Here is a 57,671-nt window from a genome sequence, read left to right on the forward strand (position 1 = left end):
CACACCTTGCTGGCCGACCGCGGCCTGCTGCCGGATGTGCACCTGGCGGACGCCGGCTACGTCGATGCCGAACAGGTCCACCTGGCCTGGCGCGACCACCGCGTCGAGCTCGTGGGCCCGCTCGCCCGGGACACCAACCGGCAGACGACGCAGTCGGCGGGCTTCGACAACAGCCGCTTCACCGTTGACTGGGACAACAGGCACGTCGCCTGCCCGAACGGCCGGACCAGCACGACCTGGCGGGAGACCACCAGCCACCGGGGCACGCCCGTGGTCCGGGCGAAGTTCGCGGCCCGCGACTGCACCGCCTGCCCGGCCCGTCAGGACTGCACCAGCTCACCCAACGGCCGCTACATCACCCTGCGGCCACGCGCGGAGCACGAGATCCTCCAGCGGCTGAGGCCGCAGCAGGACACCCCGCAGTGGCGTAAGCGCTACAACGTTCGCGCCGGCGTCGAGGGCACCATCGCCCAGGCCGTCAACGCCCTCGACATGCGCCGATCCCGCTATCGCGGACTCGCCAAGACCCACCTGCAGAACCTGTTCACCGGGGCGGCGATCAACCTCATCCGCATCGACGCCTGGCTCACTGGCCAGCCCCTGGCCCCCACCCGCATCACGTCGTTCGCAGCACTCCGCCCCGCTGGATGACCAGCGGGGCGGAGCAATTAACCAACAGCGTCGGAGCACTCCGGCGGGGGCACCGCACCAGGCGACGGCTACTTGACCACGGTCAGCGGCAGCAGCTTCTTACCGGTGGGGCCGATCTGGATCTCAGTCTGAATCTGCGGCCATATAGACACGGGCTTAGAACCACCCCTACCGTCCAGACATGGGGAAACGGACCAGGACACGGGCAGCCGCCGAGCAGCGGACGTACGACGTGAGTACGGAGTGGTCCGAGGCGGACCTCTCTCTTCTTGAGGACCTGAAGCGGGCCGAAGCGCTGCTGCCGGACGACGCTCCGCGAGCGCTGCTGTCCGTCCGGCTCTCCGTCCTCACGGACGACACCACCTCCCCCGTGCGCCAGGAGCTCGACCTCCGCATCAAGGCGAAGGAGATGGGGTGCCGGGTCATCGGCGTGGCCAGCGACCTGAACGTGTCGGCCACCAAGGTGCCCCCGTGGAAGCGCAAGCAGCTGGGCGAGTGGCTGAACAACCGCGCGCCCGAGTTCGACGTCCTTCTCTTCTGGAAGCTGGACCGCTTCGTCCGCCGGCTCTCGGACCTGTCGACCATGATCGACTGGTGCCTCAGGTACGGGAAGAACCTCGTCTCCAAGCACGACAGCATCGACCTGACCACCACGGCCGGGAAGATCATGGTCACGATCATCGGCGGCATCGCGGAAATCGAAGCGGCCAACACCAGCACCCGGGTGGCGAGCCTGTGGGACTACACGAAGACCCAGTCCGAGTGGCTGGTCGGCAAACCCCCGTTCGGCTACATGACCACTGAGGACGAGAACGGGAGGGTGGTCCTCGCCATCGACCCGGACGCCCATACGGCATTGCACTGGTGCCGCCGCATGGCACACCGGCACGTCCCGGCCCGGCGCATGGTCATGGTCCTGAAGCGCGCCGGCCTGGCGAGCGACGGCCTCACCACCAGCACTCTCCTGCGCCAGCTTCGCAACCCCGCCCTCATGGGCTACCGGGTAGAGGAGGACAAGCAAGGCGGCGCCCGGCGGTCGAAGCTTGTGCTCGGCAAGGACGCCAAACCGATCAGGGTGGCGGAAGGGATCTTCACTGAGGACGAGTTCGACGAGCTGCAGGCCGACCTTGACCTCCGCAGCAAGGACCAGCCGCAGCGGCAGCCGGGCGGCGCGACCAAGTTCCTCGGCGTCATGGTCTGTGCCGACTGCGGCACCAACATGTACGTGCAGAAGACGACGAAGGGCGAGAGAGTCTACCAGTACCTCCGCTGCCAGAAGTGCAAGGCGGGAGGTCTGGGCGCACCCGACCCGGAGGCGGTCTACAGCAAGCTGGTCGCGGACGTGCTGTCCGTCCTCGGGGACGAGCCGGTTCAGACGCGCTCCTACGCACAGGGCGCGGAGGCCCGTAAGGAGCAGAAGCGGCTTGAGGAGTCCGTCGCCTATTACATGAGGGAGCTGGAGCCGGGCGGCCGCTTCGCGAAGACCAGGTTCACGCGCGAACAGGCGGAGGCGACGCTCGACAAGCTGATCGCCGATCTCGAAGCCATCGACCCCGAGTCCACCAAGGACCGATGGGTGAACGTCCACAACGGGAAGACGTTCCGCGAGCAGTGGGAGGAGGGTGGCATGGAGGCCATGGCCGCCGACCTCCTCCGGGTGGGCATCACGTGCAAGGTCACCAGGACCAAGATCCCGAAGGTCCGCGCCCCCAAGGTCCACCTGAAGCTGCTCATCCCGAAGGACGTGCGGAAGCGCCTGGTGGTCAAGGAGGACCACTTCGGCGAGAAGTTCTAGTCAGAGGGGAGAGGCCCGATGCTCGCCCGGCGCCTCTCCCCGCCATCTCGCCGGGTCGAAGGGTTCCTCATCGCCGTCCTGATCGATCACGACGATCTCGCTCTCGATGACGAGTGCAGTCGTCCGCTCCGCGCCCTCGCCCGAACGGCGGCCGGTCACCTCTGCTCCTCGCGCATAGCCTGCCGATTGGCGGCGAGGTCTTCGGCGATGCCGGCGGCGATGAGGGCTTCCGCGGGGGTGTGCCCGGTTCCGGCGAAGCGCCAGGCGCTCTCGGTCACGGTCTCGCTGTCCCAGTCGGCGTACAGGTCTCGGGCGCCGGCCAGGGCGCGGGCGTGATCGGCGCGGGCGGCTCTGAGCTGTCCATATGTAGTGGAGTAGGCACGGGTCTTGGTGAGGCAGTGGCCGCGGTAGCCGAGCATGTGCGCCCAGGCGCGCAGGCGCAGGTGTTGCAGTTCGGGCAGGCCGCCGAGGCGCCAGGCGGTGGCGATCAGTGCTCGGACGTGAGCCGTCACGCGTAGCGCCCGTATCTCGGCGAGGGACTCGATACGACGGTCGACGGCGCCGGCGGCTTCGACGCTCTTGCTCGTGTACTTGGCGACGTAGGCGGCGACCGCGTCGTCCGTGAGTCGGCCGCTGTCCCCGCCGGTGAGGGGGTGAGCGTCGAGCTGAGTACCGAAGCGGAGCCGCCCGCCGGAATAGGCCGCCGAGTCGGGGCACGGGAGAGCGACAGCAGTAGCCGCCGAGTGGACGGTCTCCAGAAGAAGGTCACCCGTGGCCCACGACGGAGGCGGACTGGCAGGGCCGTCGGGGCCGTCGAGGCGAACGACAGCATGGAAGTGGATGGCGCCGCGCTTCTGGTACTCGGTGACCTTGGCCGCGGAGACCCGGACCAGAGTGCGCACCTTGGACCGGCCCACGCCCGCCCGGGCGGCGACGTGATGGTAGAGGTTGTCGCGGAAGGCCTTCCACAGCGCCGGGGCCGTGGCGTTCCACAGGACGTGGCCCGGGTAGTCGTAGCAGTCGGCGCACAGCGGTTGTCCGATGAGCGGTTCGTCGCCGGAGTGGGTTAGGCCGCAGCCGTGCCGGCCGCCGTGTTGGCAGTGTCGGCGCCGGGCCGGGTGGCAGTCGCCCGCGCGGTGGACCGGGCCGAAGGAGGGCGCGGTCAGGGTGACGAACAGCCGCGGGTGCATCCGGACCGTGTCCGGGACTCCCTTTCCGCCGGTGAGGCCGGAGCGGACCAGGTGGAAGGTGTCGCCGCTGTGCTCACGCGAGCAGGGCGCACAGCGGGAGGCCCGGCGGTTGCGGCAGCGGACGGCGAGCCGGCCGCAGGGGCGGATCGCGACCGACTACGACCTTTCCTCCTGCCGCCCATCACGTTGTCCTGCTCCCACGAGCACGCCCACATGCCGGGCACCGTCAGCATCAGCGCCGCCACCCTCTACGCCGTGATCAACGACACATGGAGGTCCCTCCAGGCATCCGGTGTCCCCGGCCTACTCATCGTGAACGGCCACGGCGAGAACTACGTCCTCTCGAACGTGGTCCAGGAGGCCAACACCGCCGGTTCGCATGTCGCCCTGTTCCCCGCCCGCGAGGACTGGCACCGAGCCCGCGAGGCTGCCGGGCTGAAAAGCTCCAGCGCCGAAGACATGCACGGCGGCGAGCTGGAGGTGTCACTACTCCTCCACGGCGCGCCTCACCTCGTCCGGGACGGCATCGAAGAAGACGACCACGACGCTCCAGAGCGTCCCCACCTCCTCACTCTCGGCATGGCCGGTTACACCCAGAACGGCATCATCGGCCGCCCGTCGCTCGGAACGGCGGAGAAGGGCAAGGCCATCCTTGTGAGCCTGTCCCGGTCGGCCAGCTCTCATCTGTCACTCATAGGCGGTAACTGACAGATATCGGATATCACTCGAACGTGGCTGCCGCCGGACTCTTGAGCGAGAGCTTCCCATCGTGACGCCAAATGCCCGAAGCACATCCCCGAGATGGCGGGGATAGCAGCCTCAGCTGTTGCGGTCACAGCTCACTGCCGTTAGGCGAAATCCTGACAGGGGCGCACCGGCCCACATCGGCCGCATCCCGGCACCCTGCGCTCCTGCCGACAACGGGACGCTGCCATGGCACGCACTGTGTACTGGTGGTGAAGCGGGCCACCTTTGGGCAGCGGAATGCTGTCATGGTGCGGGTATCTGGGATGAAACTAGATCATTCCGAAAGGAAGCCGTCAATATCGGCTGGCAACTCCAGATCGACCTCATCGGCCGCGAGCCGATCCAATGCGCTTGCATCATCCTCGCGAATCAGCGCCAAAAGATCGCCGGGCGGTACGGGATTTTGCTTCTGGGAGACCAGCCACTTTAGGGCCTCATTAAGAATCTCATCCCTCTCGATCTTCAGATCGCGAGCTCGGCGAATCCCGCTCCAATCTCTCACCATTCGAAGAACGGCAATCGCTCCCGCTACGTAGTAGCCAGATCCATCAAGGTAATCCTGAAGAGGATTACCATAGGAAATCTTCCGAACTCGAATTGGCGACCCCAGATCATTTAGCACCTTCAGGTCTGCACTTCGCTCTCTTACGAGAAGGGGAGTCCACGCCGAGAAGATTTCACCCAAGCCAGCTCCCGACGTTCTCCCCTTTCTCATATCACTGGAGAGCTTTTGAGATAGCTGCCAGCGCGATGCCGCCAGGGCCGTCGCCAATCCCCAGCGCGCGCCTAGCTGAACCGCAGTTTCAAGATCCTTAAGTCGCATAGCCAGCTCCCCAATGCTCGCATTAGGGCCAATCTGAGTCTTCCAGATGAACTCGACTGGTTCGCCTCCAGCTGGAGGGCGAAGCGCCTGCGGCAATTCCACGTTCTCATCCATACACCTAGGACAACAGGAGGCGCGCAGATCGAAAGACCTTGAGGGCTCGTGTCCAGAATATGGATCGTTAATTCACGCGGAAGGGCCAACGTGCGCTCCGCCGCCACCACGAATGCTCGGACGAGCCGGCTCCCGCAGGCCTCATCAGCCGCGTCCCCAGCTAAAAGCAGCACCGTCGAGATGGGTGAGATCTCAAGCAGGGCAGCGCAGGAGAAGCGCTCAACACCCATGCATGATCCCAATTTGGGGGCCGCAATGGCAGCAATCTGCAGGATCGCGGAGTCGGTGCGCCTAGATAACATGCGCGGAGCCCTCCCCGATGGACTTGAGGAGGGCTCTACGCCCCCCTCAAGGGCTCAAACCCACTCGATGGAGGACTCGATGCCCGGGGCACTCCGGGCGGTGGGCAGAGGGGTCCTCTGGCCGCCTTGCCGGGCCTTTCCGGGGGCGGGGACGGGCCCGCCCTGGGCGCGCGTCATGCCGAGCGCGCCCAGGACGAGCTCCCGCTCACCCTCCGGAAGGCTGTGAAGTAAGTCACACAGATCGCTCACCGTATCACCCACGTCGCCGGCTACTTCTGCTGGTCAGCGCCGCCGACGACCGTCAGCGGGAGCAGCTTCTTGCCCGTCGGGCCGATTTGTATGGCCGTCTGCATCTGCGGGCAGACGCCGCAGTCGAAGCACGGGGTCCAGCGGCAGTCGTCGACCTCGACCTCCTCGAGGGCGTCCTGCCAGTCCTCCCACAGCCAGTCCTTGTCGAGGCCGCTGTCCAGGTGGTCCCAGGGCAGCACCTCCTCGTAGGTGCGCTCCCGGGTGGTGTACCAGTCGACGTCGACGCCCGTGCCGGCCAGGCCCTTCTCGGCCGAGAGCATCCAGCGGTCGTACGAGAAGTACTCGCGCCAGCCGTCGAAGCGGCCGCCGTCCTCGTAGACCGCGCGGATCACGGCGCCGATCCGGCGGTCGCCGCGGGAGAGCAGGCCCTCGACGATGCCGGGCTTGCCGTCGTGATAGCGGTAGCCGATGTTCTTGCCGTACTTGCGGTCGCCGCGGATCGAGTCCCGCAGCTTGGCCAGGCGGGCGTCGGTGGCCTCCGCGGACAGCTGCGGCGCCCACTGGAACGGGGTGTGCGGCTTGGGCACGAACCCGCCGATCGAGACGGTGCAGCGGATGTCGTTCTGCCCGGTGACCTCGCGGCCCTTCTGGATGACGTTCTTCGCCATCTCGCCGATCTGGAGCACGTCCTCGTCGGTCTCGGTCGGCAGGCCGCACATGAAGTACAGCTTCACCTGGCGCCAGCCGTTGCCGTACGCGGTGGCGACGGTGCGGATGAGGTCCTCCTCCGACACCATCTTGTTGATCACCTTGCGCATGCGCTCGCTGCCGCCCTCGGGGGCGAAGGTCAGCCCCGACCGGCGACCGTTGCGGGACAGCTCGTTGGCGAGGTCGATGTTGAACGCGTCGACGCGGGTGGACGGCAGCGACAGCCCGATCTTGTCCTCGGTGTAGCGGTCGGCCAGGCCCTTGGCGATGTCACCGATCTCGGTGTGGTCGGCACTGGACAGCGACAGCAGGCCGACCTCCTCGAAGCCGGTCGCCTTCAGGCCGCGCTCGACCATCTCGCCGATGCCGGTGATGCTTCGCTCCCGCACGGGGCGCGTGATCATGCCGGCCTGGCAGAAGCGGCAGCCGCGGGTGCAGCCGCGGAAGATCTCGACGGACATCCGCTCGTGCACGGTCTCGGCCAGCGGGACCAGCGGCTGCTTCGGGTAGGGCCACTCGTCGAGGTCCATGACGGTGTGCTTGGACACCCGCCACGGCACGCCCGGCGCGTTCGGCACCACGCGGCCGATCCGGCCGTCGGCCAGGTACTCCACGTCGTAGAACTTCGGCACGTACACCCCGCCGGTGCGCGCCAGGCGCAGCAGCAGCTCGTCGCGCCCGCCCGGGCGGCCCTCGGCCTTCCAGCCGCGGATGAGCTCGGTGATGTCGAGCACGGCCTGCTCGCCGTCGCCGATCACCGCGCAGTCGATGAAGTCCGCGATCGGCTCGGGGTTGAACGCGGCGTGGCCGCCGGCCAGGACGATCGGGTCCTCGTCGGTGCGGTCGCGGGCCTCCAGCGGGATGCCCGCGAGGTCGAGCGCGGTCAGCATGTTGGTGTAGCCGAGCTCGGTGGAGAAGGAGAGGCCGAGAACGTCGAAGGCGCGCACCGGGCGGTGGGCGTCCACGGTGAACTGCGGGACGCCGTGCTCGCGCATCAGCGCCTCCAGGTCGGGCCAGACGCTGTAGGTCCGCTCGGCCAGCACGCCCTCGCGCTCGTTGAGCACCTCGTAGAGGATCATGACGCCCTGGTTGGGCAGGCCCACCTCGTAGGCGTCGGGGTACATCAGCGCCCAGCGGACGTCGCAGGCGTCCCAGTCCTTGACGGTCGAGTTCAGCTCGCCGCCGACGTACTGGATCGGCTTCTGGACGTGCGGGAGGAGGGCCTCCAGGCGTGGGAAGACCGATTCGACAGTCATGTACTAGGAACCCTTACGACGTTGAGAGGTGTCGCGCGCATCCTGGTCCCGGTTCGGGGCGGTGGGCGACGTCTGGGAGGGGTGACCCTCAAGGGTAGCCGAATCCGGCCCGCGGCCCGGCCGGGCTGCGGGGGCGCCCGACCGGAGCGGCGGCTGTTGACAGTCCCGGACGGCCCGTGCGGTACTGGCAGGGCTCCGCCGGGAGGCCCCGCACGCCATCGGACAAGGAAGGCGCCCATGCACGACGGCACCGACACCGGCCTCGCGGGATGACCGACACCGGCCGGCGGATGCCCCGCCGCGACAGCCCTCCCGGACCGCTCGACCGCTACCCCGCGGCGCCCCGGGCGGCGGCCGCCGCCAGCCGGCTGGCACTGCGCCACCCCGAGCGCTGCCGGGTCCGCGAGGTGGGCCGCTCCCGGGGCGGACGGCCGCTCGTCGTGATCTCGGTCGACGAGGGCCCGCACGCCGTCCTGGTGGTCGGCGGCCCCCACCCCAACGAGCCGGTCGGCGTCGCCGCCGCGCTGCGCCTCGCCGCGCTGGTGCTGGCCCGGCCGCCCAGACCCGGCCTGGCCTGGCACGTCCTGCTCTGCCTGGACCCGGACGGCGCCGCGCTCAACGAGGGCTGGCTCACCGGCCCGCTCACCGCCCCGCGGCACTACGAGCACTTCTTCCGGCCCGCCTTCGAGGAGCAGCCGGAGCTGCTGCCGCCGGTCGGCGGCGAGCGCACGCCGATGCCGGAGAGCCTGGTGCTGACCGGGCTGATCGACGAGCTGCGCCCGTTCCTGCAGTGCTCGCTGCACGGTGTGGACTTCGGCGGGGCCTTCGTCCAGCTGACCCGGCCGGTCCCCGGCCTGGCCGAGCGTTTCGCCCGCTCGGTGGCCCGCGGCGGCGTGCCGCTGGACGTCGACTCCTACGACGCGGTCGGCTGGGACAGCCCGGCCCCGGGGGTGTACGTGCTGCCGGGGCGCGGCCGCGGCGACCTCCCCCGGGCCCTGCCGGACGACCCGGCGCGCTCGACCTGGGCGTACGCCGGCCGGTACGGCGGGGTGACGGCCCTGCTGGAGGTTCCGATGTGGGCGGTGGACTCCGTGGGCGACGCCGGGCTGCACCCCGAGGTGCGGCGGGCGGTGGCGGCCGCGGCCGTGGCCCTGCGCGAGCGCGCCGAGCAGCTGTCCGAGCTGCTGCCGCTGGTCCCGGCGCACGCCCGGGCGGCGTACGGGCCGCTGCTGCGCGCCGTCGAGTTCAACCTGGGCGCCTGTCCGCTGCTCGCCCGGGAGTGGCTGGCCGACTGGTGCGAGCGCCCGCTGGCGGTCTCCCGGGTGACCACGGCCAGGATCGTCGCCGAGCGGATCCCGCTGCGGGCGGCCTCGATGCTGCTGCGGCTTCTCGGCGACGCCGGGGGCCCGGCCGCGGACGGCGCCCGGGAGCGGGCCCGCGGGATCGTCACCGGGAGCCTGGAGCGGCTCGGCCGGCTCGGCGCCCGTTGGGTACCGGTGGAGGCCCAGGTGGCGCACCAGACCCGGGCGGTGCTGGCCGCCGCGGACTGCCTGCTGCCGTAGCGCGGGCGCGACGCCGGCCCGGAGCCGGCAGGACGGCGGCCCCGCGCCCCGACGCCACGCGGCAGGTACGGCGCCACGCGGCGCACGGCGTGCGGAAGGGCCGGCGTCGTGCGGAAGGGCCGGCCCGGGAGGCTCCCGGACCGGCCCTGCACCGCGCGACCGCTCAGGCCGCTATCGGCCGCTGGCTCTGCACCGCCTGCAACAGCCCGATCGCCACCCAGGTCGCGAACATCGACGACCCGCCGTAGGAGACGAACGGCAGCGGGATGCCCGCGACCGGCATGATGCCCAGGCACATCCCGATGTTCTCGAACCCCTGGAAGGCGAACCACGCGACCGCACCGGCCGCGACGATCGTCCCGTACAGGTCGGTCGCGTGCCGGGCGATCCGGCAGCCCCGCCAGAGCACCACGCCCAGCAGCACGATGATCGCCATGGCTCCGAGGAAGCCCAGCTCCTCGCCGGCCACCGTGAAGACGAAGTCGGTCTGCTGCTCCGGGACGAACTGGCCGGTGGTCTGGGTGCCGTGGAACAGCCCCTTGCCGGTCAGTCCGCCCGACCCGATCGCGATGCGGGCCTGCGCGGTGTTGTAGCCGACGCCGGACGGGTCGAGCGCCGGGTTGGCGAAGGCGGCGAAGCGGTCGATCTGGTACTTGCTCAGCACGCCGAGCTTCCAGATCGCGATGCAGCCGCCGACGCCGGCCAGGATCAGCCCGAACACCCAGCGGTTGGCCGCGCCGGAGGCCAGCAGGATGCCCAGCACGATGACGGCCATCACCATCACGGAGCCGGCGTCCGGCATCAGCATCACGATCGCCATCGGCAGCGTCGCCCAGACCAGCCCGCGGAACACCGCCCGGTGCGAGGGGAACTCCCGCTCGCCCGCGTCGACCTGGTCGGCCAGCACCACCGCCATGGCGAGCACGATCGCCAGCTTGGCGAACTCGGCCGGCTGGACGGAGAAGCCGCCGCCGAGCTGGATCCACGAGTGCTGGCCGTTGATGGTCGAGCCGAGCGGGCTCAGCGTGGCCAGCAGCATCACGATCACGGCGATGTACAGGAACGGCACCACGGTACGGAACCGGCGGCTCCCTATCCCTATGACCACCGCGCACAGCACCATGCCGACGACCACGTTGGTGAGGTGCCGGAACAGGAAGTACTGCGGGTCGCCGTGGGTCAGCGAGTCCCGCCCGCGGGTGGCCGACCAGACCAGCAGCGAGCTGCCCAGCGAGAGGACCAGGGCGGCCAGCAGCAGTATCCAGTCGATCCGCCAGAGCGGGGAGTCCTTGGCGAGGGACTTCTTGGAGACCCCGCTGCGCTGCTGCGGGGCGAGCCGCAGCTGACGGTACGAACCGTACGAGGTCATGCCCGGCTCCTTCCGTTGCCGCGGTTCGGTTCCAGCGCGGCGTCGGCCGCGGCCAGCAGGACCACCGGGCCGGACGGCTGCGCCGGGTCCAGGAAGACCCGCGGCGAGCCGCCGGTCACGCCCGGGTCGCCGGCGGCGGAGCCCTGGTAGGAGGCCGGCTTGATGATCGCGGTGCCGTCCGGGTTGAACTTCGGCAGCTCGGTCTGCGGCTTGGGCAGCAGCGCCTTGCTGCTGTCGACGTTGCCCTTGTCGTCCACGCCGTAGAGCGCCTGGTAGATCCGGCGGATCGCGTCACCCGAGCCGCCGGAGCCGGTGCCACCCTGGCTTATCGTCATCACGACCGCGTAGTCGTCGCTGTAGGTGGTCAGCCACGAGGTGGTCTGCTTGCCCTCGACCTCCGCGGTACCGGTCTTGGCGTGCAGCTCGATCTTGCCCTGGGGCCAGCCGGCGCCGGCGAACTTCCAGGCCGCGGTACCACTGGTGATGACGCCCGCGGTGGCCTGGTCGATGTAGCCGAGCAGCTTCTGGTCGCCGGGGAACTTGGCGTCCTCGTGCGGGGCGATCTCGCGCACGAGCTCCCCGCTCGGGCTTATCACCGCCTTGCCGATGGTCGGCCGGTAGAAGGTGCCGCCGTTGGCGAGCGCCGAGTAGATCCGGGCCATCTGGATCGGGGTGACCAGCGTGTCGCCCTGGCCGATCGCGAAGTTGACGGAGTCACCGGCCCGCATCTGGTAGCCGTCGATGCAGTTCTCCTTCGCGATCAGGTCGGAGTAGCTGGTGCCGCCCTTCTCCGCCTGCTTGCACCAGGCGTCCTTGTTGCTGTCGTAGTAGGACTGCTTCCACTGCCGGTCCGGCACCCGGCCGGTGACCTCGCTGGGCAGGTCGATGCCGGTCTTGGCGCCGAGACCGAACTGGTGGGCGGTCTTGTAGAACCAGTCGGCCGGGTCCTTCTTCGGCTTGATGCCGCCGTCCTTCATCCACTGGTCGTACGCCAGGCCGTAGAAGACGGTGTCGCAGGAGACCTCCAGCGCCTTCTCCAGCGTGATCGAGCCGAAGTTCTCGCTCTCGAAGTTCTTGAACTCGCGGCCGCCGATGGTCAGGCTCTTCGGGCAGGGGTACGTGCCGTCCAGCGAGTAGCCGGCCTGCACGGCGGCGGTGGTGGAGATGACCTTGAAGGTCGAGCCGGGGGCGGACTGGCCCTGTATGGCCCGGTTCAGCAGCGGGAAGTTGGATTCCTTGCTGGTCAGCGCCTGGTAGTCCTTGCCGGCGATGCCGCCCTGCCAGAGGTTCGGGTCGTACGTCGGGGCGCTGGCCATCGCCACGATCCGGCCGGTGTGCACGTCCATCACGACGGCGGCGCCGGAGTCGGCCTCGTAGTTGCGGTTGGTCACCTTGTCGAAGGTCTTGCGGGCGTCGTTCATCGCCTGCGCCAGGTTGTCCTCGACGGCCTTCTGCACCCGGGCGTCGATGCTGGTCACCAGGTTGTTGCCGGTCTGCGGGGCGACCGTGCCGGCGGTGCCGATCACCCGGCCGAGGTTGTCGACCTCCAGCTTGGTGATGCCGGCGGTGCCGCGCAGGTCGCGGTCGTACACCGACTCCAGCCCGGCGCGGCCGATCTGGTCGGCCGGCAGGTAGCGGTCCAGACCGGTCTTGCCGGCGGTCTTGGAGACCTCCTCGTCGGTCACCGGCGAGAGGTAGCCGAGCACCTGGGCCATGTTGGCGCCCTCGACGCCGGTGTAGTGCCGCACGGCGGTGGGCTGCGCGGTGACGCCGGGGAAGTCCTCGCGGCGCTCCATTATCTGCATCGCCTGCTGGGTGGTCGCCTCCTTGGTGACCGGGATCGGCTGGTACGGCGAGCCGTTCCAGCAGGGCTGCGAGGTCTTGGCGTCGCAGAGCCGGACCTTCTCCTGGACGTCCTTGGCCGGCATGCCGAGCACCTCGGCGAGGCGGCCGAGCACCGCCTTGCCGGCGTCCTTCTGCTGCAGCAGGGCGGTCCGGCTGACCGAGACGACCAGCTTCGTCTCGTTGCCGGCCAGGATTCGTCCGGAGGCGTCCAGGATCTCGCCGCGCACGGCCGGCTCGACCACCTCGCGGATGTGGTTGCCGGTCGCCTTGGCGGTGTACTCCTTGGCGTTGCGGATCTGCAGGTACCAGAGCCGCCCGCCGAGCGTGGCGAGCAGCGACAGCACGAGGATCTGCAGCACCACCAGACGGATCGTCACCCGCCGGGTACGGCCGGTCTCGGGGATGTTGCTCACGTCGCGTGCGCTCCAGAGTGCGGGGTTCCGGGAATCACGGGAATCACGGGGATCACGGGCGTCGACGGGCCGGTGCTACGGCCGCTTGGCGAAGCCGAGCGAGCGCTTCTTCCGGTAGCCCGGCCCGGCCGACGCCTCACGGGTGGTGCGGTAGCGGGCCAGCGTGCCCAGCCCGGGGCCGCCCTCGTCGTCGCCGGCCGCGGCGGCGACCGGGTCCTTGCCGAAGCGGCGTCCGATCATCATCACCACGGGCACCACGAACGGCGCCAGCAGCAGGTCGTACAGCAGGGCGGTGAGCACCAGGCTGCCGAGGCCGACGTGCCGGGCGGCGGTGTCACCGACCAGGGCGCCGACCATCGCGTACAGCAGCGTGGAGGCGATCGCCGCGCCGGCCACCACCAGCAGCGCGCTGGAGACCGAGCGCTGCCGGCCGTGGTCGGGTCGGAGCAGCCCGGCGGCGTAGCCCATCAGGCAGAGCACCAGGGCGTAGCGCCCGATGGCGTGGTCGGACGGCGGTGCGAGATCGGCCAGCAGGCCGGCCGCGAACCCGACCAGGCAGCCGCCGGTCGGTCCGTAGACCATGGCCAGGCCGACCACCACGAGCAGCAGTATGTCCGGGGTGGCGCCCGGGAGTTGGAGCCGGCCGAAGACGCTGACCTGGAGGATCAGGCCGAGCAGGATCAGCACGGCGGTGACGGGGACGCGGGCGAGGCGCATGGCTCAGTTCCCCCCGGAGGGCTTGACGGGCGGTACGGCGGCGGCCGGCGCCGCGGGGGCCTGGCCCTGGGCGGCCGGCGCGGGCGGCAGGACGGCGTCGCGCGGGTCGGTGCGCGGCGGCACGACGACGACGCCGATCAGGTCGAGCCGGGTGAACTGCACGAAGGGCTCGACCAGGATCGTCTTGGTGAGCTGGCCGGGGTTGGCCTCGACCTGGACCACCTTGCCGACCGGGACGCCGGGTACGAACGGGCGGCCGCTCTGTGAGCCGAAGGTGACCAGCCGGTCGCCCTCCTTGACCTGGGCCTTGCCGTTGAGCAGCGAGACCTTCATGGCGCTGGTGCCGCCGCCGGAGGCGAAGCCGATCTCGCCGCTGCCCTCCAGCCGGGCGCCGGCGCTGAAGCCGGGGTCGGAGGCGAGCAGCACGGTGGCGGTGGTCGGGGCGACGGTGGTGATCCGGCCGACCAGGCCCTGGCCGTTGATGACGGTCATGTCCCGGGTGAGGCCGTCGTCGCTGCCGGCGTCGATGGTGATGGTCCAGGAGAAGCCCTGGGCCGGGCCGATCGCGATGACCTGGGCGGCCTTGACGGTGTATCCGCCGGCGCCGGCGGTGCGCAGGAGGTCGTCGAGTTGCTTGGTGCGGGCGCCGGCCGCGTCGGAGGAGGCGAGCTTCTGGCGCAGCTCGGTGTTCTCGCGGGCGAGCTGGTCGGTGCGGCCGCTGTGGGTGGCGGCGTCGCGGAAGGCCCGGACGGTGTCGGCGACCGGGTCGACGACGGTGGCGGCGCCGCGCTCGACCGGGCCGAGGACGCCGGCGGCGGCGCGCCGGGCGCCGCCGAGCGGGGAGTCCTCACCGCCCTTGATGTCGACGGTGATCAGTGCGAAGGCGACGGCCACCAGCAGGATGAGCAGCAGCCGGCTCTCTCGTGTGTCCCTCACGGTGCTGGTACTGCCCCTTCGTACCTGGCCGACCGCCCGGGCCGCGGGGCCCGGGCGGGGGCCGTTTCAGTTTGACTGTCCGGTCTGTCGGTCGTGCTAACGGCGCGGCTGGGCGTCGAGTACCTGCTGCAGCGCCTCGAACTCCTCGACGCACTTGCCGGAGCCGAGGGCCACCGAGTCGAGCGGGTTCTCGGCGATGTGGATCGGCATGCCGGTCTCGCGGCGCAGCCGCTCGTCCAGGCCGCGGAGCAGGGCGCCGCCGCCGGTGAGGACGATGCCGCGGTCCATGACGTCGCCGGCGAGCTCGGGCGGGCACTGGTCGAGGGTGGTCTTGACGGCGTCGATGATCGAGTTGACCGGCTCGTCGATGGCCTCGCGGACCTCGGCGGCGGAGATCACGACGGTCTTGGGCAGACCGCTGACGAGGTCGCGGCCGCGGATCTCGGCGTGCTCGTCCTTCTCGCCCTCCAGGGCGAAGGCGGACCCGATGCTCATCTTGATCTGCTCGGCACTGCGCTCGCCGAGGAGCAGCGAGTACTCCTTCTTGATGTGCTGGACGATCGCGTTGTCCAGCTCGTCGCCGGCGACCCGGATGGACTGCGCGGTGACGATGCCGCCGAGGGAGATCACGGCGACCTCGGTGGTGCCGCCGCCGATGTCCACGACCATGTTGCCGGTGGCCTCGTGGACCGGCAGGCCGGCGCCGATCGCGGCGGCCATCGGCTCCTCGATGATGTGCACCTGGCGCGCGCCGGCCTGCGAGGAGGCCTCGATCACGGCGCGGCGCTCGACCCCGGTGATGCCGGAGGGCACGCAGACCACGACCCGCGGGCGGGCGAGGTAGCGGCGGCGGTGGATCTTGAGGATGAAGTAGCGGAGCATCCGCTCGGTGATCTCGAAGTCGGCGATCACGCCGTCCTTGAGCGGGCGGATGGCGACGATGTTGCCGGGGGTGCGGCCGATCATCTTCTTGGCCTCGGCGCCGACCGCCAGGATGCCGCCGGTGTTGGTGTTCACCGCGACGACGGACGGCTCGTTGAGGACGATCCCCTTGCCCCTGACGTACACCAGCGTGTTGGCGGTTCCGAGGTCGATCGCCAGGTCGCGGCCGATGAACGACAGGTTGGTTGCCATGGGGTGTGGGTGCCTTCCCGGGCTCGGAGTCATTGCGGGGGGTTGACGACGAACGTACGCCCGCGGCTTGGGCGGGAACCAGCTGACCGGCCGTGACGGGCCCTCGAGTCGCGTCCATCGTAGTCACGCCGGCCGGTACGGACGTCGACGTGGGGCATGCCGTCCATTGTCCGGGGCGTGATCGCTTCTCCGGGCATTGGGACGCCGTGTCGGCGCCCTCAGTTCCCTATTTCACGATAAGAATGCCCCGGCCGGGCCAATGGTCCCGACCGGGGCACCCGGGCGTCTCTCGGGCGTGTCGCGAGGGCCGGGATCAGGCGTGAGCGGGGAAGAAGATCTTGATCTCGCGCTCGGCGGACTCGGGCGAGTCGGAGGCGTGGATCAGGTTCTCGCGGGTGATGGTCGCGTAGTCGCCGCGGATGGTGCCGGCGCCGGCCTCCAGCGGGTTGGTGGCGCCGGCCAGCATGCGGATGCCGGGGACGACCTCCTCGCCCTCGACGATCATGGCGATGGACGGACCGGAGGTCATGAACTCCAGCAGCGGCTCGTAGAACGGGCGGCCGACGTGCTCCGCGTAGTGGTGCTCCAGCGTCGCCCGGTCGAAGGTGCGCAGCTCCAGGGCGGTGAGCTTCCAGCCGGCCTTGCGCTCGATGCGGCTGATGATCTCGCCGGCCAGGCCTCGCTTGACGGCGTCGGGCTTGAGCAGGACGAGAGTGCGCTGGGACACGGTGCGTCTCCTGGGGATCGGTTCGGCGTGCACGCGCTCGGGCGTGCGGAGTGCGGCTACCCGCAGAGGTTACCTTGCGTGAGCGACCCCCGAGCCCCCGGTCCCGGCCCTCGCCGGACGGGCCTCCGGACCGGGCCTAGGCCCCCTGGGCGGCGGCCTCGGCGGCGGCCCGGGCGGCCTTGAACTCGTCCACCTTGCGGCCGTAGTGCACCGAGCACCACCACAGGCCGGCGAAGACCACACCGAGCGCGAACATGGTCGGCAGGATGAAGCCGCTGGCGACCAGGCCGAGCTGGAGCGCCCAGCCGATCGGCACCGCACCGGGGCGGTTGATCATGCCGCAGAGCGCGATGCAGAGGACCATCGCGACGCCGCTGACGGTCCAGACCGTGGCCGGCGAGACGTCGGAGAGCTGCGTCGCGACCAGCGCCGCGAACAGGATCAGCAGCGCCTCGCCGATCAGGGTGGAGGAGCAGAGCGTCCTCATCGTCACTTCCTCCCGAGGAGCAGGCGGGCCTCGCCCACCGTGATGACCGAACCGGTGACCAGCACGCCGGCGCCGCCGAGGTCGCCCTCCTCCTCGGCGAGGGTGACGGCCGCGGCGATGGCGTCGTCGAGCCGGGGCTCGACCTGGACGCGGTCCTCGCCGAAGATCTCGACCGCGAGCGCGGCCAGGGCGTCCACGTCCATCGCGCGGTGGGTGGAGTTCTGGCTGATCACCACCTCGGCCAGGACCGGCTCGAAGGCCTCCAGCAGGCCGGCCACGTCCTTGTCGCCGCTGGTGCCGATGACGCCGACCAGCCGGGTGAAGCCGAAGGACTCGGTGATCGCGGCGACGGTGGCGCGGGCGCCGTGCGGGTTGTGGGCGGCGTCCAGGATGATCGTGGGGCTGCGCCGGACGACCTCCAGGCGGCCCGGGGAGGAGACGCCGGAGAAGGCCTGGCGGATCTTGTCCTGGTCGAGCTGGCCGCCGCGGGCGCCGCCGACGCCGAAGAAGGCCTCGACCGCGGCCAGCGCCAGGGCGGCGTTGTGCGCCTGGTGCTCGCCGTGCAGCGGGATGAAGACGTCCTCGTACTCCTCGCCACCGAGCCCACGCAGCGTCACCAGCTGCCCGCCGACCGCCAGCTCACGGCGGATCACGCCGAACTCCATGCCCTCGCGGGCCACCGTGGCGTCCACCTCGACGGCGCGCCGCAGGACGACCTCGGCCGCGTCCAGCTGCTGCTGGGCGACGACCGCCACGGCACCGGACTTGATGATCCCGGACTTCTCGACCGCGATCTCGCCGGTGGTCTCCCCCAGCTTGTCGGTGTGGTCGAGGCCGATCGGGGTGAGCACGGCGACCGCCGCGTCGATCACGTTGGTGGCGTCCCAGGAACCGCCCATGCCGACCTCGACCACCGCGACGTCCACCGGGGCGTCGGCGAAGGCGGCGTAGGCCATGCCGGTCAGCACCTCGAAGAAGGACATCGGGACGGGCTGCTGGGCGTCGACCATCTGCACGTACGGCTCGATGTCGCGGTAGACCTCGACGAACCGCTCGGGGGTGATCGGCGCGCCGTCCAGGGTGATCCGCTCGGTGACGGTCTCCACGTGCGGGCTGGTGTAGCGGCCGGTGCGCAGCTCGAAGGTGTTGAGCAGCTGCTCGATCATCCGGGCGGTGGAGGTCTTGCCGTTGGTGCCGGTGATGTGGATGGAGGGGAAGGACCGCTGGGGCTGGCCCAGGATGTCCATCAGCGCCTCGATCCGGTCGAGCGAGGGCTCCAGCTTGTTCTCCGGCCAGCGCTTGGAGAGCTCCAGCTCGACGTCGCGCAGGGCGTCGCCGGTGCTGCCGCCGGCGGTGCCGTCGGCGGGGCGGAGGGTGTACGGGTTCGGGTCGGCCTTGTCGCTCACGACCACAGTCTACGGAGCGACGCCGGCCGCTCCCCACTGGGTGAGAACCACCACTTCGCCCAGTGTTCCCATTTTGCCCGGTTTAGTATTGATTTTGCGATTTTGAACCGCGACGAAGCATCGATTCGCACTCCGCCGGAGCCGCCCGACCATCGATCATGAGGAGCAACGCGCCATGCCCGACGCCCTGCACGACTGGATCACCACCCGCCAGGAGACCGTCGTCTGGTTATCCGGGCTCGTCTCGCTGGCGCTCGTCGGCTACATGGTCCTCGTCTTCGGGCGCTTCCTGGTGTACTGGGCCGGCTCCCGGCACGCCTTCCGCCACGACCGGCCCGCCGAGCCCGGCGACCCGGCGGCCTTCCAGTGGCACCTGGTGATCCCCTGCCGCGACGAGGAGGCGGTGGTCACCCAGACCCTCGCCGGACTCCGGGCCACGGCACCCCGGGCACACCTGTGGGTGATCGACGACGACAGCGAGGACGCCACCCGCGAGCTGGTCCTGGCCGCCGCCGCGCAGGACCCGCGGATCCACCTCGTCCAGCGCCGCCGCCCGCACGCCCGGATCGGCAAGGGCGCCGCGCTGAACGCCGCCTACCGCGAGATCTCCGCACAGCTCCCCGAGGAGACCGACCGCTCCCGGGTGGTGATCGGCGTCGTCGACGCCGACGGACAGCTCGACCCCGGCACCCTCGCCCAGGTCTGCAGCGACCACGCCCTCGGCCGCCCCGACACCGGCGCCGTCCAGATCGGCGTCCGGATGCGCAACGCCGACGACGAACTCCCGCTGCCCGGCCGCGGCCGCACCGCCAACGCGCTCGCCCGCGCCCTGGTCCGGATGCAGGACGTCGAGTTCCAGGCCAACAACGCCGGGATGCAGCTGCTGCGCCGCCGCACCGGCAGCGTCGGACTCGGCGGCAACGGCCAGTTCGTCCGCCTCACCGCCCTCGACTCGCTCACCGCCGACGAGGGCCGGGCCGGCCGCCCCTGGCCCGAGCGCGCCCTGCTGGAGGACTACGAGTCCGGCCTGGACCTGCGCCTCGCCGGCTGGCGGCTCACCCACGTCACCGAGCGCCAGGTCTCCCAGGAGGGCCTGGTCTCCCTGCGCCGCTTCCTCACCCAGCGCACCCGCTGGGCCCAGGGCAACATGCAGTGCCTGCGCTACACCGGCCGCGTACTGCGCTCCCCGCACTACACCGCGGCCGGCAAGGCCGAGGTGATGTACACCTTCCTGCAGCCGGTGGTCTGCGTGCTGCTCGTCCTGCTGACCCCGCTCTCGCTCGCGATCACGGCGGCCGGCCTGGTGCTCTTCCCCGCGGAGACCGCCGAGTTCCAGTTCAGGTTCGGGCCCTACATGCTGCTCGCCTTCGTGCTGGCCACCCTGCCCATGGTGTTCTGGGGCCTCGCCTACCGCCGCCTGGTCCACCCCGACCGCAGCCGGCTCACCGGCCTGCTCTGGGGCGTCCTGGTCTGGCTCTACGCCTACCACCTGTTCGCGGTCGCCGTGCGGGCCGCCGCCCGGCTGCTGCTCGGCCGCAACGGCTGGGCCAAGACCCGGCGCAACGCCGAGGCGGTCGCCGCCGGCGCCCCCACGGCCCTCGAATCCTGAGCCTCCCCCACCCCGTCGGCCCCGGCCGCCCGCACCCCCGTCGGGCGCCGAGCCGCCCCCGTCCCCGGAGAGACGCCCCCATGAGCCCCTGCCTGCCCCCCGCCAGCGTCGCCGTCGTCCTCGGCACCCGGCCCGAGCTGGTCAAGCTGGCCCCGCTGATCCACGAACTCGGCGCGGCCACCCGACTGGTGCACACCGGTCAGCACTGGGACGAGGCGATGTCCGGCCGCTTCCTGCGCGACCTCGGCCTCCCCCGCCCCGAACTGCTGACCGGTGTCGGCGGCCGCCCGCGGGCCGGCCAGATCGCCCAGTCCCTCGGCCAGCTCGACGCCGCCTTCGCCGACGACCGGCCCGCCGCCGTCGTCGTCCAGGGCGACACCAACGCCACGCTGGCCGGCGCGCTCGCCGCCAACGCCCGCGGGATCCCGCTGGTGCACGTCGAGGCCGGTCTGCGCAGCTTCGACCGGGCGATGCCCGAGGAGCACAACCGGGTGATGGTCGACCACGTCTCCGACCTGCTCTGCGCCGCCACCGCCGAGAACGCCGCCAACCTGCGCGCCGAGTCGCTGGACGAGCAGCGGATCGCCGTCACCGGCAACACCGTGGTCGAGGTGGTCCGGCGCCGGCTGCCGGACGCGCCCGCCCGGGCCGCGCTGCTCGCCGGGCAGGGGGTCGCGCCGGACGGCTACGTGCTGGCAACCGTGCACCGGCCGGAGAACACCGACACCGCCGAGGCACTCGGCGCCGTCCTCGCCGAGCTGGACCGGATCGCCCGGGCCGGCACCCCGGTGCTGTTCCCGATGCACCCGCGCACGCGGGCCGCGGTCGAGCGCTTCGCGCTGGACGGCCTGCTGGACCGACTCACCGTCACCGAGCCGGTCGGATACGCGGAGTTCCTGGGCCTCGCCCGGCACGCCGCACTGCTGGTCTCCGACTCCGGCGGGGTGCAGGAGGAGTGCACCGTGCTCGGCCGCCCGCTGCTGGTGGTGCGCCGCTCCACCGAGCGCCCGGAGGCCGTGGACGCCGGCTTCGCCGCACTGGTGCGGCCCGGCGCCGAGCTGGGCGAACTCGCCCGCGCCTGGCTCGCCGACCGCACCGAGCGGCTGGCCCGGCTGGCCGCCACCCCGAGCCCGTACGGGGACGGGTCGGCCTCGGCCCGGATCGCCCGGCTGACCGCGCAGCTGGCCGGGCGGCCCGCCGCGGTCCTGGCCGCGGCGTAGCGGCCGGGGCTGCGGCCAGGAGCACGGGGCCCGGCGCCGGTCCTCCGGTCAGCCGGATCGGCTGGTCCACCTGCCGGGGCGAGCCTTCCGCCCCGAAGGGGACTTGAGCTCTCGACAGCTCCCTGAGGTGCAAACCCCGGCGCCGGCCCCGGCTCGGGCGTGGTGAACGGCGCGCCGGGCTGCCCGGCCGCGGGCGCCGACTGCGGGAGCTTCGAACCCGCCACGCCCGGGGGCTCCGGGATCGGCGGGACGATGACCTGGTCGACCGACTGGACGTCAGGAGGGCGACGGGCCCGCCTGCACCGGCGGCGCACATCCGCACGCCGGGCCGTAGGCACCCGGCGGCGTGGTCAGCCCCCGGCGCGGGCCTCGGGGATCTCGGGGCCCGCGCCGGAGTGCCGGCGACGCAGCTCGGCGGTGATCTCGGCCACCTCGCCGTCGGGCAGGAACGGCAGCATCATGGCGACGCCCTGGAGGAGGCCGCCGAGCAGGAAGGTGGTGTCGGCGGTGGCCGCGACCAGCCCGCGGACCTCGGCGACCCGGCCTGCGGCGACCGCCTCGATCAGCCGGGCGGCGTCCGCCGTCTCCTCGTCCACGTCGACGGCGGCGGTGTCGGCCGGTGCCCGCCGGGCCATCGCCCGCAGCACCCGGTCGCCCACCGCCGGCGCGTACGCCTTGCGGACGGCCTCGGCGGCGATCCAGGCGAGCAGGGTGGTCACCTCGCGGTGCGCGTGCTCCTCGAGGATCCGGTCCAGCGCGTCGTCGAACGCCAGCTGGTTTCCGTGCCGGAACGCGAGCAGCAGGGTCGCCGCCCTGGCTTTGGCCTCATCGACCGCTTCAGCGGGAAGTTCGTCGGCCAACTCCACCGTCACCACCACGCCTAACCCTCCCGTCACCCGTCGGCTCAGCAGAACGTCCTGCACACCGTACACATCCGACCTGCAAACTTCGGCGAACCCGCGCGGGCAAGACCGGAATGAATTCGGGCGGAATAGGACCTCACCCGGTCCAGGATGAATATTCGCCGGAAGGGAGCAACGCCATTGCGCTATTGGGAGCAGAAAGGGCTTGGGTGCGGGAATGAGGGGTACCGCGGAAAAGGCCGAGGGGCCGCACCCCGCGTCGGCGGGATGCGGCCCCTCGGGGAGCCGGCGCGTCAGGCCTGCGGCAGCGCCGCGAGCTGGGCGGTGATCCGGGCGATGTCGGCCTGGGCGGCCTCCTGACGTGCGCGGATCTTGGCGACCACGTCGTCGGGCGCCTTGGCCAGGAAGGCCTCGTTGCCGAGCTTGGCGGCGGTCTGGGTCTTCTCCTTCTCGGCCGCCGCGAGGTCCTTCGCCAGGCGCTTGCGCTCGGCCGCGACGTCGATGGTGCCGGAGAGGTCCAGCGCCACCGTGGCGCCGGCGACCGGGAGCGAGGCGGTGGCGGTGAAGCCCTCCTCCGGGACGGTCAGCCGCAGCAGCGAACGGATGGCCGCCTCGTGCGCCGCCAGCCGGGTGCCGTCCAGCTCCAGCCGGGCCGGCACCTTCTGGGTGTCCCGCAGGCCCTGGTCGTTGCGGAACCGGCGGACCTCGGTGACCACCTGCTGCAGCAGCGCGATCTCCGACTCGGCGTCGGTGTCCCGGAAGCCGGCGTCCTTCGGCCACTCGGCGACGACCAGCGACTCGCCGCCGGTCAGCGCCGTCCACAGCGCGTCGGTGACGAACGGGACCACCGGGTGCAGCAGACGCAGCGTGACGTCCAGGACCTCGCCGAGGACCCGCCGCGCCGCGTCGGCCTGCTCCCCTCCCTTGGCCAGGGTGGTCTTGGAGAGCTCGACGTACCAGTCGAAGACCTCGTCCCACGCGAAGTGGAACAGCGCGTCGGAGACCTTGGCGAACTCGTAGTCCTCGTACAGCGCGTCGACCTCGGCCACGGTGCTGTTCAGCCGGGACAGGATCCAGCGGTCGGCCGCGGTCAGGCTCTCCGGCGCGGGCAGCGGGCCCTCGACGGTCGCGCCGTTCATCAGCGCGAACCGGGTCGCGTTCCAGATCTTGTTGCAGAAGTTGCGCGAGCCCTTGACCCAGTCCTCGCCGATCGGCACGTCGGCGCCCGGGTTGGCGCCGCGGGCCAGGGTGAAGCGGACGGCGTCGGCGCCGTAGGCGTCCATCCAGTCCAGCGGGTCCACGGCGGTGCCGGAGGACTTCGACATCTTCTTGCCGAACTCGTCGCGGACGAGGCCGGTCAGGGCGACGGTCTTGAACGGCACCTGGCCGTCCATCGCGTACAGGCCGAACATCATCATCCGGGCGACCCAGAAGAAGATGATGTCGTGGCCGGTGAGCAGGACGTCGGTGGAGTAGAACTTCTCCAGGTCCGGGGTCTGCTCCGGCCAGCCGAGGGTCGAGAAGGGCCACAGGCCGGAGGAGAACCAGGTGTCCAGGACGTCCGGGTCCTGGTGCCAGCCCTCGCCGGTCGGCGGCTGCTCGTCCGGTCCGACGCAGACGACCTCGCCGTTCGGGCCGTACCAGACCGGGATCCGGTGGCCCCACCAGAGCTGGCGCGAGATGCACCAGTCGTACATGTTGTCGACCCAGTCGAAGTAGCGGCGCTCCAGCTCCTTCGGGTGGATCTCCACCCGGCCGTCGCGGACCGCGTCGCCGGCCGCCTGGGCCAGCGGGGCGACCTTGACCCACCACTGCAGCGACAGCCGCGGCTCGACCACGGTGTGGCAGCGCGAGCAGTGGCCGACGGCGTGCATGTAGGGGCGCTTCTCGGCGACGATGCGGCCCTGCTCGCGCAGCGCGCCGACCACGGCCGAGCGCGCCTCCATCCGGTCCAGGCCGAGGAACGGGCCGTGAACGGTGATGACACCGCGCTCGTCCATGACGCTCAGGTTCGGCAGGCCGTGGCGCTGGCCGATGGCGAAGTCGTTCGGGTCGTGCGCCGGGGTCACCTTGACGGCGCCGGTGCCGAATTCCGGGTCGACGTGCTCGTCGGCGACGACCGGGATCTCCCGGTCGGTCAGCGGCAGCTTGATGGTCCGGCCGACCAGGTGCTTGTACCGCTCGTCCTCCGGGTGGACGGCGACGGCCGTGTCACCCAGCATCGTCTCGGCCCGGGTGGTGGCCACGACGATCGAGTCCTCGCCCTCGCCGTAGCGGATCGAGACCAGCTCGCCCGGGACCTCCTCGTGCTCCACCTCGATGTCGGAGAGCGCGGTCAGGCAGCGCGGGCACCAGTTGATGATGCGCTCGGCGCGGTAGATCAGGCCGTCGTCGAAGAGGCGCTTGAAGATGGTCTGGACGGCCTGGGAGAGGCCCTCGTCCATGGTGAAGCGCTCGCGCGACCAGTCCACGCCGTCGCCGAGGCGGCGCATCTGGCCGAGGATCCGGCCGCCGTAGTTCTCCTTCCACTCCCAGACCTTCTCGACGAAGGCCTCGCGGCCCAGGTCGTGGCGGGAGAGGCCGGACTCGGCGAGCTGCTGCTCCACCTTGTTCTGGGTGGCGATGCCGGCGTGGTCCATGCCGGGCAGCCAGAGCGTCTCGAAGCCCTGCATGCGCTTGCGGCGGGTCAGCGCGTCCATCAGCGTGTGCTGGAAGGCGTGGCCCAGGTGCAGCGCACCGGTGACGTTCGGCGGCGGGATGACGATGGTGTACGGCGGCTTCTCGCTCTTGGCGTCGGCCGTGAAGTAACCGCGCTCTACCCAGCGCTCGTACAGCTCGCCCTCTACGTCCGCCGGAGCGTAGGTCGTCGGGAGGGTGGCTGCGTCGTCCCCGGGGTGCGTGCTCGCGGGGCGCTGGTTCGTGGTGTCGGTCACGACGCACAGTTTACGTAACCGCGGACGTGGGTTACGAACCGCTTTCGGTCCGCGGAGTCGGCGCGTCCGGCCCGGACGGGCGTCGGCCCGGTGCGGTACCGTGCCCCGACACTCGTCCGATGCACGGTACGACCCGGACGACTACGGACACGCATACAGGCCGCGGGTGCGGCGGGGGAGCACAGACGCAGATGTACGGCCAGGGTCAGCAGTATCCGCAGGGTCAGCCGCAGCCCTACGGGGCGCCGCCGCAGTACGGCGCACCGCAGCAGCCGCAACCGCCGTACGGGGCCCAGCCGCCCTACGGCGCGCCGCAGCAGCCGTACGGGTACCCGCACCAGCAGGGCGCACCGGCCCCGCAGTACGGCGCGCCGCAGCCGCCGTACGGCGTGCCGCAGCAGGCCCCGTACGGGCAGCCGGGCTACCCGGTCGCGCCGCCGCCGAAGAAGGGCAAGGCCGGCCTGGTGGTCGGTCTGCTGATCGGCGCGCTGGTGCTGGGCGGCGGCGGCTTCGCCGCCTTCAAGCTGCTCGGGGGCTCCTCGGGCGGCGACTACAAGATCACCGCGCCGCAGACGCTGCCCGACGGCTACACCCAGAAGTCGGCCAAGGAGCAGGCGGCCGACCCGGCCAAGGCCAGCGAGTCGGAGAAGATCGGCACCGACCTGCACGTCCTTCTGGCCAGCTACGCCAAGGGCTCGGACGCCACCGACGGCACCATCAGCGTGCTCGGCGTCTACGGCAGGATCAAGGACCCGAACGCGATCATCGAGGACTCCAAGAAGGACACCAACGGCGGTGCCACCTGGACCAGCCCGATGACGGACTTCCCGGCGCAGTACAGCCACGACTCCTCGGCCAAGCTCTCCTGCGGCACCTACGGCATCTCGATCGGCGGCGGCGCCCCGAAGAGCTCGACCACCGTCTGCGTCTGGGCCGACAGCTCCACCACCGCACGGGTGTCCTTCATCAAGGTGGGCGGCAGCAACCTCACCCCCGCCCAGGCCGCCGAGAAGACCCGGGCGATCCGCGACGCCATGATCACCGCCAAGTAGCGGGCCCGGCGCAGTGCACGACCGCGCTGCCCGGCCCCGGGCAGCGCGTGCCCCGTCCGTCCCAGAAAGGGCCAGCGTGACCGAGCAGAACCCCTACGGCGCCCCGCCGCCGCCCGCCGGCCAGCCCTACGGCGCCCCGCCGGTCCCGCCCCAGCAGCCCGGCTACGGCGCGGTGCCGCCGCAGGCCCCGCCGCCGGGCGCCCCGGCCGGCTACCCCGGGTACGGCGCGTACGCCCCGGTGCCGCAGCGCAAGTCCCGCAAGACGCTCTGGGTGCTGCTCGGCGTCTTCGCCGTCGTGCTGGCGCTGATCGGCGGCGCCGTCGCGTACTTCGTCCTCGATGTGACCTCCAACGCCGGCACCCAGAAGATCGTCCTGCCGGCGACCTTCAAGGACCTCCGCAAGGACGACGACAACGAGATCTCCCGGGAGATGGAGAAGGAGATCACCTCCGAGTTCGGCAAGGGCGACGGCGCCTGGAACCCGACCGGGGTGAGCGCGGTCTACCAGGACAGCGACGACACGCCGCAGCTCATCGTGGTCGGCGGCTACGGCAAGGTCCTGCTGCCCAAGCAGGAGATGGACGCCATGTTCAAGGGCTTCGAGCAGGGCGGCCCGACGGTCAGCGACCGGCACGCGGTGGACGCCGGCCCCAAGGGCGGCACCATGGAGTGCGCCAAGGCCACCCAGTCCGGCACCGACCTGGGCGTCTGCGCCTGGGCCGACAACAGCAGCCTGGTCATGCTGATGCGGGCCCCGGAGGACGGCAAGGCGCCGGACCTGGAGAAGCTCGCCACCGAGGCCCGCGACCTGCGCGCGGTCGCCGAGGTCCCGAAGTAGGTCGTCGGGCCGAAGCGGCCCGCCGGGCCGGAGCGGTCCCGGGTGCCGGAGCGGCTGCGGCACCGCCCGGACGACGAAGCGAACGACGAAGGGCCCCTGGTGACCGACCGGTCACCAGGGGCCCTCTCCGCGTCCGGAGGGTCAGGCGCTCTTCTCGCGCCGCTCCCGCTTGATCATGTCCCGCGGGACGAGGGTCGGGATGGCGTGCTTGGAGACGACGTCCCCGGTGACCACCACGCGGGCGACGTCCTGGCGCGAGGGCACCTCGTACATCACGGACATCAGCACCTCCTCCATGATGGCCCGCAGACCGCGCGCGCCGGTGCCCCGCAGGATCGCCTGGTCGGCGATCGCCTCCAGCGCGTCCCGGGTGAACTCCAGCTCCACGCCGTCCAGTTCGAAGAGCTTCCGGTACTGCTTGACCAGCGCGTTCTTCGGCTCGGTGAGGATCTGCAGCAGCGCCTCGCGGTCGAGGTTGTGCACGCTGGTGATCACCGGGAGGCGGCCGATGAACTCGGGGATCATGCCGAACTTGACCAGGTCCTCCGGCATCACCTGGCGGAAGTGGTCGCTGGCGTCCAGCTCGCGCTTGGAGCGGATGTTGGCGCCGAAGCCGATGCCCTTGGCGCCCGCGCGGCCCTCGATGATCCGCTCCAGGCCGGCGAAGGCGCCGCCCACGATGAAGAGCACGTTGGTGGTGTCGATCTGGATGAACTCCTGGTGCGGGTGCTTGCGCCCGCCCTGCGGCGGCACCGAGGCGGTGGTGCCCTCCAGGATCTTCAGCAGCGCCTGCTGCACGCCCTCGCCGGAGACGTCCCGGGTGATCGACGGGTTCTCGCTCTTGCGGGCCACCTTGTCGATCTCGTCGATGTAGATGATCCCGGTCTCGGCCTTCTTGACGTCGTAGTCCGCCGCCTGGATCAGCTTCAGCAGGATGTTCTCGACGTCCTCGCCGACGTAGCCGGCCTCGGTCAGCGCGGTGGCGTCGGCGATCGCGAACGGCACGTTCAGCATCCGGGCCAGCGTCTGCGCCAGCAGCGTCTTGCCGGAGCCGGTGGGGCCCAGCAGCAGGATGTTGGACTTCGCCAGCTCGATGGCGTCCTCACGGCCGTTGCCGCCGCTGCGGCCCGCCTCGCCGGCCTGCACGCGCTTGTAGTGGTTGTAGACGGCCACCGACAGCGCCTTCTTGGCGAGGTCCTGGCCGACCACGTACTGGTCCAGGAACTCGTAGATCTCGCGCGGCTTCGGCAGCTCCTCGAAGCGCACCTCGGAGGTCTCGGCGAGCTCCTCCTCGATGATCTCGTTGCACAGGTCGATGCACTCGTCGCAGATGTACACGCCTGGGCCGGCGATCAGCTTCTTCACCTGCTTCTGGGACTTGCCGCAGAACGAGCACTTGAGCAGGTCGCCACCGTCTCCGATGCGTGCCACGAGGTGCTTCCCCTTCGCCAGGGGCCCCGCGGGGGTTCCGGGGCCTGGTGCTGTGGACCGTCAACGCCGACGGCGATCGGTCTCGCTATCCGACGGTACTCTGCCGGGCCCCTGATTCCGTCCTCTTCGCCAGGTCTGCCCTACGCCCTGGGCGAATTGATACCGAACAGATGCCGTCGCCGGTACCGCCGGGGTGCCGGCGACGGGGCGCGCAACGGCGTGCGCGCCCCGCCCACGGGCCCTGCGCCGCCCGGGGCCCGGGCGGCGCAGGGATGCCGACCTCAGGAGGTCAGCGAGGCCTTGCGGGTGGAGATGACCAGGTCGACGAGACCGTACTCGACGGCCTCCTCGGCCGTGAGGATCTTGTCGCGCTCGATGTCGTCGCGCACCTGCTCGACGCTCTTGTTCGAGTGCTTGGAGAGCATCTCCTCCAGCTGCTCGCGCATCCGGAAGATCTCCTTGGCCTGGATCTCCAGGTCGGACACCTGACCGCGGCCGGTCTCGGTGTACGGCTGGTGGATCAGGATACGGGCGTTCGGCAGTGCCATCCGCTTGCCCGGGGTGCCGGCCGCGAGCAGCACGGCCGCCGCGGAGGCCGCCTGGCCCATGCAGACCGTGGTGATGTCCGGCTTCACATACTGCATGGTGTCGTAGATGGCCGTCAGCGCCGTGAACGAGCCGCCCGGCGAGTTGATGTACATCTGGATCTCGCGGTCCGGGTCCATGGACTCCAGGCAGAGCAGCTGGGCCATGATGTCGTTCGCGGAGACGTCGTCCACCTGCGAGCCGAGGAAGATGATGCGCTCCTCGAACAGCTTGGCGTACGGGTCGTACTCGCGGATGCCCTGCGAGGTGCGCTCGACGAAGCGCGGGACGATGTAGCGGCCCTCGGCGCGCATGTCCTCGACGCGTGCCTTGGCGCTGGACAGGCTGGGGATGTTCATGGGGTTTCTGGTCCTCCGGAGCGTTGTGGCTGTGGTCTCGTGGCCGGGCCGGGATCAGGCGCCGGTGCCGCCGCCGCCGGGGACGTCCGCGGCGCTGTGCATGATCGCGTCGATGAGGCCGTACTCGAGGGCCTCCTCCGGCGTGAACCAGCGGTCGCGGTCGGAGTCCGCGGTGATCTGCTCGAAGGACTGGCCGCTGTGGAAGGCGATCAGCTCGGACATCCGCTTCTTGGTGCGGAGCAGCTGCTCGGCCTGGATGCGGATGTCGGTGGCCGAGCCGCCGAGGCCGGCGGACGGCTGGTGCATCAGGATGTTGGCGTTCGGCAGCGAGAAGCGCTTGCCCTTGGCGCCGGCGGTCAGCAGGAACTGGCCCATCGAGGCCGCCATGCCCATCGCGATCGTGACGACGTCGTTCTTGATGTACTGCATGGTGTCGTAGATCGCCATGCCGGCCGAGATCGAGCCGCCCGGGGAGTTGATGTAGAGGAAGATGTCCTTGTCCGGGTCCGCGGCCAGCAGCAGCAGCTGGGCGGTGATCTTGTTGGCGATGTCGTCGTCGACCTGCTGGCCGAGGAAGATGATCCGCTCGTTGAGCAGCCGGTTGTAGACCTGGTCGCCCAGGCCGCCGAGCACGTCACCAGAGGCGGCGTGCGGCGCCATCGGGCCAGGCATCTGCATCTGCGGGAACGTCACTTAGCCACCTGCTCAGTCGATTTGGACGGTCGCTCCACGGCCGTCACGGTGTCGCACAGCTTCCGGGTATCACGTCGTGATTGTTGCTGTCCAAGGACCCTAACGCGCAGGCCGGGCCGCAGAATCCCTCACGCAGAACTGTTCGCTGTGAGCGCAGGGTTCACCACCCTCCCCGGGCGGGACCGGGCAGCGGCCGGGAGCCCGCCCGCCGGGAAAGCGGCGGGCCCGGACGCCGTACGGCGTCCGGGCCCGCTGCTGCGTCGGGGCGACCGGGGCGATCAGGCCTCGGTGGTCTCCTCGGCCTCGGCGGCCGGGGCCTCGACGGTCTCGGCCGACTCGTCGGTCTCGTCGTCGTCGAAGTTGATCTCGTTGCCCTCGGTGTCGACGACCTTGGCGGCCTCGACCACGGTGGCCAGCGCCTTGCCGCGGGCGACCTCGCCGACCAGCAGCGGCACCTGGCCACCCTGGACGACCTGCTGCGCGAACTGGTCCGGGGTGAGGCCCGAGCCGGCGGCGCGGCGGATGAGGTGCTCGGTGAGCTCCTCCTGGTTAACACCCAGCTCCTCGTCGGCGACGATCTGGTCCAGGACGAACTGGGTCTTGATGCCCTTCTTCGCCTGCTCCTCGACCTCGGCCAGGTACTCCTCCTCCGACTTGCCCTGGGTCTCCAGGTAGGTCGCGAGGTCGAGGCCCATCGGCTCCAGCTGGTGGTGCTCCAGGTTGTGCTTGCGGGTCTCGATCTCGTCCTTGAGGAGCTTCTCCGGGAACTCGATCTCGACCAGGCCGAGCAGCGCGTCGAGGACCTTCTCCTGGGCCTGGGTGGCCTGGTCGTACTCCTTCATGCGCTCGAGGCGCTTGCGGGAGTCGGCCTTCAGGTCCTCCAGGGTGTCGAACTCGCTCGCGAGCTGGGCGAACTCGTCGTCCAGCTCCGGCAGCTCCTTCTCCTGGACGGCGGTGACGGTGACGGTGACCTCGGAGGTCTTGCCCGCCTGGGTGCCGCCCTTGAGCTCGGTGGTGAAGGTGGCGGTGCCACCCGCCTCCAGGCCGATGACGGCGTCGTCGATGCCGTCGATCAGGCGGCCCGAGCCGATCTCGTAGCTGACGCCGGCGGCGGTGCCGTCCTCCGGCACCTCGCCGTCGACCTTGGCCTCGAGGTCGACGACCACGATGTCACCGGCGGCCGCGGCGCGCTCGACGTCCTTGACGGAGGAGAAGCGCTCGCGCAGCTGCTCCAGCGACTTGTCGACGTCCTCGTCGGTGACCACGATCGGGTCGACGGTGACCTCGATGGACGAGAAGTCCGGGAGGGTGATCTCGGGACGGACGTCCACCTCGGCGGTGAACTTCAGGTCGCCACCGTCGGCGATCTTCTCGACGCCCTCGATGTTGGTGATGTCGGGCTGGCCGAGGACCTCGATCTTGCCCTCGTCGACTGCCTGCGTGTAGAAGCGCGGGAGGGCGTCGTTGACGGCCTCCTCCAGCACGGCGCCACGACCGAAGCGCTGGTCGATGACCCGGTTCGGGATCTTGCCCTTGCGGAAGCCCGGAACGGTGACCTGCTGGTTGATCTTCTTGTACGCCGCGTCGAGGCTGGGCTTGAGCTCCTCGAAGGGCACCTCGACGGTGAGTCGAACCCGGGTCGGGTTCAGAGTCTCGACGGCGCTCTTCACGGTTGGGTCTCCTATGGGCTTGCGGTCAGGTTGCCTCCGCCCTCCCCTGCCGCCGGCCGGGGCCTGGCGGATCGGATCGGGCGAGACGGGCGATGGGCGGTTGGAGCTGCATCTCCCGTGGGGGTGGACGGTGAGCGTGACTCCTCGCCCTCGTGCGGTTGACCTGGGTGGACGCCACAGGGACTACCGCCAGCGCCCCATCCTACCGGTACCACGAAAGGCCGACGCCAGGACGCCGCCGTCGGCATGCGCAGGAGCGTCCTCCAAGGGTGGCCGGAGACGCAAAACAGGGCCCCGCCGAGGGCGAGACCCTGCCGCACTGTCGGGGTGACCGGATTCGAACCGACGGCCTTCCGCTCCCAAAGCGGACGCGCTACCAAACTGCGCCACACCCCGTGGTGCCGAGAGGAAGCGTACACGCCGGGCCCTATGGGTTCTCCGACATATCCGAGGCCCCCGAAATGAATGTGGTGTGCGCGCAGCCGACCGGACCAGGTACGCTGTTCCCGACCTTCCGTCCGGCGACGGCCGGGGGATCATGCGGGCGTAGCTCAATGGTAGAGCCCTAGTCTTCCAAACTAGTCACGCGAGTTCGATTCTCGTCGCCCGCTCCGACCGTCCGGCCCCGGAGAGACAACCGTCTCGCCGGGGCCGTTCGCGTTTCCCGGCCGCGTTTCCCGGTCCGCTTCCCGGCCGCGTTTCCCGACCCGCTCCCGATCGCGGCCACCGACCGCCGGTCAGGGCCTCCGGTCCCCGACCCGCCGTCCGGGGTCAGAGGCCGAGCCGCGCGGCACGGGCGGCGGCCCGGTCGAGCAGCTGGTGGACGTCGGCCTGCCGGGTGGTCGGCCGGTCGTTGTAGACGTCCGGGGAGCTCACCGGGCGGCCGGTGGCGTGCAGCACCTCCATCAGCTGGACCCGGGCGGTGCGGACGGTGGGCGCGGTGCCGTACCCGTGGGCGAGGACGGCGGCCTGCGCGCCGAGCAGGCAGACGCGGCCGGCCGCGTCCCACATGGCGCCCTGCAGCCAGCCGGCGGCGGCGATGTAGCGGGAGGCGAGCCGCAGGTGCTCGGCGGCGCTCACCGGGACGGGGCGCGCCGGGCGGCGCAGCACCCGGTCCAGCAGGGTGGCCTGCGGGAGGGGATGGCCGGCGTACCAGGGCTGGAGGGCGGAGCCGAGCGGGCAGACGTAGGGGACCGTCGGCCGGGCCGGGGCGGGCAGGGAGGCGAGGTACGCCTCGATCTCGGCCACCAGGCCGGTGCCGTCCGGGGCGATGAGCGGCGGCGGAAGCGGCGTCAGGTCGGTGCGGGGCATCGGTTCTCCAGGCGTGGCCTATGGTTACCGCTACCCAAAGTGGGGCATAAGGGGCATTTCCGCGACCGGAAGGGCCTCGACGCGCCGGTTCGGTTCCACCGCCGGGGGCAGCGCCCGGGGCGGCGGCCGCGAGCGGGCGCGGGAGGAGCGGGAGGAGCGGCGCGGGCGCGAGCGCCGGCGCCGCGCCGGGGCGTCCGGACCGGTCAGGGCCGGGTGCGCCGGTCGTCGCGGTTTCCCGGCGGGGGCCCGGGCCGATAGCCTCGGCGGCGTTCGAGCGCAGTTCGAGGACACTGCGCGCCCTAACGGAGGAGAACCCGTGCGTCCCCAGGACCGACTGGCCGTCATCCAGCGCTGCGTGGTCCGGGAAATGGCGCGATTCGGGCAGGAGTTCACGGTCGACGGCGAGGTGGTGCGCGGTCCGGGAACGACCGCGGTGGCCGTCCGGGAGCACCCCGGCGACGACGGCGCCGGCCATGTCGACCTGGGCTACGTCCTGCGGTTGGGCCGCGCGGACGCGCCGGTGGTCTGGGACTGCGCGGCCGGTCTCGGCAAGACCGAGGAGGAGAAGCTCGCCAACGCGGTGCGGATGTGGGCGACCACGACCGCCTCGGCACTGGTGGAGCTGACGGAGGGCCGGGGCGAGCACGGCGACCACGCCGACTATCCGCAACTGCCGCACTGGCACGCCGTGCAGGGGCCGGCGGCGGTGTTCGGCTTCGGGAACGAGCGGCTGGCGGGCTGGCTGGCGGAGCACCGGGTGCTGCCGGCGTTGGCGCCGGCGCTGCTGCCGGAGCTGGCCGTCGGGCGGCCGAACGGGGTGAAGCTGTTCCTCGGCGGCAAGGCCGGGGACGACGTGGCCGAGGTGCGGATCAACGGCGAGGTGTCCGAGGGCGCCTCGGCGGCGCTGCGCGCGCTGGACTGGCCGCGCGGCGAACGGCTGTGCTGGGCGCGGCTCTTCGTCCTGTTGACGACCCGGGAGACGGCGCTGCCGCCGGCCGTGCCGACGGGCCCGGCGGCACCTGCGCCGGTCCGCCCCCCGGCCCCGGCGGCTCGGCCCCGGGGACTCCTCGCGCGCTGGCGGCAGGCCGGACGGGCCGGCCGGTGAACCGGGCGGCCGGCCTCGCTCCCCCGGTGGGCCCCGGACGGGGCCCCGAGGTCAGCTGGCGATGCTGGAGATGCTCTTGGCGATCTGGCTCAGGAAGTCCTGGATCGGCTTGGCGGCCGTGCTCTGGTTGAGCATGAAGCCGAACAGTGCGGCCAGGATGAAGTGGCCGGTCTTCAGCTGCTTGTTGCGGATGAAGATGAAGCAGATGATGCCGAACAGGACCAGTGCGGAGACGGAGAGTGCCACCCGGACTCACTTCCTCGTTTCATAGCGGGGTGCCGTCACCTGGCAGCCCCTGCGAAGCCGGACCCCGGCCTGTCCGACGGTCCCGAGGCGGAACTGCGGCTCGTCCGACCCGTCGCGGCCGGAATGGGAGCCGGTACGGCCGCACGCTGTCCGTCCTGCCGCACGTGACGCCCCCTATCCCCCGAATCCTGACCAGTCCCGCCCAGACTCAGTGTGGTCGACCGTGCCGATTGCGTAAAGGTCTGACCGACAGCCGGGCCCCGATATCCTGCGGTGCGGGACGAGTTTCCGCCGACCGAGACGATAGCCGAGACGTTCTGACGGATCGTCCACGGGGCGCCGCTGAGCGGCCGTGGAGCGCCTGGCGGGCGGGAGCGGAACGGGCAGGTCCACAACGGTGACGGGCCTGCGGAATTGGCCGAAGATCAGCTCCCAGGCTTGACAGCAGCTGCCGCCGGCAATTGCCCGGGCGAGCGGACCCGGCCCGCCCTCAATCGCGCCAGAGCAGGAGGACGGCGCGGTCGTCGTTGATGTCGCGGGCGACCGTCTCGATCAGCCGGGAGGCCGCGCCGCTGCCGCCGCCGGGGCCCCCGCCGGGGACCAGCCGGTCGGCCTCGCCCATCAGCCGGTCCATCCCCTCGGACAGGTCCCGGCCGGGCGCCTCGACCATGCCGTCCGTGCAGAGCATCAGGACGTCGCCCCGGTTCAGCCGCCCGCGCACGCCCTCGAACTTGGCCCCGTCGTAGATCCCGAGCAGCGGGCCGTCCGCGGCCTCCTTCATCTCCCAGCGGCCGGCGCCGCCCAGCCGCTGCATCCCGGGCAGATGCCCGGCCGAGAGCAGCTCGTACTCGCCGGTGTCGAGGTCCAGCACCAGGTGGACGGCGGTGGCGAAGCCCTCCTCCCAGTCCTGCCGGAGCAGATAGCCGTTGGCGGCGGGCAGGAAGTCGTGCGCGGGCAGCGAGCCGAGCAGGCCGCCGAAGGCGCCGGAGAGCAGCAGGGCGCGCGAGCCGGCGTCCATGCCCTTGCCGGAGACGTCCGCGAGGACCACCTCCAGCACCCGCCGGCCGGGGCCGGTCCGGGCGGCGACCACGAAGTCGCCGGAGAAGGACTGCCCGCCCGCCGGGCGCAGCGCCATGTCGGCGTGCCAGCCGTCCGGCAGGGCCGGGACGCGGCTCTGCACCCGCAGCCGCTCGCGCAGGTCGAAGAGCATGGTGGAGCCGCCCCACCAGGGGACGCCGACCCGGCTGCGGAACTGGGCCAGCAGCAGGCCGCCGACCCCGGCCGCGCCGACCACCAGGGCGGCGCCGGGGGTGACCCCGTAGGTGTAGGCGGCCGGGTCGGCGCTGGCGACCCGTTCGCCGGTGTGGATCACGGACTCGGCGGAGAGGCCGAGCGCGGCCAGTGCGTAGAGCACCACCAGGCTCCCGGGGCGCAGCAGCAGCGCCGCGGCCAGGATCGGCAGCACCAGGGAGGTGGGCGGGGCCCAGGCGGGGATCCAGATGTTGAGCAGGATCAGCACCGGGACGGTGAGGGCCAGGACGATCAGCACCGGCCAGTCGGCGGCGCCGCCGCGGAAGTAGTCGACACCGGCGGTGCGCAGCTTTCGGCGGACCCGGCGGAGCCCCTTGGCCAGCCGGGCCGTCACGGGGTCGGGCACCGTGGCGGCGCCGGGCCTCGTCGCAGTCGTCTGGGGCGGTGTGCCCGGCGCTCTGCCAGCCATGGGGACCGACCATATCCACCGCTGCGGCCCGGCGTCGACGGCCCGGGCCCGGGCGGCTCCGGGGTGGCGCGGGCGCGTCAGCGGGTTTCGGCCGATTGCGGAGGGCGGCGGTCGTGGCGTCAGGAGGCGTGCGGGGGCTGGGCGTACGAACCACACGGGCGGCGCATGCCCCCCGCGCGCGGGGTGGTTCGTGCGCCGTGGCGGCTCCGGGGGCGCTGTGGCCGATGCCACAGGGTCGCGCACGCCCCCGGAACGCGCCGGCCGGCCGCGCTGCGGGAGCGCGGCCGGCCGGTGTGCGGGTGGGGCGGTCAGCCCTGCTGCGGGTGGTGCGCCGGGATCGGCGGGAGCTCGCCGGTGGTCTCGTACTCGCTCAGCATGGCGATCCGGCGGGTGTGCCGCTCGTCGCCGCTGTACGGGGTGTTGAGGAAGACCTCGACGAACCTGGTGGCCTCCTCCTGGGTGTGCATCCGGCCACCGATGGAGATCACGTTGGCGTTGTTGTGCTCGCGGCCGAGCGAGGCGGTCTGCTCGCTCCAGGCCAGCGCCGCCCGCACGCCCTTGACCTTGTTGGCGGCGATCGCCTCGCCGTTGCCCGAGCCGCCGATGACGACGCCCAGCGCCTCCGGGTCGGCCGCGGTGCGCTCGGCGGCCCGCAGGCAGAACGGCGGGTAGTCGTCGAGGGCGTCGTAGATGTGCGGCCCGCAGTCGACCGGCTCGTGGCCGGCCTCCTTCAGCCACTCCACGAGGTGGTTCTTCAGTTCGTATCCGGCATGGTCGGAGCCCAGGTAGACGCGCATGGCACGAGTGTGGCATGCGCGCCCACCGGGGGTGCGCAGGGGGCCGAGGGCGCGTGCCGGGGCCGGTCGGCGCCCGGCTGCCCGCTCCCGGGTCCTGCCGTGAGCGCGGTGCTCAGCGGCGGCCGAGGAGCTTCCACGCCAGCGGCAGCGCGCCGGCCGCGAGGACGGCCTTCAGGGCGTCGCCGACCAGGTAGGGGTAGAGGCCGAGCTCGGCGGCGCGGGCGAGCGGGACGTCCAGCGCGAAGGCGAGGTAGGGGACGCCGACGGCGTAGATCGCGAGGCTGCCGATCACCATGGCGGCGGCGGTGCGGACCGGGCTCCGGTCGGCGCCGCGGCGGGCCAGCGCGCCGGTCAGGGCGGCCGCCAGGACGAACCCGAGCACGTAGCCGAGCGAGGGCATCGACCAACCGGAGGTGCCCTCGGCGAACCAGGGCAGGCCGGCCATGCCGGCCAGCAGGTAGAGGCCGAGCGAGGCGACGCCACGGCGGGTGCCGAGCGCGGTGCCGACCAGCAGGGCGGCGAAGGTCTGGCCGGTCACCGGCACCGGGGAGCCGGGGACGGTCACCGAGAACTGGGCGGCCAGGCCGGTGAGGGCGGCGCCGCCGGCCACCAGGGCGAGGTCGCGGGCCTGCGCACCGAACCGGCTGGAGGCGGCGGGCAGCAGGTCCGCCAGGACGGCGCGGCTGGGTATCGGGGTGCTGGCAGTGGCCATCGGTGGCCTCCTCCGGGGATCAGGTGAGTGAACACCTGTGAACCTACGCGGTGATCGCCACGGGGACCGTCAGGGATTCGGACAAAGCCCCGGAGGCCGTCCTTGTGGGGTCCGACGCAGTGATCGCCACCTAACGTGACGGTTCCGGCCAACCTCCGTCACGATCCGGTCCGCATCGTGATCCGGGCGCCCTCCACCTTGGCGTTGACACCCGCGTCCCCGGATATTGGGCAACTCGCACCGCCATCCGAACAGTCTGGATCCCACCCATGGCCCGTACCTCCGCGCCCCCGGCGCCCGGGACGACGACCTCCGCCACCGGTGCCGCCGGCGGCACCGAGGTCGGCGGCCGGCAGCTCTCCCACGGTCTCAAGCAGCGCCACCTCTCGATGATCGCGCTCGGCGGGGTCATCGGCGCCGGCCTCTTCGTCGGCTCCGGCGCGGGCATCGCGGCGGCCGGCCCGGCCATCATCCTGGCCTTCACCCTCTCCGGCCTGCTGGTCATGCTGATCATGCGGATGCTCGGCGAGATGTCGGCGGCCCGGCCGGCCTCGGGCTCGTTCTCGGTCCACGCCGAGAAGGAGATCGGCCCCTGGGCCGGGATCACCGCCGGCTGGATGTACTGGGTGATGCTCTGCTGCGGTGTCGCCGCCGAGGCCACCGCCGCCGGCAGGATCGTCAACGGCTGGATCCCCGGCGTCTCCGCCTGGGTGTGGGTCGGCCTCTTCATGGTCTTCTTCTGCGCCAGCAACCTCACCGCGGTGAAGAACTTCGGCGAGTTCGAGTTCTGGTTCGCCGCGATCAAGGTCGCCGCGATCGTCGCCTTCCTCGTCCTCGGCGCGCTCGGCGTGGCCGGCGTCCTCGGCACCGGCTCCCCCGGCACCGCCAACCTCACCGGCCAGGGCGGCTTCCTGCCCAACGGCGTCAGCGGACTCATCGTCGGCCTGCTCGCCTCGGTCTTCGCCTACGGCGGCCTGGAGACCGTCACCATCGCCGCCGCCGAGTCCGACGACCCCAAGCGCAACGTCGCCAACGCAGTGCGCACCGCGGTCTGGCGGATCGCGATCTTCTACATCGGCTCGATGGCCCTGGTGGTCACCCTGGTCTCCTGGAAGGACCCGTCGGTCGTCGAGAACGGCCCGTACGTGACCGTCCTGCAGCACCTGGGCGTGCCCGGCGCCGGCACCATCATGGAGGCCGTGGTCCTGGTCGCCCTGCTCTCGGCGATGAACGCCAATATCTACGGCTCCTCCCGGATGGCGTACTCGCTGGTCGCCCGCGGCCAGGGACCCAAGGCGCTGGCCAAGGTGAGCGGCGGCGTGCCGCGGGCCGCCGTCCTCGCCTCCTGCCTGTTCGGCTTCGGCGCCGTCCTGGCCTCGAAGTTCTGGCCGGACACCGTCTTCACCTGGCTGATGAACACCACCGGCGTCGCGATCCTGGTGGTCTGGTTCTTCATCTGCGTCGTGCAGCTGCGGATGCGCCGCCGCCTGGAGCGCGAGGCCCCCGAGCTGCTCACCGTCCGGATGTGGGGCTACCCCTACCTGACCTGGGTCGCGATGGCCGCCGTGGCCGGCATCCTCGCCCTGATGACCACCACCGAGGGCAACCGCGAGCAGCTGTACGCGGCCGGCGTGCTGGTCGCCCTGCTCATCACGGCGGGCCTGCTCAAGCAGCGCAGGGACGCCGCGGCCGTCCGGTAGCGCGGACGCGAAGGGGCCCGGTACCGCAGTGGCGGTACCGGGCCCCTCGGCATGCGCCGGGTGTCACTCGAAGGACGGGCCGGCGGTGCGGGTGCGCTTGATCTCGTAGAAGCCCGGGGTGGAGGCGACCAGCAGGGTACCGTCCCAGAGGCGGGCGGCGGCCTCGCCGCGCGGCGCCGGGGTGACCACCGGGCCGAAGAACGCGACCCGCTCGCCGTCCGCGCCCTCGACCGCGATCACCGGGGTGCCCACGTCCTCGCCGACCAGGGTGATGCCCTCCTTGTGCGAGGCGCGCAGCGCCTCGTCGTGGGCGTCGGTGTCGGCCGCGTCGGCCAGCTCGACCGGCAGGCCCGCCGCGACCAGCGCCGCCTCGACGGTCTCGCGGTTCTGCGGCAGGCCCTGGTTGTGGAAGCGGGTGCCCAGCTCGGTGTAGAGGCGGCCGAGCACCTCGTCGCCGTGCTGCTGGGCGGCGGCGATGCAGACCCGGACCGCACCCCAGGCGTTGTCCAGCAGCGTGCGGTACTCCTGCGGCAGGTCGCGGTGCTCGTTCAGCACGGACAGGCTCATCACGTGCCAGTTCACGTCCACCGGACGAAGCCGCTGGACCTCGATGAGCCAGCGGGACGTCATCCAGGCCCACGGGCAGGCCGGGTCGAACCAGAAGTCGGCGGTCTTGCGCTCAGCGGCAGTCGTCACGGCTGTCCTTACGTCCGTCGTCGGAGGGTGGATCGGGCCCCCGCGCGGGGCTCCCCCGGGCCCAACACCCGCGCGACGCCGCTGATTCCGCGACGGGGCCGGCACGTTGTGCAATGGTACTGCCGCGGGCGGCGTGAAAGGATGCCCGCAGCACCACCGTGCCGCGCCGACCACCGTGCGGCGCCCCCGACCACGGTGCGGCGTCCCGGCCGCACCAGCGATGACCGCACCACCGTGCGAGCCGGACAAAGGAGTACCGCCGTGCCGGGCAAGAACCTGAGCCGCGACGAAGCCCAGCAGCGGGCCAGCATCCTGGCCGTGGACGGCTACCGGGTCCGGCTGGACGTGACCTCGGCGCCCGACCCGGCCGCCACCACCTTCCGCTCCACCACCACCATCGCCTTCCGCTGCAGCGAGCCGGGCGCCGCCACCTTCGTCGACCTGCTGGCGCCCGCCGTCCGCTCGGTCACCCTGAACGGCCGCGAGCTCGACCCGGCCACCGCCTTCGACGGCGCCCGGGTGCACATCGACGGCCTCGCCGCGGAGAACGTCCTCGTGGTGGACGCCGACTGCGCGTACAGCCGCACCGGCGAGGGCCTGCACCGCTTCACCGACCCGGTGGACGGCGAGACCTACCTCTACACCCACTACGAACCGGCCGACGCCCGCCGGGTCTTCGCCGACTTCGAGCAGCCCGACCTGAAGGCGCCGTTCTCCTTCACCGTCACCGCGCCGGCCGCCTGGGACGTCTGGTCCAACGCGGTGCACGAGGAGGTCACCGCCGAGGCAGACGCCCGGACCTGGCGGTTCGCGCCCACCAAGCCGATCTCCACCTACCTCACCGCGGTCGTCGCCGGCCCCTACCACGTGGCGCGCGACCACTACAGCCGCACCCTCGCCGACGGCACCACCCTGGAGATCCCGCTCTCCGCGATGTGCCGCCAGTCGCTCGCGCCCTACTTCGACGCCGACGAGATCCTCGGCACCACCAAGCTCGGGCTCGACTTCTTCCACGAGCAGTTCGACTACCCCTACCCGTTCGGCAAGTACGACCAGGCCTTCGTGCCCGAGTACAACATCGGCGCGATGGAGAACCCGGGCTGCGTCACCTTCCGCGAGGAGTTCGTCTTCCGCTCGAAGGTCACCGACGCCGCCTACGAGGGCCGCGCCAACGTCGTGCTGCACGAGATGGCCCACATGTGGTTCGGCGACCTGGTCACCATGCGCTGGTGGGACGACCTCTGGCTGAAGGAGTCCTTCGCCGACTTCATGGGCTCCTACGCGCTCGTCGGCGCCCGCACCCGCTTCTCCTCGGCCTGGATCACCTTCGCCAACCAGCGCAAGGCCTGGGCCTACCGGCAGGACCAGTTCCCCACCACCCACCCGATCACCGCGGACATCCGGGACCTGGAGGACGCCAAGCTCAACTTCGACGGCATCACCTACGCCAAGGGCGCCTCGGTGCTCAAGCAGCTGGTGGCGTACGTCGGTTCGGAGGCCTTCTTCGAGGGGGCCCGCCGCTACTTCGAGCGGCACGCCTTCGGCAACACCGAGCTCGCCGACCTGCTGGACATCCTGGAGGAGACCAGCGGCCGCGACCTCACCGCCTGGGCCGCCGCCTGGCTGCAGACCGCCGGCGTCAACGCGCTCACCCCGCAGGTCACCGTCGACGCCGAGGGCCGGATCACCGAGCTCGCCGTCCTCCAGGACGCCGGCAACGGCACTGCGGACGACCCTGCGACGCCGCCGCGTGTCCTGCGCCCGCACCGGATCGCCGTCGGCCTCTACGACCGGGACGCCGACGGCGCGCTGGTGCGCACCGACCGCATCGAGCTGGACGTCACCGGCGCCCGCACCGTCGTCGCCGAGGCGGTCGGCCGCCCCCGCCCCGCCCTGGTGCTACTCAACGACGACGACCTGACCTACTGCAAGATCCGCTTCGACGCCGAGTCGATGGAGACGCTGCGCGCCGGCCTCGGCGACGTCCGGGACGACCTGGCCCGGGCGCTCGCCTGGTCCGCCGTCTGGAACCTCACCCGGGACGGCCTGATGCCGGCCCGCGACTACATCGCCCTGGTGCTGCGCTTCGCCGGGCAGGAGTCCAACATCGGCGTGCTGCAGTCGCTGCACACCCAGGCCAAGGGCGCCGTCGACCTCTACGCCGACCCGGCCTGGCGCGGCGAGGGCGGCCGGCTGCTGGCCGACGGCGCGCTGCGCGAGCTGCGCGCGGCCGCGCCCGGCAGCGACCACCAGCTCGCCTGGGCGCGCTTCCTGGCGCAGACCGCCAACGGCTCCGAGCACCTCGGCCTGGTCCGCGGCCTGCTCGCCGGCACCGCCCGGATCGACGGCCTGGACGTCGACCAGGAGCTGCGCTGGTCGCTCTGGCTGGCGCTGGCCGCGGCCGGCCAGGCCGCCGACGAGGAGCTGGCCGAGGAGCTGAAGGCCGACAACACCGCCAGCGGCAACCGCCAGTACACCCAGTGCCTGGCCGCCCGACCGACCCCCGAGGCCAAGGCCGCCGCCTGGTCGGCCGTGGTCGACTCGGACGAGCTGCCCAACGCGCTGGTCGAGGCGAACATCGCCGGGTTCGCGCTGCCCTCGCACCGCGACCTCACCGCCCTGTACGCGGCGCCGTACTTCAAGCTGCTGGAGCGGATCTGGTCCGAGCGGACCATCGAGATCGCGATGCGGATCGTCGGCGGCTTCTTCCCGCGGGCGCAGGTCGACGAGCAGACCCTGGCCGAGGCCGACGCCTGGCTGGACGGCCACCCGGACGCGGCCCCCGCGCTGCGCCGGCTGGTGCTGGAGTGCCGGGACGACCTGGCCCGGGCGCTGCGCGCGCAGGCCTGCGACCGGCTCTGAGCCGCCTCGGCCCGAGGCCGAAGACCGCCGGGGCCCGGCGCGCTGTCCGCGCGCCGGGCCCCGGTGCGTCGGTGCGTCGGTGCCCGGCCGCGCCGGCGGTCAGCCCCGCTGAAGGCCGCGGTCGAGGGCGGCGATCGCGCTGCCCCGGGCGTCGTCGCCGTCCAGCGACCAGACCATCACCCCGCCCAGGTCGTTCCACCGGGTGTAGCGGGCCTTCTGGGTGAGCACCTCGGCGGTGTCGTAGCTGTAGAAGTCGTTGCCGTCGTACTTCCAGGAAGCACCGTGGTCGCGGTCGACGTGGACCTCGCCGGGCAGCGCGCCGACCTCCTTGTAGCTGCGGTCGGCGGTGGTGCCGGTGGCCGGCTGGTACAGGCCCCCGCGGTCGCCGGCCGGGACACCGGTCCACCCGTGGGCGTAGAACGGCACACCGAGCACGGTCTTGGCGGCCGGCAGGCCGTGCCGGGTGTAGTACTGGACCGCCCCGTCCGCGCTGCGCCGGCGCGGCTCCGGGTCGGACGGGTCGGCGTAGAGGTTGGCGTGGTGGTTGGCCGGGCCCTTGCCCTCCCAGGGGCCGTGGAGGTCGTAGGTCATCAGGTTGAGCCAGTCGATCGAGCGCGCCAGCTCGGGCAGCTCCAGCCGCGCGGCGACGGTCTCGTTGGCGGCGACGGCCGCGGTGAGCAGGTAGTGCGGGCCCTTGCGACCGGAGAGCCGGTCCAGCTGGCGGCGGAACTCCTGCACCAGCAGCGTGAAGTTGCGCCCGTCCTCGGGGCGGACCACGTTGCCGGCGTCACCGCCGCCGCCCGGGTACTCCCAGTCGAGGTCGATGCCGTCGAAGACCCCGGCGGCCGCACCGGTGCCGCCCTCCGGGGATCCGGCGAGCACGGGCAGGTTGCCCCTGATGTACAGGTCGATGCAGGAGGAGACGAACCTGCGCCGGGACTCCTCGGTGGCGGCGGCGTCCGAGAAGTACTTCGACCAGCTCCAACCGCCCAACGAGATCACGGTCCTGAGCTGCGGGTTCTTCGCCTTGAGCTTGCGCAGCTGGTTGAAGTGGCCCTTCAGCGGCTGGTCGGCGGAGTCGGCCCGGCCGTCCACCGACTCGGCGGCCGGGAACGCCCGCTGGTAGTCGTCGTGGGCGTCACCCTGGCCGGCCTCGGCGGTCTCGAAGCAGGTGCCGTCGGCGGAGACGTTGCCGAAGGCGTAGTTGACGACGGTGAGCTTCCCGGCCTGGCCGGACTCCTGGACCCGCTTCGCGGAGCTGTCGGCGCCCCACTGGGTGAAGTAGCCGACCCGCTGCCCCTTGAGCTTGGGGCCGTGGTGCGCCTCGGCGGCGGTCGCGGTGGCGGTGGTGGTGGCCAGCAGCGCGGCGACGGTGGCGGCGGCGAGCATGGCGGAGGCGCGTGTGGGCATACCGGACCTGTCCTCTGAGGCATCGTCAAATGGTCTGGACCAGACTGACAATGAGGTTTAGTCCATTGCGCCGGAACGCACAAGAGGCCGGACCGCGTGCGCGGTCCGGCCTCTCGGCGCTACTGCTCGGTTCAGCCGATCAGGCTGCGCAGCACGTACTGCAGGATGCCGCCGTTGCGGTAGTAGTCCGCCTCACCGGGGGTGTCGATGCGCACGACCGCGTCGAACTCCTTGTCACCGGCCTTGACCTTGACGGTCTTGGGGGTGCGGCCCTCGTTGAGCTCGGTCACGCCGGTGATGGAGAAGGTCTCCTCGCCGGTCAGGCCGAGGGAGTCGGCGTTCTCGCCCTCCGGGAACTGCAGCGGCAGGACGCCCATGCCGATCAGGTTCGAGCGGTGAATGCGCTCGTAGGACTCGGCGATGACGGCCTTGACGCCGAGCAGCGCGGTGCCCTTGGCGGCCCAGTCGCGGGACGAGCCGGAGCCGTACTCCTTGCCGGCCAGGACGACCAGCGGGATGCCGGCGGCCTGGTAGTTCTGCGAGGCGTCGTAGATGAACGACACCGGGCCGTCGGCCTGGGTGAAGTCGCGGGTGTAGCCGCCCTCGGTGCCCGGCGCGATCTGGTTGCGCAGGCGGATGTTGGCGAAGGTGCCGCGGATCATGACCTCGTGGTTGCCACGGCGCGAGCCGTAGGAGTTGAAGTCACGCTTCTCCACACCGTGCTCGGTGAGGTACTGCGCCGCCGGGGTGCCCGGCTTGATGTTGCCGGCCGGGGAGATGTGGTCGGTGGTGACCGAGTCGCCCAGCTTGGCCAGGACGCGGGCGCCGGCGATGTCGGTCACCGGGCTCGGGGTCTTGGCCATGCCCTCGAAGTACGGGGGCTTGCGGACGTAGGTGGACTCGGCGTCCCACTCGAAGGTGTTGCCGGTCGGCACCGGGAGCGACTGCCAGCGGTGGTCGCCGGCGAAGACGTCCTGGTAGCCCTTGTCGAACATGTCCTGGTCGATGGAGCCGGCGACGACGTCGGCGACCTCCTGCTCGCTCGGCCAGATGTCGGCGAGGAAGACGTCGTTGCCGTCGGCGTCCTGGCCCAGGGCGTCCTTGGTGATGTCGACGTTCATGTTGCCGGCGAGGGCGTAGGCGACCACCAGCGGCGGCGAGGCCAGGTAGTTCATCTTGACGTCGGGGTTGATCCGGCCCTCGAAGTTGCGGTTGCCGGAGAGCACCGAGACGACGGCCAGGTCCGACTCGTTGACCGCGGCCGAGACCTCCTCGGGCAGCGGGCCCGAGTTGCCGATGCAGGTGACGCAGCCGTAGCCGACCAGGTTGAAGCCCAGCTTCTCCATGTACGGGAGCAGGCCGGCCTTCTCGTAGTAGTCCATGACGACCTTGGAGCCGGGCGCCAGGGTGGTCTTTACCCAGGGCTTGACCGTCAGGCCCTTCTCCACGGCCTTCTTCGCCAGCAGGGCGGCGCCCAGCATGACGGAGGGGTTGGAGGTGTTGGTGCAGGAGGTGATCGAGGCGATCACGACCGCGCCGTTGTCGATGGTGTACGACGAGCCGTCGGGGGCGGTGACGGCGGTCGGCTTGGAGGCCTCGGCCGAGTAGGCCGGCAGCGCCTCGGCGAACTTCGACGCGGCCTCGGCCAGGACCACGCGGTCCTGCGGGCGCTTCGGGCCGGAGATCGACGGGACGACGGTGGAGACGTCCAGCTCCAGGTACTCGGAGTAGACCGGCTCGACCGACGGGTCGTGCCAGAGGCCCTGCTCCTTGGCGTACGCCTCGACCAGAGCGAGCTGCTGAGCGTCGCGGCCGGTGAGCTTCAGGTAGTTGATGGTCTCGGCGTCGATCGGGAAGATCGCACAGGTCGAGCCGAACTCCGGCGACATGTTGCCGATGGTGGCGCGGTTCGCCAGCGGGATGGCGCCGATGCCGTCGCCGTAGAACTCGACGAACTTGCCGACGACACCGTGCTTGCGCAGCATCTCGGTGATGGTGAGCACCAGGTCGGTGGCGGTGGTGCCGGCCGGCAGCTGGCCGGTCAGCTTGAAGCCGACGACGCGCGGGATCAGCATGGAGACCGGCTGGCCGAGCATCGCGGCCTCGGCCTCGATGCCGCCGACGCCCCAGCCGAGCACGCCCAGGCCGTTGACCATGGTGGTGTGCGAGTCGGTGCCGACGCAGGTGTCCGGGTAGGCCTGGCCGCCGCGGACCATGACCGTGCGGGCCAGGTGCTCGATGTTCACCTGGTGGACGATGCCGGTGCCCGGCGGGACGACCTTGAACTCGTCGAACGCGGTCTGGCCCCAGCGCAGGAACTGGTAGCGCTCCTTGTTGCGGCCGTACTCGATCTCGACGTTCTGGACGAAGGCGTCCGGGGTGCCGAACTTGTCGGCGATGACGGAGTGGTCGATGACCAGCTCGGCCGGGGCCAGCGGGTTGATCTTGGCCGGGTCGCCGCCCAGCTCCTTGACGGCCTCGCGCATGGTGGCGAGGTCGACCACGCACGGCACACCGGTGAAGTCCTGCATGATCACGCGGGCCGGGGTGAACTGGATCTCCTGGCTCGGCTGGGCATCGGCGTCCCAGTTGCCGAGGGCGCGGATGTGGTCGGCGGTGATGTTGGCGCCGTCCTCCGTGCGGAGCAGGTTCTCCAGCAGCACCTTGAGGCTGTACGGCAGCCGCTCGGAACCCTCGACGGCGGAGAGCTTGAAGATCTCGTACGACTCGTCGCCCACCTGCAGCGAGCTGCGGGCGTCGAAGCTGTTCGCGGACACGACTGACTCCTTCTAGGTGCTTCGTGCGGTAGCCGGCCGCCGCGATGGCAAGGTCAGCCTTACTTAGGCTTACCTTGCCCGCACCGCCGGTGAGCGCCTCTCGGCAAGTATCTTGATGTCGAGATATATCCTAAGGGGCAGTTATCTCGATGTCGAGATAAACCATAGTGCATGGCGCCGCCGGCACCACCTCAGGCATGCCCCTGGAACTGTCCTACCGCGTGGGGCGGGTCCGGCGCGCGTCGGGGGCGGGTCCGGGGCGCGGTGAACGGGTGTCCGCGAAGTGCTCAGCGGGCGTCCGGGCCGCTCCCGGGGTCGGAGTCGCGCCGCTTGCGCTCCAGCCGGATCAGCCAGACCGCCCCGGCCACCACGGCCGCGGCCAGCAACAGGACGGCCACCAGGCTGCCGTCCGAGCCGCCCGGACCGGGGGCGACGTCGGCGAGCAGGGCGGCGGTCGGGGGGACGGTCGTCACAAGGACTCCTCGGTGGGTGCGAGAACGGGTACAGGGGCTGTCCGGGGTGCCGGCGTCGTCGGGGATGTCGGGGATGTAGGGGGTGCCGGCGGTCTCGAAAGCGCGCGGGCGGGCGACGCCGGGGCGGGTGCCGGCGCGGGTGCGGGCGCGGGTGCGGCGACCCGGGGCTCCGCCAGGCCGAGGACGAGCATCAGCAGGACCGGGAACTCCAGATAGGCGTGGTAACTGGCCAGCGCCGCGTACACCGTCCGCCCCTGCCCGTAGTCGGCCGCGAACAGCACGGCGAGCAGCCCGCCCACGGCCGCGCCCAGCAACCAGGCCCGCCCGCCCCGCAGCGCCGGTACCCGCCGTTCGAACGCCCCGGTCGCGTCCGGCGCGTGGCGCGGCAGGAACCAGACCCAGACCACGTAGTGCATGGTCTGGAGGAAGGCGAACACCGCCAGGAAGCGCAGACCCACGCCCGCCGTCAGCCACGCCGGCGGCGTGTACGCGACCGCGAGCCGCGCGGTCCAGCCCGTCCCCGGCGCGAGTGCGCCGTCCAGGACACCGGACAGCAGCACCGCCGGCACCACCAGCACCCAACCGCACTGCAGGGCCAGGAACAGCCCCCTGCCCCGCGCCAGGCCGCGCGACCACTCCCACAGGAACAGCAGCGGCACCACGTTGTGCAGGTGCGCCAGCACCACGAAGTGGTACGCCGGGAACGCCAGCGACCCGGCCGCCGCTCCCGCCAGCACGGCACCGCTCCCGGCCAGCACCAACGGGCGCCCGCGCAGCCCCGACCGGCAGGCGGCCGCGAGCAGCGCGTAGGCCAGCAGGATCTCGGCCGCCTGGGCCGCCGGACGCGGCACCAGCGAGGGCGGCACCAGTCGGCAGAAGACGATGCCGGTCACCAGCACCAGCAGCAGTCGCAGCAGCGGGCCGGCCAGCACGGCGGCGAACCGGCCGGCCACGTAGCGCAGCTCCAGCACGTTGTGCAGCACCCCGAACAGCGCCAGGCCCAGCACCGCAAGGCCGGCCGGGGCACGCAGCGCCAGGAGCAGCGCCGCGGCCGCCGCGAGGACGAACCCGGCCTGCGGGACCGCGCCGAGCCGCACGCCTCCGGGAGCGGCAGGTCCCGCGCCCTCCGGGGTGGCGGGCCGGCCGCCGGCCGGGCCGGTGGGGCCGCCGGGACCGGCCCCTCGGGCTCGGCCGACCCTTCGGGCCGGGTCTCACCGGACTCGCCGGTCTCCGTCGTGGAGGCCGACTTCGACCCGGCGACGGCCTTCGTTCCGCCGACCGCGATCAGCCACGCGCCGGACCTCGTCCCGTACGGCTCGCACGTCCGGGTCGTCGTCGACCGCTCGTTCCCCGGACGGACGGTACTGACCGTCACGGTGGCCGGGGTCGCCGCGGACCACGCGTTCCCGGCCCACCTGCACACCGGCCCCTGCGGAGCCGACCCGACCGCCTCCGGTCCGCACTACCAGGACGCGGTGGACCCGGTGCGCCCCTCCACCGACCCGGCCTACGCCAACGACCGCAACGAACTGCGGCTGACGCTGCGCACCGACTCCCGGGGCGGCGGCACGGCGGCCACCGCGGTGGCCTGGCAGCCGCGACCCGGCGAGGCCCGCTCGCTGGTCCTCCACGCCGGCACCCCGGCCGGTCGGCACGGCGCGGCCGACCGGGCCGCCTGCGTGAAGCTGCAGCCGTGAGGCCCGGGAGCCGCTCGGGGTCGCGGGAGCCCCGGGCCTGCCCGGAGCCCCGGAGGCTCGGGGTCCCGGGATGCCGTGGCACCGGGCCGGGCGGCCGGCGGGGTCAGGCTCCGAGGGTCGCGACCAGCACCGCCTTGATGGTGTGCAGGCGGTTCTCCGCCTGGTCGAACACGACGGAGTGCGCCGACTCGAACAGCTCGTCGGTGCACTCCAGCTCGGTCATCCCGGTCGCCTCGTACATCTGCCGGCCGACCACCGTCCCGAGGTCGTGGAAGGCCGGAAGGCAGTGCAGGAACTTCACGTCCGGGTTGCCGGTGGCCCGGACGGTGTCCATCGACACCTGGTAGGGCTTGAGCAGCTCGATCCGCTCCGCCCAGACCTCCTTGGGCTCGCCCATCGAGACCCAGACGTCGGTGTAGAGGAAGTCGGCGCCGGCCACGCCCGTGTCGACGTCCTCGGTGAGCGTGATCCGGGCGCCGCTGGTCTCGGCCAGCCCCTCCGCGGCCTTCAGCACCTCCTCGGCGGGCCAGAGCGCCCGGGGCGCGACGATCCGGATGTCCATGCCGAGCAGCGCGCCGGTGACCAGCAGCGAGTTGCCCATGTTGGAGCGGGCGTCACCGAGGTAGGCGAGGGCCACCTCGGTCAGCGGCTTGGCGCTGTGCTCCCGGACGGTCAGCACGTCGGCGAGCATCTGGGTCGGGTGCCACTCGTCGGTGAGGCCGTTCCAGACCGGGACGCCGGCGTACGCGGCCAGCTCCTCGACGATCTCCTGCCCGTGGCCCCGGTACTCGATACCGTCGAACATCCGGCCCAGCACCCGGGCGGTGTCCTTGATCGACTCCTTGTGGCCGATCTGCGAACCGGACGGGTCCAGGTAGGTGGTGGTGGCGCCCTGGTCGTGGGCGGCCACCTCGAAGGCGCAGCGCGTCCGGGTGGAGGTCTTCTCGAAGATCAGCGCGATGTTCTTGCCCCGCAGCCGGGGCTGCTCGGTGCCCGCGTACTTCGCCGCCTTGAGCTGGGCGGCGAGATCCACCAGGAAGCGGAACTCCTGGGCCGTGAAATCGAGCTCCTTGAGGAAGTGCCTGTTCCGGAGGTTGAACGCCATGCCGGGCTCCTGGGGTGACGTGGACGGACCGCGAAGCGGCAATTCTATACGACACTCGGAATTTGTATGCATGGCCCCCGGGCCCTGCGGCGGTCACCGCAGGACCCGGCCTCCGACCGGCAGGACGGTGCCGTGTCGGGGAGCGGTCAGAGGCGGGGGTCCACCGGCTCCGACTCCAGGGCGAGCACGGCGAACACCGGCTCGTGCACCCGCCAGAGCGGCTCGCCCGCCGCCAGCCGGTCGAGCGCCTCCAGCCCCAGCGCGTACTCACGCAGGGCCAGCGAGCGCTTGTGCCCGAGGAACCGCTGCCGCAGCTGGTCCAGGTACTGGGTGTAGTCCGGGCCGTAGATGATCCGCAGGTACTCGCGCCCGCGCACCTTCACGCCGGGCTGGACCAGCCCACCCGGACGGCCCGCCCCCGCCCCGACCCGGACCAGCGACGCCAGCGGCTTGACCACCATGCCCTCGCCGCCGGCCCCGGTGAGCTCCTCCCACCAGGCGACACCCGCGGCCACCGACGCCTCGTCGGCGGTGTCCACCACCAGCCGGCCGGTCCGGTGCAGTACCGGGGCCTGCGGCTCGGCCCCGTGGTCGGCGTCGACCAGCCGGTCGATCCAGGCCAGGTGCTCGTCGTGCGGGCGCACCGCCAGGTTCGCCCCCTCGGCCGCCAGCACCTGGAACGGCGCCAGCCGGATCCCGGCGAGCCCCTCGGTCGGCCAGCAGTAGCGCCGGTACGCCTCGGTGAACGCCTGCGCGTCCGCCGCGCGCTGCCGCTGGCGGGCCGTCAGCTCGCCCAGGTCGAGCCCGCGCTCGGCCGCCCGGTCCAGCGCGGCGAGCACCTGCGGCAGCGCCGCCCCCGCCGCCGCGCCGACCGCCGCGTACTGACGGCGCAGCAGGTCCGTGGCCTTGAGGGACCACGGCATCAGCTCCGCGTCCAGCAGCAGCCAACCGGTGGCCAGCTCGTCGAACAGGCCGGAGCGCTCGGCCGCGGCCCGCACCCGATCCAGGACGGCGGCCGTGAGGCCGTCGTCACCGAGGAACGCACGCCCGGTCCGGGTCCAGATCGCGCCCGGCCCTGCCAGGCCGAACCGCTTGTCCAGCGCCCCGGCGTCCCGGGCGACCAGGACCACCGCGCGGGAGCCCATGTGCTTCTCCTCGCAGACCACCTCGCGCACGCCGTCCTCGCGGTAGGCGGCGAAGGCCTCCTCGGGGTGCTCGAGGTAGCCGGGGCGGCGGGAGGTCGCGCTCGGCGCCATGGTCGGCGGCAGGTAGGCGAGCAGCCGCGGGTCGATCGCGAACCGGCTCATCACCTCCAGCGCCGCCGCCGCGTTCTCCTCCCGCACGGCGATCCGGCCGTGCAGTGCGGTCTCCACCACCCGGCGCCCCGCCACGTCGGCGAGGTCCAACGGACGGCCCTCGCGCGCGCCCGGCGCGTCCGCCTTCAGCGGCCGGACCGGCGCGTACCACTCCCGCTCGGCCTCCACCGACACCAGCTCCCGCTCCGGGTAGCGCAGCGCGGTGAGGCTGCCGCCGAAGACGCAGCCGGTGTCCAGGCAGATGGTGTTGTTGAGGAAGCTCGCCACCGGCACCGGTGTGTGCCCGTAGACCACCATCGCCCTGCCCCGGTACTCCTCCGCCCACGGGTAGCGCACCGGCAGGCCGTACTCGTCGGTCTCGCCGGTGGTGTCCCCGTACAGCGCGTGCGACCGGACCCGGCCGGAGGCCCGGCCGTGGTACTTCTCCGGCAGCCCGGCGTGGCAGACCACCAGCGCGCCGCCGTCCAGCAGGTAGTGGCTGACCAGGCCGCGCATGAACGCCCGCACCTCGGCGCGGAACTCCTCCGACTCCCCCGCCAGCTGGTCCAGCGACTCCTGCAGACCGTGCGAGACGGTGACCTTCTTGCCGTCCATCGACCGGCCGAGCTTGTTCTCGTGGTTGCCCGGCACGCAGAGCGCGTGTCCGGCGGCGACCATGCCCATCACCAGGCGCAGCACGCCCGGCGTGTCCGGGCCGCGGTCGACCAGGTCGCCGACGAACACGGCCGTCCGGCCCGCGGGGTGCGCGGCGTCCACCGCGCGGCCCGCGTCGTCCCGGGTGAGCACGTAGCCGAGGCGGGTGAGCAGGGTCTCCAGCTCGGAGCGGCAGCCGTGGACGTCGCCGACGATGTCGAACGGGCCGGTGAGGTGGCGCAGGTCGTTGAAGCGCTTCTCCGGCACGACCTCGGCGGCCGCGACCTCGGCCTCGCCGCGCAGGATGTGCACCTTGCGGAAGCCCTCGCGCTCCAGGCCGCGCAGCGAGCGGCGCAGCTCGCGGTTCTGGCGCGGGATCACGTGGGCGGGCAGCTGGCGGTCCGGACGGGTGCGGTTGCGCTCGGCGCAGACGCCCGGCGGGACGTCCAGCACGATGGCGATCGGCAGCACGTCGTGCTCGCGGGCGATCCGGACCAGCTGCTTGCGGGCCTCCGGCTGGACGTTGGTGGCGTCCACGACGGTGAGCCTGCCGGCGGCGAGGCGCTTGCCGACGATGTAGTGCAGCAGGTCGAAGGCCTCGGCGGACGCGGACTGGTCGTTCTCGTCGTCGGCCACCAGGCCCCGGCAGAAGTCGGAGGAGACCACCTGGGTGGGCAGGAAGTGGCGGCGGGCGAAGGTGGACTTGCCGGCGCCGCTGGTGCCGATCAGGACGACGAGGGAGACGTCGGTCACCGGGAGGCGGCGGGGCCGGGCAGGGGTCGCGCCGGTCGGGGGCGCACCGGTGGGTGCGTCGGCGCCCGGGGCGTCGGCGGTGGGTGCGGCGGTGGTGGGTGCGTCGGCGGTGGGTGCGGCGGCGGTGGGTGCGGCGGCGCCCGGGGCGTCGGTGGCGTCCGGGGGCAGTGCGTCGTCGGTCATCGGGTCTCGCCCCCTTCGGGCGTCGTGGTGGTGTCGGTCGGAGCGGGGACGGCGGTGGCGGGGACGGCGGGTGCCGGCGCCGGTTGCGGCGCCGCGTCCGGTGGGCCACCGATCCGGAACAGGGCGAGCTGGGTCGGCGCGCCCACCTCGGCGTCCTCCGGCCCGACCGGCCGGATCACCGCGGTGTAGCCGTACGTCGCCGCCACCCGCTCGGCCCACTCCCGGAACTGCACGCGGTCCCACTCGAACCGGTGGTCGGCGTGCCGGACGTGCCCGGCCGGCAGACTCTCCCAGCGGACGTTGTACTCGGCGTTCGGCGTGGTCACGACCACCGCCGACGGCCGGGCCGCCCCGAATACGGCGTGCTCCAGCGCCGGCAGCCTGGGCAGGTCCAGGTGCTCGATCACCTCGCAGAGCACCGCCGCGTCGAAGCCCTTCAGCCGCGCGTCCGTGTACGTCAGCGCGCCCTGGACCAGCCGCACCCGGGCCGCCTGGCGCTCCGACATCCGCTCCAGCCGCAGCTTGCGCGCGGCCGCGGACAGCGCCCGCGCGGACACGTCCACCCCGAGCACCTCGGTGAACCGGGCGTCCTTGAGGAGCGCACCGATCAGTTCGCCCTGCCCGCAGCCCAGGTCGGCCACCCGTGCCGCGCCGACCTCGCCCAGGGCGGCCAGGATCGCCGCCCGGCGCTGGTCGGCCAGCGAGGCCTTCCGCTCCGCGGCCGGCTCCGGGTGCTCCGCACGGCCGTCGCCCGCCTCGGCAGCGCCGACCGTGCCACCGGCGGCGGCGTCCACGGTGTTCACGGAGTCGTCGGCGGACTCGTCCGCGGAATCGTCGACCGCGTTGTCGATCTCCTCGACCTCGCGGTCGTCGGCCTCCGCTAGCCGGGCCAGCTCCAGGCGTTCCATCGCCCGCCGGGTGAGGGCCCAGCGCCGGGACAGGTAGCGGCGTGCGATCAGCGCCTGCTCGGGGTGGTCGGCGAGCCAGCCCGCGCCCGCGGCGAGCAGCTTGTCGACCTCGTCCGGGGCGACCCAGTAGTGCTTGGCGCCGTCGAGGACCGGCAGCAGCACGTACAGCTGCTGGAGCGCGTCCGCGAGCCGGACCTCCGTGCCGGCCAGCTCCAGCCGCACGTAGCGCGACTCGCCCCACTCCGGGAACGCCTCGTCCAGCGGGATCGCCGACGCCTGGACCTGCCAGCCCAGCGGCTCGAACAGCCGGGCCGCCATCGCCGGGCCGCCGCTCTCGCCGGCACCGTTGGCGGGCACCGCGGGCAGCGAGATCCGCAGCGGCCGCGGAAGCTCGGCGAGCCCGGGGCGCGCCTCGCAGACGCCCTTCATGGCCGTTCGGAACACCGTTCGCAGAGCGACCGCGAGCAGCGAGGACGCGGCATAGGGGCGGTCGTTGACGTACTGGGCGAGGGCGAAGTCGGGCGAGCCGCCCCGGCCCTTGCCCCGGCCCTTGCGGACCAGCGCGATCGGGTCGATGTCGAGCAGGAGCGCGGCCGTGCAGAGCTCGTCGCCCGCCTCCGGGTAGAAGACGTGCGCCTCGCCGTGCGAGGTCGAGAAGCGCTGGACCTTGCCCGGGTGCTTGTGCAGCAGGAAGCCGAGGTCGGAGGCCGGGCTCTCGGCGGTGCCGGTGGTGGAGATCGACATGAACACCTGCCCGAGTATCGCCGAGCGGCAGCCCGGTCAGCACCGGGTTTTGTCCGGCGTGGGAGCCGCCGCGTCACCCCGGGCGCCCCGTCCGCACGGTGAGCGTGTTCGGCAGCGGCGCCCCGCATTCGTTAACGTGCACGATGTGACTGCAGAATCCACCTCCCTCGCAAGCGGCGCCGTCGCCGCAGGTCTGGCCACCATCGCCGCCGACGGCACCGTCCTCGACAGCTGGTTCCCCGCCCCCGCACTGGCCGCCGAGCCCGGCCCGGCCGGCACCGTCCGCCTGACCGCCGAGCAGGCCGAGGCCGAGCTGGGCGCCGGCGCCGCCGAGGCGCTGCGCGCCGACCCCCGCCGCGGTGTCGAGGTGGTCGCCGTGCGCACCACCATCGCCTCGCTGGACGAGAAGCCGATCGACGCGCACGACGCCTACCTGCGGCTGCACCTGCTCAGCCACCGCCTGGTGAAGCCGCACGGCCAGAACCTGGACGGCGTCTTCGGCCTGCTCGCCAACGTCGCCTGGACCAGCATCGGCCCGGTGCCGGTGGACAAGGTCGAGCAGGCCCGCCTGGCCGTCCGCGCCCAGGGCGGCCAGCTCGCCGTGTACGGGATCGACAAGTTCCCGCGGATGACCGACTACGTCGCCCCGTCGGGCGTGCGCATCGCCCACGCCGACCGCGTCCGGCTCGGCGCCCACCTGGCACCCGGGACCACCGTGATGCACGAGGGCTTCGTCAACTTCAACGCCGGCACCCTGGGCACCTCCATGGTGGAGGGCCGGATCAGCGCGGGCGTCGTGGTCGGCGACCACAGCGACATCGGCGGCGGCGCCTCGATCATGGGCACCCTCTCCGGCGGCGGCAAGCAGGTCGTGTCGGTCGGTGAGCGCTGCCTGCTCGGCGCCAACGCCGGCATCGGCATCTCCCTCGGCAACGACTGCGTCGTCGAGGCCGGCCTGTACGTCACGGCCGGCACCCGGGTGACCACCCCGGACGGCAAGGTGGCCAAGGCCGTCGAGCTGTCCGGCCAGGACAACCTGCTCTTCCGCCGCAACTCCCAGACCGGTGCCGTCGAGGTCATCGCCCGCTCCGGTTCCTGGGGCGGCCTGAACGCCGAACTGCACGCGCACAACTGATCTTCCTGCCGGTGGTTCCGGGCAGGAAAGGCGTTCCGCGCAGCGGAGGCCTTCCGTAGGAGGGCCTCGCACGGGAAGGGCCTCGGCGCCGAATCGGCGCCGAGGCCCTTGCTGTTCGTTGTGCGCTGTTCGCTGTTTCCGCTCCCGGGGGCCCACCCCCCTCCCCCTCCCACCCACCTCCCCGTTCCTGTGTCGCTTGGCGCCTCCGCGGGCTCTCCGCGGGCTCTCCACGCGGCCTCTCCGCGTGGCCACTCCGATCCGCGTGGCCATTCAGCGTGGCCATTCCGATCCGCGTGGCCGTTCAACGTGGCCACTCCGCGCGCCACTGCTCGTGGCCATCCCATGGGCCCCTGCTGTGCGGCCCTCCCTGCGACTCTCCCCGTGCGGCCCTCCCTGTGGGGCCGCTGCCGTGCAGGGAGGACCGCACAGCCCCTGTCGTCCTCACCCCGCCACAGGCCCTCCACCGGTGCGGGTGTGGGCGAGCGCTCGCCCACACCCGCACCGGTGGCAGTCCGCTCCCCGATCGGCCCGGCCTAGCCCAGCCCGCTCGGCCACGGCAAGCCGAGGTCACCCGGGAGGCTTACCCGGAAAGGGAGTCGGACCGCATCGGGTGGTGCCAGGTGACCCGGCCGAAAGCGGTTCGTTGGTTGCAGCGGCAGGGCTCCGCCCGGGTGGCGCGGTGCGCGGGCCTGCCACCGCCAGCCGTCCCACGCGCTTCACACCGCACTACCGATCCGAAGAGGTCCGCTCATGTCCGAACCCCGGTCCGAGGCATCCGCCCTGCCCTCGCAGCAGCAGTCGCCCACCGACCCGTCGACGGCGCCGGCCACCCCGAAGAGCCTCTTGGAGCAGATGCAGGAACTGCTCGCCTCGGTCACCGCCGACCTCGCCGATCTGCAGTCGTCCGGCGCCCGGGCCGCCGACGGACCCGTCGGCGGCCCGAGCGTGACCACGACCAGCGGCGCCTCCTCCGCCGGTCTCTGAGGCGGCCTCGGCGGCGGGTCGGCCGCCGTGGTCCCCGCGGCCTCCCGGCCGCCGTCCTCCGCCGCCCGCCGCACGGCCCGCCGCAGCCGGCCGACCAAGTCCTTGCACTCGGCCACCGCGTCGACCCCATCGATGCACGTCCAGTACAGGCTCTCCGTCTCCGCACCGCAGGCCAGCACCACCAGCGTCTCCCCCGCGTCCCGCAGCAACCCGTCGAGCTCGGCCAGCATCGGCGCCAGCGCCCCCAGCTCGGTGAGCCGCGCCGCCCGTCCACCGGCGCCCAGCGCCGACAGGGCCTCCCCCACGGGCTGGTCCAGGCAGCCCGCCGCGTGGGATCCCGCCTCGGCCAACTGCTGCCCCAGGCCGACCAGTTCATCGCCGTCCGGCCCCTCCAGCTCGGTCAGCCGGGCCCCGACCGCCTCGGTGAGCAGCACAGCCTGCCGAGCCTCCGCCAGCACGTCCGCCACGTCCCTGGCCTCGGCCAGGGCGTGCCGGGCCGTCTTGATCAGTCGCAGCGCCTCCATCGGCCGCCACCCCTTTCCCGCTCGCTGTCGCCGTCGGACCACGGGCCGCCGCAGGGCGGTCAGGTGGTCACGGCGAAAGCGTGCGCCGAGGGGCGGTACGGCGCAGCTCCCTTCCCAGAACCTGTGGAAAACCCGGGGGCTGTGGACAACTTCCGTCCCTCACATGGGTGGGTCGCCCACGCCCGGGTTGACGTCC

General features: G+C 72.0%; 46 protein-coding genes and 2 tRNA genes (1 of these 48 running past the window's edge). 14 read left to right on the forward strand and 34 right to left on the reverse strand.

The annotated features are described in order from the left end of the window. Together MCM47_RS04365 and MCM47_RS04370 are read left to right on the forward strand one after the other, a co-directional pair. A partial coding sequence (locus MCM47_RS04365) for a transposase (RefSeq protein ID WP_238741167.1) occupies window positions 1–651 on the forward strand: 651 nt, incomplete at its 5' end. A 181-nt stretch (window positions 652–832) separates the two neighbouring features. Then, window positions 833–2,446, forward strand: a complete 1,614-nt coding sequence (locus MCM47_RS04370) for a recombinase family protein (RefSeq protein ID WP_238741169.1) — start codon at window positions 833–835, stop codon at window positions 2,444–2,446. Here MCM47_RS04370 and MCM47_RS04375 read toward each other — a convergent pair whose 3' ends face one another. Both MCM47_RS04375 and MCM47_RS04380 read right to left on the reverse strand, forming a co-directional pair. Beyond that, window positions 2,447–2,605, reverse strand: a complete 159-nt coding sequence (locus MCM47_RS04375) for a hypothetical protein (protein ID WP_238741171.1) — start codon at window positions 2,603–2,605, stop codon at window positions 2,447–2,449. Continuing rightward, the gene (locus tag MCM47_RS04380; RefSeq protein ID WP_308222282.1) at window positions 2,602–3,783 is read right to left on the reverse strand and encodes a replication initiator; all 1,182 of its coding nucleotides are present in this window, start codon (window positions 3,781–3,783) and stop codon (window positions 2,602–2,604) included. The genes MCM47_RS04375 and MCM47_RS04380 overlap by 4 nt, the downstream gene beginning before the upstream one ends. On the opposite strand from MCM47_RS04380, the gene MCM47_RS42490 reads away from it, so the two are divergent. Continuing rightward, window positions 3,706–4,344 (forward strand): creatininase family protein, encoded by a 639-nt coding sequence (locus MCM47_RS42490; protein ID WP_374209076.1) that lies wholly within the window; start codon window positions 3,706–3,708, stop codon window positions 4,342–4,344. The genes MCM47_RS04380 and MCM47_RS42490 overlap by 78 nt on opposite strands. Window positions 4,345–4,657: 313 nt before the next feature. Here MCM47_RS42490 and MCM47_RS04390 read toward each other — a convergent pair whose 3' ends face one another. Both MCM47_RS04390 and MCM47_RS04395 read right to left on the reverse strand, forming a co-directional pair. Next, window positions 4,658–5,320 carry a hypothetical protein gene (locus MCM47_RS04390; RefSeq protein ID WP_238741176.1) on the reverse strand — a complete coding sequence of 221 codons (663 nt, stop codon included), beginning with the start codon at window positions 5,318–5,320 and terminating at the stop codon, window positions 4,658–4,660. Between the two features lie 571 nt (window positions 5,321–5,891). After that, window positions 5,892–7,835: a TIGR03960 family B12-binding radical SAM protein gene (locus tag MCM47_RS04395; protein ID WP_238741178.1), complete on the reverse strand. Its 1,944-nt coding sequence runs from the start codon at window positions 7,833–7,835 to the stop codon at window positions 5,892–5,894. Window positions 7,836–8,104: 269 nt separating this feature from the next. On the opposite strand from MCM47_RS04395, the gene MCM47_RS04400 reads away from it, so the two are divergent. Beyond that, window positions 8,105–9,397 (forward strand): M14 family zinc carboxypeptidase, encoded by a 1,293-nt coding sequence (locus tag MCM47_RS04400; protein ID WP_238741180.1) that lies wholly within the window; start codon window positions 8,105–8,107, stop codon window positions 9,395–9,397. A gap of 163 nt (window positions 9,398–9,560) precedes the next feature. On the opposite strand, the gene rodA is transcribed toward MCM47_RS04400, so the two are convergent. From rodA to MCM47_RS04440, 8 genes are all read right to left on the reverse strand, one after another. Beyond that, complete coding sequence (rodA, locus tag MCM47_RS04405; RefSeq protein WP_238741182.1) at window positions 9,561–10,766, reverse strand: rod shape-determining protein RodA; 1,206 nt, start codon at window positions 10,764–10,766, stop codon at window positions 9,561–9,563. Further along, entirely contained in the window at window positions 10,763–13,024 is a 2,262-nt protein-coding gene (gene mrdA / locus MCM47_RS04410) for a penicillin-binding protein 2 (protein WP_238741191.1), read from the reverse strand. Before mrdA ends, rodA begins: the two co-directional genes overlap by 4 nt. A gap of 75 nt (window positions 13,025–13,099) precedes the next feature. Beyond that, window positions 13,100–13,741, reverse strand: a complete 642-nt coding sequence (mreD, locus tag MCM47_RS04415) for a rod shape-determining protein MreD (protein ID WP_238741192.1) — start codon at window positions 13,739–13,741, stop codon at window positions 13,100–13,102. 3 nt (window positions 13,742–13,744) lie between these two features. Beyond that, window positions 13,745–14,677 carry a rod shape-determining protein MreC gene (mreC, locus tag MCM47_RS04420; RefSeq protein WP_238741193.1) on the reverse strand — a complete coding sequence of 311 codons (933 nt, stop codon included), beginning with the start codon at window positions 14,675–14,677 and terminating at the stop codon, window positions 13,745–13,747. 96 nt (window positions 14,678–14,773) lie between these two features. Further along, window positions 14,774–15,799: a rod shape-determining protein gene (locus MCM47_RS04425; protein ID WP_305067939.1), complete on the reverse strand. Its 1,026-nt coding sequence runs from the start codon at window positions 15,797–15,799 to the stop codon at window positions 14,774–14,776. A gap of 325 nt (window positions 15,800–16,124) precedes the next feature. Then, window positions 16,125–16,538: a nucleoside-diphosphate kinase gene (ndk, locus tag MCM47_RS04430; RefSeq protein ID WP_238741196.1), complete on the reverse strand. Its 414-nt coding sequence runs from the start codon at window positions 16,536–16,538 to the stop codon at window positions 16,125–16,127. A gap of 136 nt (window positions 16,539–16,674) precedes the next feature. Next, window positions 16,675–17,025 (reverse strand): DUF4233 domain-containing protein, encoded by a 351-nt coding sequence (locus MCM47_RS04435; RefSeq protein ID WP_238741198.1) that lies wholly within the window; start codon window positions 17,023–17,025, stop codon window positions 16,675–16,677. Between the two features lie 2 nt (window positions 17,026–17,027). Then, window positions 17,028–18,431 carry a folylpolyglutamate synthase/dihydrofolate synthase family protein gene (locus MCM47_RS04440; RefSeq protein WP_374209062.1) on the reverse strand — a complete coding sequence of 468 codons (1,404 nt, stop codon included), beginning with the start codon at window positions 18,429–18,431 and terminating at the stop codon, window positions 17,028–17,030. Window positions 18,432–18,606: 175 nt separating this feature from the next. On the opposite strand from MCM47_RS04440, the gene MCM47_RS04445 reads away from it, so the two are divergent. Both MCM47_RS04445 and wecB read left to right on the forward strand, forming a co-directional pair. Next, window positions 18,607–20,040, forward strand: a complete 1,434-nt coding sequence (locus tag MCM47_RS04445) for a glycosyltransferase (protein WP_238741200.1) — start codon at window positions 18,607–18,609, stop codon at window positions 20,038–20,040. Window positions 20,041–20,120: 80 nt separating this feature from the next. After that, window positions 20,121–21,260 (forward strand): non-hydrolyzing UDP-N-acetylglucosamine 2-epimerase, encoded by a 1,140-nt coding sequence (gene wecB, locus MCM47_RS04450; RefSeq protein WP_238741202.1) that lies wholly within the window; start codon window positions 20,121–20,123, stop codon window positions 21,258–21,260. 350 nt (window positions 21,261–21,610) lie between these two features. On the opposite strand, the gene MCM47_RS04455 is transcribed toward wecB, so the two are convergent. Then, window positions 21,611–22,138: a hypothetical protein gene (locus MCM47_RS04455; RefSeq protein ID WP_238741204.1), complete on the reverse strand. Its 528-nt coding sequence runs from the start codon at window positions 22,136–22,138 to the stop codon at window positions 21,611–21,613. 278 nt (window positions 22,139–22,416) lie between these two features. Beyond that, window positions 22,417–25,056 (reverse strand): valine--tRNA ligase, encoded by a 2,640-nt coding sequence (locus tag MCM47_RS04460; RefSeq protein ID WP_308222279.1) that lies wholly within the window; start codon window positions 25,054–25,056, stop codon window positions 22,417–22,419. 191 nt (window positions 25,057–25,247) lie between these two features. On the opposite strand from MCM47_RS04460, the gene MCM47_RS04465 reads away from it, so the two are divergent. Next, complete coding sequence (locus MCM47_RS04465; RefSeq protein WP_238741206.1) at window positions 25,248–26,108, forward strand: hypothetical protein; 861 nt, start codon at window positions 25,248–25,250, stop codon at window positions 26,106–26,108. Window positions 26,109–26,184: 76 nt separating this feature from the next. Further along, a complete protein-coding gene (locus MCM47_RS04470) occupies window positions 26,185–26,946 on the forward strand; it encodes a hypothetical protein (RefSeq protein WP_238741208.1) in 762 nt (253 codons plus the stop codon). Between the two features lie 141 nt (window positions 26,947–27,087). Here the strand turns inward: MCM47_RS04470 and clpX are convergent, their stop codons facing one another. From clpX to MCM47_RS04495, 5 genes are all read right to left on the reverse strand, one after another. Next, a complete protein-coding gene (clpX, locus tag MCM47_RS04475; RefSeq protein WP_238741210.1) occupies window positions 27,088–28,377 on the reverse strand; it encodes an ATP-dependent Clp protease ATP-binding subunit ClpX in 1,290 nt (429 codons plus the stop codon). A gap of 281 nt (window positions 28,378–28,658) precedes the next feature. Then, the gene (locus MCM47_RS04480) at window positions 28,659–29,321 is read right to left on the reverse strand and encodes an ATP-dependent Clp protease proteolytic subunit (RefSeq protein WP_148645159.1); all 663 of its coding nucleotides are present in this window, start codon (window positions 29,319–29,321) and stop codon (window positions 28,659–28,661) included. 54 nt (window positions 29,322–29,375) lie between these two features. Then, window positions 29,376–29,993 carry an ATP-dependent Clp protease proteolytic subunit gene (locus MCM47_RS04485; RefSeq protein WP_305067940.1) on the reverse strand — a complete coding sequence of 206 codons (618 nt, stop codon included), beginning with the start codon at window positions 29,991–29,993 and terminating at the stop codon, window positions 29,376–29,378. A 299-nt stretch (window positions 29,994–30,292) separates the two neighbouring features. Further along, entirely contained in the window at window positions 30,293–31,684 is a 1,392-nt protein-coding gene (gene tig, locus MCM47_RS04490) for a trigger factor (RefSeq protein ID WP_238741211.1), read from the reverse strand. Window positions 31,685–32,006: 322 nt separating this feature from the next. Beyond that, window positions 32,007–32,080: transfer RNA gene (locus tag MCM47_RS04495), tRNA-Pro, on the reverse strand. Window positions 32,081–32,224: 144 nt separating this feature from the next. Between MCM47_RS04495 and MCM47_RS04500 the strand changes: the two genes are divergently transcribed. Then, window positions 32,225–32,295 (forward strand) — tRNA-Gly (locus MCM47_RS04500). Window positions 32,296–32,455: 160 nt separating this feature from the next. Here the strand turns inward: MCM47_RS04500 and MCM47_RS04505 are convergent. Next, entirely contained in the window at window positions 32,456–32,995 is a 540-nt protein-coding gene (locus MCM47_RS04505) for a hypothetical protein (RefSeq protein ID WP_238741213.1), read from the reverse strand. 316 nt (window positions 32,996–33,311) lie between these two features. On the opposite strand from MCM47_RS04505, the gene MCM47_RS04510 reads away from it, so the two are divergent. Then, a complete protein-coding gene (locus tag MCM47_RS04510; protein ID WP_238741215.1) occupies window positions 33,312–34,100 on the forward strand; it encodes a DUF6348 family protein in 789 nt (262 codons plus the stop codon). A gap of 51 nt (window positions 34,101–34,151) precedes the next feature. Here MCM47_RS04510 and MCM47_RS04515 read toward each other — a convergent pair whose 3' ends face one another. The 4 genes from MCM47_RS04515 to MCM47_RS04530 all read right to left on the reverse strand — a co-directional run bounded on the left by MCM47_RS04515 (window position 34,152) and on the right by MCM47_RS04530 (window position 37,575). Further along, complete coding sequence (locus MCM47_RS04515; RefSeq protein WP_238741223.1) at window positions 34,152–34,346, reverse strand: hypothetical protein; 195 nt, start codon at window positions 34,344–34,346, stop codon at window positions 34,152–34,154. A 490-nt stretch (window positions 34,347–34,836) separates the two neighbouring features. Further along, entirely contained in the window at window positions 34,837–36,066 is a 1,230-nt protein-coding gene (locus MCM47_RS04520; protein ID WP_238741224.1) for a PP2C family protein-serine/threonine phosphatase, read from the reverse strand. Between the two features lie 308 nt (window positions 36,067–36,374). Then, on the reverse strand, window positions 36,375–36,863 hold the full coding sequence (locus tag MCM47_RS04525; protein ID WP_238741226.1) for a ribose-5-phosphate isomerase: 489 nt from the start codon (window positions 36,861–36,863) through the stop codon (window positions 36,375–36,377). Window positions 36,864–36,975: 112 nt separating this feature from the next. Next, window positions 36,976–37,575 carry a biotin transporter BioY gene (locus tag MCM47_RS04530; RefSeq protein ID WP_238741228.1) on the reverse strand — a complete coding sequence of 200 codons (600 nt, stop codon included), beginning with the start codon at window positions 37,573–37,575 and terminating at the stop codon, window positions 36,976–36,978. 269 nt (window positions 37,576–37,844) lie between these two features. On the opposite strand from MCM47_RS04530, the gene MCM47_RS04535 reads away from it, so the two are divergent. Further along, window positions 37,845–39,275, forward strand: a complete 1,431-nt coding sequence (locus MCM47_RS04535; protein ID WP_374209063.1) for an amino acid permease — start codon at window positions 37,845–37,847, stop codon at window positions 39,273–39,275. Window positions 39,276–39,338: 63 nt separating this feature from the next. Here the strand turns inward: MCM47_RS04535 and MCM47_RS04540 are convergent, their stop codons facing one another. Then, window positions 39,339–39,971, reverse strand: coding sequence for a DsbA family protein (locus MCM47_RS04540; RefSeq protein WP_374209064.1), 633 nt, complete (start codon window positions 39,969–39,971; stop codon window positions 39,339–39,341). 261 nt (window positions 39,972–40,232) lie between these two features. Here MCM47_RS04540 and pepN point away from each other — a divergent pair, with 261 nt between their 5' ends. Continuing rightward, window positions 40,233–42,833, forward strand: coding sequence for an aminopeptidase N (gene pepN, locus MCM47_RS04545; RefSeq protein WP_238741230.1), 2,601 nt, complete (start codon window positions 40,233–40,235; stop codon window positions 42,831–42,833). 99 nt (window positions 42,834–42,932) lie between these two features. On the opposite strand, the gene MCM47_RS04550 is transcribed toward pepN, so the two are convergent. The 4 genes from MCM47_RS04550 to MCM47_RS04565 all read right to left on the reverse strand — a co-directional run bounded on the left by MCM47_RS04550 (window position 42,933) and on the right by MCM47_RS04565 (window position 48,590). Next, complete coding sequence (locus tag MCM47_RS04550; RefSeq protein ID WP_238741232.1) at window positions 42,933–44,243, reverse strand: glycoside hydrolase family 18 protein; 1,311 nt, start codon at window positions 44,241–44,243, stop codon at window positions 42,933–42,935. A 131-nt stretch (window positions 44,244–44,374) separates the two neighbouring features. After that, window positions 44,375–47,020 carry an aconitate hydratase AcnA gene (acnA, locus tag MCM47_RS04555; RefSeq protein ID WP_238741234.1) on the reverse strand — a complete coding sequence of 882 codons (2,646 nt, stop codon included), beginning with the start codon at window positions 47,018–47,020 and terminating at the stop codon, window positions 44,375–44,377. 287 nt (window positions 47,021–47,307) lie between these two features. Further along, window positions 47,308–47,493: a hypothetical protein gene (locus MCM47_RS04560; protein ID WP_238741235.1), complete on the reverse strand. Its 186-nt coding sequence runs from the start codon at window positions 47,491–47,493 to the stop codon at window positions 47,308–47,310. Then, window positions 47,490–48,590, reverse strand: a complete 1,101-nt coding sequence (locus MCM47_RS04565; protein WP_238741237.1) for a hypothetical protein — start codon at window positions 48,588–48,590, stop codon at window positions 47,490–47,492. The genes MCM47_RS04560 and MCM47_RS04565 overlap by 4 nt, the downstream gene beginning before the upstream one ends. A 138-nt stretch (window positions 48,591–48,728) precedes the next feature. On the opposite strand from MCM47_RS04565, the gene MCM47_RS04570 reads away from it, so the two are divergent. Beyond that, window positions 48,729–49,190, forward strand: a complete 462-nt coding sequence (locus MCM47_RS04570; RefSeq protein ID WP_238741239.1) for a superoxide dismutase family protein — start codon at window positions 48,729–48,731, stop codon at window positions 49,188–49,190. Between the two features lie 103 nt (window positions 49,191–49,293). Here MCM47_RS04570 and argF read toward each other — a convergent pair whose 3' ends face one another. The 3 genes from argF to MCM47_RS04585 all read right to left on the reverse strand — a co-directional run bounded on the left by argF (window position 49,294) and on the right by MCM47_RS04585 (window position 54,838). Beyond that, window positions 49,294–50,295 carry an ornithine carbamoyltransferase gene (gene argF, locus MCM47_RS04575; RefSeq protein WP_238741241.1) on the reverse strand — a complete coding sequence of 334 codons (1,002 nt, stop codon included), beginning with the start codon at window positions 50,293–50,295 and terminating at the stop codon, window positions 49,294–49,296. Window positions 50,296–50,441: 146 nt separating this feature from the next. Then, window positions 50,442–53,180 (reverse strand): polynucleotide kinase-phosphatase, encoded by a 2,739-nt coding sequence (locus tag MCM47_RS04580; protein ID WP_238741243.1) that lies wholly within the window; start codon window positions 53,178–53,180, stop codon window positions 50,442–50,444. Then, window positions 53,177–54,838 (reverse strand): 3' terminal RNA ribose 2'-O-methyltransferase Hen1, encoded by a 1,662-nt coding sequence (locus tag MCM47_RS04585; protein WP_238741245.1) that lies wholly within the window; start codon window positions 54,836–54,838, stop codon window positions 53,177–53,179. Before MCM47_RS04585 ends, MCM47_RS04580 begins: the two co-directional genes overlap by 4 nt. 139 nt (window positions 54,839–54,977) lie before the next feature. Here MCM47_RS04585 and dapD point away from each other — a divergent pair, with 139 nt between their 5' ends. Further along, window positions 54,978–55,967: a 2,3,4,5-tetrahydropyridine-2,6-dicarboxylate N-succinyltransferase gene (gene dapD, locus MCM47_RS04590; protein ID WP_238741247.1), complete on the forward strand. Its 990-nt coding sequence runs from the start codon at window positions 54,978–54,980 to the stop codon at window positions 55,965–55,967. Window positions 55,968–56,683: 716 nt separating this feature from the next. Here the strand turns inward: dapD and MCM47_RS04595 are convergent. Then, complete coding sequence (locus MCM47_RS04595) at window positions 56,684–57,475, reverse strand: DUF6099 family protein (RefSeq protein ID WP_238741248.1); 792 nt, start codon at window positions 57,473–57,475, stop codon at window positions 56,684–56,686. A gap of 159 nt (window positions 57,476–57,634) precedes the next feature. Beyond that, window positions 57,635–57,671, reverse strand: partial view of a nucleotide pyrophosphohydrolase gene (locus MCM47_RS04600; RefSeq protein WP_238741250.1) — the final stretch only. It continues 365 nt past the right edge of the window; only the last 37 of its 402 coding nucleotides appear in the window; its start codon lies beyond the right edge, outside the window — the gene reads right to left on this strand; its stop codon occupies window positions 57,635–57,637.

The sequence above is a fragment of the Kitasatospora sp. A2-31 genome (assembly GCF_022288725.1).
Classification (GTDB): Bacteria; Actinomycetota; Actinomycetes; order Streptomycetales; family Streptomycetaceae; genus Kitasatospora.

Excerpts from the sequence above, each read along its gene's own strand:
- wecB (WP_238741202.1), top strand. The coding sequence starts at position 20,121 with ATGAGCCCCTGCCTGCCCCCCGCCAGCGTCGCCGTCGTCCTCGGCACC.
- MCM47_RS04480 (WP_148645159.1), bottom strand. The coding sequence starts at position 29,321 with ATGAACATCCCCAGCCTGTCCAGCGCCAAGGCACGCGTCGAGGACATG.
- MCM47_RS04505 (WP_238741213.1), bottom strand. The coding sequence starts at position 32,995 with ATGCCCCGCACCGACCTGACGCCGCTTCCGCCGCCGCTCATCGCCCCG.
- argF (WP_238741241.1), bottom strand. The coding sequence starts at position 50,295 with ATGGCGTTCAACCTCCGGAACAGGCACTTCCTCAAGGAGCTCGATTTC.
- MCM47_RS04395 (WP_238741178.1), bottom strand. The coding sequence starts at position 7,835 with ATGACTGTCGAATCGGTCTTCCCACGCCTGGAGGCCCTCCTCCCGCAC.
- rodA (WP_238741182.1), bottom strand. The coding sequence starts at position 10,766 with ATGACCTCGTACGGTTCGTACCGTCAGCTGCGGCTCGCCCCGCAGCAG.
- MCM47_RS04580 (WP_238741243.1), bottom strand. The coding sequence starts at position 53,180 with ATGACCGACGACGCACTGCCCCCGGACGCCACCGACGCCCCGGGCGCC.
- MCM47_RS04390 (WP_238741176.1), bottom strand. The coding sequence starts at position 5,320 with ATGGATGAGAACGTGGAATTGCCGCAGGCGCTTCGCCCTCCAGCTGGA.
- MCM47_RS04465 (WP_238741206.1), top strand. The coding sequence starts at position 25,248 with ATGTACGGCCAGGGTCAGCAGTATCCGCAGGGTCAGCCGCAGCCCTAC.
- MCM47_RS04520 (WP_238741224.1), bottom strand. The coding sequence starts at position 36,066 with ATGGCTGGCAGAGCGCCGGGCACACCGCCCCAGACGACTGCGACGAGG.
- MCM47_RS04595 (WP_238741248.1), bottom strand. The coding sequence starts at position 57,475 with ATGGAGGCGCTGCGACTGATCAAGACGGCCCGGCACGCCCTGGCCGAG.
- MCM47_RS04400 (WP_238741180.1), top strand. The coding sequence starts at position 8,105 with ATGACCGACACCGGCCGGCGGATGCCCCGCCGCGACAGCCCTCCCGGA.
- MCM47_RS04530 (WP_238741228.1), bottom strand. The coding sequence starts at position 37,575 with ATGGCCACTGCCAGCACCCCGATACCCAGCCGCGCCGTCCTGGCGGAC.
- MCM47_RS04535 (WP_374209063.1), top strand. The coding sequence starts at position 37,845 with ATGGCCCGTACCTCCGCGCCCCCGGCGCCCGGGACGACGACCTCCGCC.
- MCM47_RS04550 (WP_238741232.1), bottom strand. The coding sequence starts at position 44,243 with ATGCCCACACGCGCCTCCGCCATGCTCGCCGCCGCCACCGTCGCCGCG.
- MCM47_RS04435 (WP_238741198.1), bottom strand. The coding sequence starts at position 17,025 with ATGAGGACGCTCTGCTCCTCCACCCTGATCGGCGAGGCGCTGCTGATC.
- MCM47_RS04370 (WP_238741169.1), top strand. The coding sequence starts at position 833 with ATGGGGAAACGGACCAGGACACGGGCAGCCGCCGAGCAGCGGACGTAC.
- MCM47_RS04525 (WP_238741226.1), bottom strand. The coding sequence starts at position 36,863 with ATGCGCGTCTACCTGGGCTCCGACCATGCCGGATACGAACTGAAGAAC.
- MCM47_RS04485 (WP_305067940.1), bottom strand. The coding sequence starts at position 29,993 with ATGCCTGGCCCGATGGCGCCGCACGCCGCCTCTGGTGACGTGCTCGGC.
- MCM47_RS04445 (WP_238741200.1), top strand. The coding sequence starts at position 18,607 with ATGCCCGACGCCCTGCACGACTGGATCACCACCCGCCAGGAGACCGTC.
- mreD (WP_238741192.1), bottom strand. The coding sequence starts at position 13,741 with ATGCGCCTCGCCCGCGTCCCCGTCACCGCCGTGCTGATCCTGCTCGGC.